Annotated in this window: 52 protein-coding genes, 1 tRNA gene, 1 pseudogene and 1 riboswitch (1 of these 55 running past the window's edge); of the genes and pseudogenes, 17 read left to right on the top strand and 37 right to left on the bottom strand. The window is 45.9% G+C overall.

Translation table 11 applies throughout. The annotated features are described in order from the left end of the window. The 3 genes in view from EII41_RS01640 to EII41_RS01630 are tightly spaced (at most 40 nt apart) and all read right to left on the bottom strand, a layout consistent with a single transcriptional unit that may run on beyond the window. Window positions 1–1,339, bottom strand: the 5' portion of a protein-coding gene (locus tag EII41_RS01640) for a lactate utilization protein B (protein WP_124789168.1). Its footprint begins 53 nt before the window's first position; only the first 1,339 of its 1,392 coding nucleotides appear in the window; it begins with the start codon at window positions 1,337–1,339; its stop codon lies beyond the left edge, outside the window. Next, window positions 1,336–2,079, bottom strand: coding sequence for a (Fe-S)-binding protein (locus tag EII41_RS01635; protein ID WP_124750952.1), 744 nt, complete (start codon window positions 2,077–2,079; stop codon window positions 1,336–1,338). The genes EII41_RS01640 and EII41_RS01635 overlap by 4 nt, the downstream gene beginning before the upstream one ends. Before the next feature lie 40 nt (window positions 2,080–2,119). Next, window positions 2,120–3,406: an alginate export family protein gene (locus EII41_RS01630; protein WP_124750951.1), complete on the bottom strand. Its 1,287-nt coding sequence runs from the start codon at window positions 3,404–3,406 to the stop codon at window positions 2,120–2,122. An 807-nt stretch (window positions 3,407–4,213) separates the two neighbouring features. Between EII41_RS01630 and EII41_RS01625 the strand changes: the two genes are divergently transcribed. The 7 genes from EII41_RS01625 to lipB all read left to right on the top strand — a co-directional run bounded on the left by EII41_RS01625 (window position 4,214) and on the right by lipB (window position 8,471). Next, entirely contained in the window at window positions 4,214–4,750 is a 537-nt protein-coding gene (locus EII41_RS01625; RefSeq protein WP_124789198.1) for an NUDIX hydrolase, read from the top strand. Window positions 4,751–4,753: 3 nt separating this feature from the next. Then, window positions 4,754–5,233, top strand: a complete 480-nt coding sequence (locus EII41_RS01620; protein ID WP_317615863.1) for an amino acid-binding protein — start codon at window positions 4,754–4,756, stop codon at window positions 5,231–5,233. A 67-nt stretch (window positions 5,234–5,300) separates the two neighbouring features. Beyond that, window positions 5,301–6,107, top strand: coding sequence for an outer membrane protein assembly factor BamD (locus EII41_RS01615; RefSeq protein WP_124789166.1), 807 nt, complete (start codon window positions 5,301–5,303; stop codon window positions 6,105–6,107). 31 nt (window positions 6,108–6,138) lie between these two features. Further along, a complete protein-coding gene (locus EII41_RS01610) occupies window positions 6,139–6,474 on the top strand; it encodes a DNA-directed RNA polymerase subunit omega (protein ID WP_124750947.1) in 336 nt (111 codons plus the stop codon). Continuing rightward, a complete protein-coding gene (locus EII41_RS01605; protein WP_124789165.1) occupies window positions 6,474–6,935 on the top strand; it encodes a DUF4293 domain-containing protein in 462 nt (153 codons plus the stop codon). Before EII41_RS01610 ends, EII41_RS01605 begins: the two co-directional genes overlap by 1 nt. 13 nt (window positions 6,936–6,948) lie before the next feature. Next, window positions 6,949–7,794 (top strand): monofunctional biosynthetic peptidoglycan transglycosylase, encoded by an 846-nt coding sequence (gene mtgA, locus EII41_RS01600; RefSeq protein WP_124789164.1) that lies wholly within the window; start codon window positions 6,949–6,951, stop codon window positions 7,792–7,794. Continuing rightward, window positions 7,791–8,471 (top strand): lipoyl(octanoyl) transferase LipB, encoded by a 681-nt coding sequence (gene lipB, locus EII41_RS01595; RefSeq protein ID WP_124789163.1) that lies wholly within the window; start codon window positions 7,791–7,793, stop codon window positions 8,469–8,471. Before mtgA ends, lipB begins: the two co-directional genes overlap by 4 nt. A gap of 16 nt (window positions 8,472–8,487) precedes the next feature. Here lipB and gldH read toward each other — a convergent pair whose 3' ends face one another. The 5 genes from gldH to EII41_RS01570 all read right to left on the bottom strand — a co-directional run bounded on the left by gldH (window position 8,488) and on the right by EII41_RS01570 (window position 12,997). Beyond that, complete coding sequence (gldH, locus tag EII41_RS01590; protein WP_124789162.1) at window positions 8,488–8,955, bottom strand: gliding motility lipoprotein GldH; 468 nt, start codon at window positions 8,953–8,955, stop codon at window positions 8,488–8,490. Continuing rightward, window positions 8,948–10,306 (bottom strand): stage 0 sporulation family protein, encoded by a 1,359-nt coding sequence (locus EII41_RS01585; protein WP_124750942.1) that lies wholly within the window; start codon window positions 10,304–10,306, stop codon window positions 8,948–8,950. The genes gldH and EII41_RS01585 overlap by 8 nt, the downstream gene beginning before the upstream one ends. A gap of 9 nt (window positions 10,307–10,315) precedes the next feature. Continuing rightward, complete coding sequence (spt, locus tag EII41_RS01580; RefSeq protein ID WP_124789161.1) at window positions 10,316–11,503, bottom strand: serine palmitoyltransferase; 1,188 nt, start codon at window positions 11,501–11,503, stop codon at window positions 10,316–10,318. A gap of 157 nt (window positions 11,504–11,660) precedes the next feature. Next, a complete protein-coding gene (locus EII41_RS01575; RefSeq protein WP_124789160.1) occupies window positions 11,661–12,374 on the bottom strand; it encodes a tRNA1(Val) (adenine(37)-N6)-methyltransferase in 714 nt (237 codons plus the stop codon). A gap of 71 nt (window positions 12,375–12,445) precedes the next feature. Further along, the gene (locus EII41_RS01570; protein WP_221620690.1) at window positions 12,446–12,997 is read right to left on the bottom strand and encodes a hypothetical protein; all 552 of its coding nucleotides are present in this window, start codon (window positions 12,995–12,997) and stop codon (window positions 12,446–12,448) included. Between the two features lie 163 nt (window positions 12,998–13,160). On the opposite strand from EII41_RS01570, the gene EII41_RS01565 reads away from it, so the two are divergent. Both EII41_RS01565 and EII41_RS01560 read left to right on the top strand, forming a co-directional pair. Continuing rightward, window positions 13,161–14,519, top strand: coding sequence for a dipeptidase (locus EII41_RS01565; protein WP_124750939.1), 1,359 nt, complete (start codon window positions 13,161–13,163; stop codon window positions 14,517–14,519). Continuing rightward, window positions 14,516–15,778, top strand: a complete 1,263-nt coding sequence (locus EII41_RS01560) for an amidohydrolase (RefSeq protein ID WP_124789158.1) — start codon at window positions 14,516–14,518, stop codon at window positions 15,776–15,778. Before EII41_RS01565 ends, EII41_RS01560 begins: the two co-directional genes overlap by 4 nt. Before the next feature lie 286 nt (window positions 15,779–16,064). Here the strand turns inward: EII41_RS01560 and EII41_RS01555 are convergent, their stop codons facing one another. Next, window positions 16,065–16,451, bottom strand: coding sequence for a hypothetical protein (locus EII41_RS01555; protein WP_124789157.1), 387 nt, complete (start codon window positions 16,449–16,451; stop codon window positions 16,065–16,067). A gap of 110 nt (window positions 16,452–16,561) precedes the next feature. Here EII41_RS01555 and EII41_RS01550 point away from each other — a divergent pair. Further along, window positions 16,562–16,698, top strand: a pseudogene (locus EII41_RS01550) (transposase family protein); the annotation flags it as partial. An 82-nt stretch (window positions 16,699–16,780) separates the two neighbouring features. On the opposite strand, the gene EII41_RS01545 reads toward EII41_RS01550, so the two are convergent. From EII41_RS01545 to EII41_RS01505, 9 genes are all read right to left on the bottom strand, one after another. Further along, window positions 16,781–16,867, bottom strand: a tRNA-Ser gene (locus EII41_RS01545). A 302-nt stretch (window positions 16,868–17,169) separates the two neighbouring features. Further along, the gene (locus EII41_RS01540; RefSeq protein ID WP_124789156.1) at window positions 17,170–17,754 is read right to left on the bottom strand and encodes a uracil-DNA glycosylase family protein; all 585 of its coding nucleotides are present in this window, start codon (window positions 17,752–17,754) and stop codon (window positions 17,170–17,172) included. A 1-nt stretch (window position 17,755) separates the two neighbouring features. Next, window positions 17,756–18,925 carry a proline dehydrogenase family protein gene (locus EII41_RS01535; RefSeq protein ID WP_124789155.1) on the bottom strand — a complete coding sequence of 390 codons (1,170 nt, stop codon included), beginning with the start codon at window positions 18,923–18,925 and terminating at the stop codon, window positions 17,756–17,758. Between the two features lie 248 nt (window positions 18,926–19,173). After that, window positions 19,174–20,514 (bottom strand): alpha-L-fucosidase, encoded by a 1,341-nt coding sequence (locus tag EII41_RS01530; RefSeq protein ID WP_124789154.1) that lies wholly within the window; start codon window positions 20,512–20,514, stop codon window positions 19,174–19,176. A 262-nt stretch (window positions 20,515–20,776) separates the two neighbouring features. Next, window positions 20,777–21,037 carry a glutaredoxin family protein gene (locus tag EII41_RS01525; RefSeq protein ID WP_124750934.1) on the bottom strand — a complete coding sequence of 87 codons (261 nt, stop codon included), beginning with the start codon at window positions 21,035–21,037 and terminating at the stop codon, window positions 20,777–20,779. Between the two features lie 8 nt (window positions 21,038–21,045). Beyond that, entirely contained in the window at window positions 21,046–22,437 is a 1,392-nt protein-coding gene (locus tag EII41_RS01520; RefSeq protein ID WP_124789153.1) for a DUF1080 domain-containing protein, read from the bottom strand. Between the two features lie 71 nt (window positions 22,438–22,508). Then, window positions 22,509–23,399, bottom strand: coding sequence for a hydroxypyruvate isomerase family protein (locus EII41_RS01515; RefSeq protein ID WP_124789152.1), 891 nt, complete (start codon window positions 23,397–23,399; stop codon window positions 22,509–22,511). Window positions 23,400–23,447: 48 nt separating this feature from the next. Further along, window positions 23,448–24,887 carry a transglutaminase domain-containing protein gene (locus EII41_RS01510; protein ID WP_124789151.1) on the bottom strand — a complete coding sequence of 480 codons (1,440 nt, stop codon included), beginning with the start codon at window positions 24,885–24,887 and terminating at the stop codon, window positions 23,448–23,450. Then, window positions 24,884–25,519, bottom strand: coding sequence for a DUF3256 family protein (locus tag EII41_RS01505; protein ID WP_124789150.1), 636 nt, complete (start codon window positions 25,517–25,519; stop codon window positions 24,884–24,886). The genes EII41_RS01510 and EII41_RS01505 overlap by 4 nt, the downstream gene beginning before the upstream one ends. Window positions 25,520–25,604: 85 nt before the next feature. Continuing rightward, a riboswitch (cobalamin riboswitch) is annotated at window positions 25,605–25,804 on the top strand. 43 nt (window positions 25,805–25,847) lie between these two features. Between EII41_RS01505 and EII41_RS01500 the strand changes: the two genes are divergently transcribed. The 3 genes from EII41_RS01500 to EII41_RS01490 are packed head-to-tail and all read left to right on the top strand — an operon-like array spanning window position 25,848 to window position 29,037. Then, window positions 25,848–26,993 carry an ABC transporter substrate-binding protein gene (locus tag EII41_RS01500; RefSeq protein WP_124789149.1) on the top strand — a complete coding sequence of 382 codons (1,146 nt, stop codon included), beginning with the start codon at window positions 25,848–25,850 and terminating at the stop codon, window positions 26,991–26,993. Beyond that, window positions 26,990–28,027 carry an iron ABC transporter permease gene (locus EII41_RS01495; protein ID WP_124750928.1) on the top strand — a complete coding sequence of 346 codons (1,038 nt, stop codon included), beginning with the start codon at window positions 26,990–26,992 and terminating at the stop codon, window positions 28,025–28,027. Before EII41_RS01500 ends, EII41_RS01495 begins: the two co-directional genes overlap by 4 nt. After that, on the top strand, window positions 28,024–29,037 hold the full coding sequence (locus EII41_RS01490; protein ID WP_124789148.1) for an ABC transporter ATP-binding protein: 1,014 nt from the start codon (window positions 28,024–28,026) through the stop codon (window positions 29,035–29,037). The genes EII41_RS01495 and EII41_RS01490 overlap by 4 nt, the downstream gene beginning before the upstream one ends. A 92-nt stretch (window positions 29,038–29,129) precedes the next feature. Here the strand turns inward: EII41_RS01490 and EII41_RS01485 are convergent, their stop codons facing one another. The 12 genes from EII41_RS01485 to EII41_RS01440 form a co-directional block, all read right to left on the bottom strand. Beyond that, window positions 29,130–30,386, bottom strand: a complete 1,257-nt coding sequence (locus EII41_RS01485; RefSeq protein ID WP_124789147.1) for a carboxypeptidase-like regulatory domain-containing protein — start codon at window positions 30,384–30,386, stop codon at window positions 29,130–29,132. A 341-nt stretch (window positions 30,387–30,727) separates the two neighbouring features. Further along, on the bottom strand, window positions 30,728–31,648 hold the full coding sequence (locus tag EII41_RS01480) for a helix-turn-helix transcriptional regulator (protein WP_124789146.1): 921 nt from the start codon (window positions 31,646–31,648) through the stop codon (window positions 30,728–30,730). A gap of 30 nt (window positions 31,649–31,678) precedes the next feature. Then, entirely contained in the window at window positions 31,679–32,233 is a 555-nt protein-coding gene (locus EII41_RS01475) for a type II toxin-antitoxin system death-on-curing family toxin (RefSeq protein WP_124789145.1), read from the bottom strand. 97 nt (window positions 32,234–32,330) lie between these two features. Further along, window positions 32,331–33,194 (bottom strand): FRG domain-containing protein, encoded by an 864-nt coding sequence (locus tag EII41_RS01470; protein ID WP_124789144.1) that lies wholly within the window; start codon window positions 33,192–33,194, stop codon window positions 32,331–32,333. Window positions 33,195–33,476: 282 nt separating this feature from the next. Beyond that, entirely contained in the window at window positions 33,477–35,585 is a 2,109-nt protein-coding gene (locus EII41_RS01465; RefSeq protein WP_124789143.1) for a dynamin family protein, read from the bottom strand. A 27-nt stretch (window positions 35,586–35,612) separates the two neighbouring features. Further along, on the bottom strand, window positions 35,613–37,511 hold the full coding sequence (locus EII41_RS01460) for a dynamin family protein (protein ID WP_124789142.1): 1,899 nt from the start codon (window positions 37,509–37,511) through the stop codon (window positions 35,613–35,615). Between the two features lies 1 nt (window position 37,512). Continuing rightward, on the bottom strand, window positions 37,513–37,905 hold the full coding sequence (locus tag EII41_RS01455; RefSeq protein ID WP_124789141.1) for a hypothetical protein: 393 nt from the start codon (window positions 37,903–37,905) through the stop codon (window positions 37,513–37,515). 6 nt (window positions 37,906–37,911) lie between these two features. After that, window positions 37,912–39,732 (bottom strand): dynamin family protein, encoded by a 1,821-nt coding sequence (locus tag EII41_RS01450; protein ID WP_124789140.1) that lies wholly within the window; start codon window positions 39,730–39,732, stop codon window positions 37,912–37,914. Window positions 39,733–40,387: 655 nt separating this feature from the next. After that, entirely contained in the window at window positions 40,388–40,534 is a 147-nt protein-coding gene (locus tag EII41_RS14070) for a hypothetical protein (protein WP_185711795.1), read from the bottom strand. Between the two features lie 74 nt (window positions 40,535–40,608). Beyond that, window positions 40,609–40,749 carry a hypothetical protein gene (locus EII41_RS14065; protein ID WP_185711794.1) on the bottom strand — a complete coding sequence of 47 codons (141 nt, stop codon included), beginning with the start codon at window positions 40,747–40,749 and terminating at the stop codon, window positions 40,609–40,611. Between the two features lie 37 nt (window positions 40,750–40,786). After that, complete coding sequence (locus EII41_RS01445; protein ID WP_124789139.1) at window positions 40,787–41,044, bottom strand: C2H2-type zinc finger protein; 258 nt, start codon at window positions 41,042–41,044, stop codon at window positions 40,787–40,789. Between the two features lie 25 nt (window positions 41,045–41,069). Then, complete coding sequence (locus EII41_RS01440) at window positions 41,070–41,675, bottom strand: uracil-DNA glycosylase family protein (protein WP_260425430.1); 606 nt, start codon at window positions 41,673–41,675, stop codon at window positions 41,070–41,072. 1,067 nt (window positions 41,676–42,742) lie between these two features. Between EII41_RS01440 and EII41_RS01435 the strand changes: the two genes are divergently transcribed. The 4 genes from EII41_RS01435 (at window position 42,743) to EII41_RS01420 (ending at window position 46,091) form a co-directional block, all read left to right on the top strand. Beyond that, window positions 42,743–43,366, top strand: coding sequence for a Crp/Fnr family transcriptional regulator (locus tag EII41_RS01435; protein ID WP_124789138.1), 624 nt, complete (start codon window positions 42,743–42,745; stop codon window positions 43,364–43,366). A gap of 65 nt (window positions 43,367–43,431) precedes the next feature. Beyond that, entirely contained in the window at window positions 43,432–44,238 is an 807-nt protein-coding gene (locus EII41_RS01430) for a sulfite exporter TauE/SafE family protein (protein ID WP_124789137.1), read from the top strand. A 90-nt stretch (window positions 44,239–44,328) separates the two neighbouring features. Next, window positions 44,329–45,744, top strand: a complete 1,416-nt coding sequence (locus tag EII41_RS01425) for an MBL fold metallo-hydrolase (RefSeq protein WP_124789136.1) — start codon at window positions 44,329–44,331, stop codon at window positions 45,742–45,744. After that, window positions 45,717–46,091 carry a rhodanese-like domain-containing protein gene (locus tag EII41_RS01420; protein WP_124789135.1) on the top strand — a complete coding sequence of 125 codons (375 nt, stop codon included), beginning with the start codon at window positions 45,717–45,719 and terminating at the stop codon, window positions 46,089–46,091. Before EII41_RS01425 ends, EII41_RS01420 begins: the two co-directional genes overlap by 28 nt. 147 nt (window positions 46,092–46,238) lie before the next feature. On the opposite strand, the gene EII41_RS01415 is transcribed toward EII41_RS01420, so the two are convergent. The 7 genes from EII41_RS01415 to EII41_RS14275 all read right to left on the bottom strand — a co-directional run. After that, entirely contained in the window at window positions 46,239–49,433 is a 3,195-nt protein-coding gene (locus EII41_RS01415; protein WP_124789134.1) for an efflux RND transporter permease subunit, read from the bottom strand. Continuing rightward, window positions 49,434–50,957, bottom strand: a complete 1,524-nt coding sequence (locus EII41_RS01410; protein ID WP_124789133.1) for a TolC family protein — start codon at window positions 50,955–50,957, stop codon at window positions 49,434–49,436. 9 nt (window positions 50,958–50,966) lie between these two features. Then, window positions 50,967–54,059, bottom strand: coding sequence for an efflux RND transporter permease subunit (locus tag EII41_RS01405; RefSeq protein WP_124789132.1), 3,093 nt, complete (start codon window positions 54,057–54,059; stop codon window positions 50,967–50,969). Between the two features lie 257 nt (window positions 54,060–54,316). Next, window positions 54,317–54,685, bottom strand: coding sequence for a four helix bundle protein (locus EII41_RS01400; RefSeq protein WP_124789131.1), 369 nt, complete (start codon window positions 54,683–54,685; stop codon window positions 54,317–54,319). A 64-nt stretch (window positions 54,686–54,749) separates the two neighbouring features. Further along, window positions 54,750–55,913, bottom strand: a complete 1,164-nt coding sequence (locus tag EII41_RS01395; RefSeq protein ID WP_124789130.1) for a 6-bladed beta-propeller — start codon at window positions 55,911–55,913, stop codon at window positions 54,750–54,752. Window positions 55,914–55,958: 45 nt separating this feature from the next. Next, complete coding sequence (locus EII41_RS01390; protein ID WP_124789196.1) at window positions 55,959–57,023, bottom strand: efflux RND transporter periplasmic adaptor subunit; 1,065 nt, start codon at window positions 57,021–57,023, stop codon at window positions 55,959–55,961. A gap of 314 nt (window positions 57,024–57,337) precedes the next feature. Beyond that, window positions 57,338–57,671: hypothetical protein (locus EII41_RS14275; RefSeq protein WP_221620689.1), on the bottom strand; the 334-nt coding region annotated here is incomplete at its 5' end.

Below are 57,671 nucleotides of genomic sequence, written 5' to 3'. Positions count from 1 at the left end.
CTTCGAACGACTGCTTGGCAAAACGTGGCATTTCTCTTTCTTTTCCCCAAGCATTCAATCCGTTGTACACGGCGAAGCGTGGCATTTTGTTGGCGATGGGTGCCATTTTCAAGGCCGAGTGGAACAAAGACGGCCGTTCCATCAGAAATTGCATCCCTTTGCTCATCATTTTCTTTTGTGAATTGGCTTGTCCGAATCCATCCAGCTTCTGACGCCATACATAAATCTGTTCGCCGAGGTCTACCATAGCCGGGCAAACGTATGAACATGAAAGGCAAAGCGAGCAGGCAGAGACGTTTCCGCTATGTTTCTGCGGGTCATGAAGCATGCCGAGATTGATCCCGATAGGGCCGGGGATAAAGTAGGAATAGGAATATCCACCGCTCCGACGGTACACGGGACAAGTGTTCATACACGCCCCGCAACGGATGCAATTCATGCTCTTGCGATGTTGAGGCATCCCCAGAATCTTGCTACGTCCGTTATCTACAATGATAAAATGCTGTTCACCTCCCGTATGAGGACGTCCGAAATGTGAAGTGTACGTCGTAATGGGCTGTCCCGTTGCGGAGCGCGCAAGCAGGCGTGTGAAGATACCCAGCGATTCGAGGTCGGGGATGATCTTGTCAATCCCGAAAGCACAGATATTGAGCTTTTGACACGACATGCCCATGTCGGCGTTTCCTTCGTTCGTACAAACGATCACTTCACCTGTCGAGGCCACGGCAAAATTGCCCCCCGTCATACCGGCATCGGCATTCAGGAAGTCTTGACGAAGTGCTTTACGCGCCTGATGCGTCAGATAGGTGGGATCGAAATTTCCTTTTTCGCTACCTAATTTTTCTTCAAACAATTTACCGACGATTTCGCGTTTCAGGTGGATGGCCGGCATGACGATATGACTCGGGTTGGCATCCAGAAGCTGAAGAATCCGTTCTCCCAAATCGCTTTCGATGACTTCGTATCCTTTTTCGATCAGGTATGGGTTCAGATGACATTCTTCCGAAAGCATCGATTTACTTTTCACCAGCTTGTGTGCACCATGATCACGCAGAATTCCCTCGATGATTGAGCGATACTCTTCGGCATCTTTAGCGTAATGTACGTGACATCCGTTGGCGGTTGCGTTTTTTTCGAATTCTTCGATCAGTTCCGGCAGATGAGAATTACTGTACAACTTCATGTCGCGTACGGCATGTCTGAGATCTTCCCATTCGGGGATAGCATGAGAGAGGCGGTCGCGTTTCGTACGCACCATGTATAATGTTTTGTCGTGCCATTCGGCATTCACTTTGTCGGATAAAAAGGCTTTGGCTGCCTTGGAATGTGTAGTACTCATAGCTGTGCGGATAAAATTTCTAAATAATGGATCGTGCGGATCGGGTAGTGCTCGCGTTCGATGACGCCATTCATGTGCATCAGGCAGGAACTGTCGGCGCCGGTGATGTATTCGGCTCCGGTAGCCATGTGATCTTTTACTTTGTCGCGTCCCATACAGGCCGATACCTCGGGTTCTTCGGCTGCGAACATCCCGCCGAAACCACAACATTCGTCTACGCGTTCGGGTTCTACGACTGTAATGCCCGGCACTCTTTCGAGTAGAGAGCGAATCTTATTATAATAGGGAACGGTCAGCTCCGAAGCGGAAGAGAGATGAAGCTCTCGTACGCCATGACAACTGTTGTGCAGACTCACCTTATGCGGAAAATGGGAAGCGAAGCGCTCCGGTTTCACGACATCGTGGAGAAATTCCGTGATATCGTAGATATGTTTGCTCGTTTCGCAGACGTGCTCACCGTGCTCGGACAGAATGCGGGGGTGGTTTTCTTTCACGAAAGCCACACAACTGGCCGAAGGACCTACGACATAGGTGTAGTCTTTAAACAATTGCTCGAAGCGTTTGACGATTGTTAATGAATCTCCTTCGAATCCGGCGTTAGCCATCGGCTGTCCGCAGCAAGTTTGTCCGAGAGGATAATCGACGTCTATCCCAAGACTTGTAAGCAGTTTGTAACACGCAATACCGACGTGCGGATAGACGGCATTGACATAACAGGGAATAAATAATCCTACTTTCATAACCACGTAATTTTTTTAGTTATCGAAATAAATAATTGAATTATAATGTGTACTTCAACTCAAAACGCGCCCAATTATAAGGGTCGGCACCCTTGAAATAAAAACTTCCGGGAGTAAAGTGTTCGAAAAGGAAATGTCCCGTCCAATTCTTATGAATCTGGTAACTGAGTTTCATGATGAATAAATTGCCTCGTGTTTTTCCTCCGCCCGAACAAAAAGCTGTCTCGTTAGGTTTGGGTGCTGATAAATGCAAATAGTCGGCGTTAAACTTTACATTCGGGGCGAGCGTAGCGCAAAAGCCGAGATTGATCGCGTTGATATTCGACCAATAAGCTACCTTTCCTTTATTTTCAGTGATCAGCGTATACACGTACGATTCACTCCATTTCGGCCAACGGCTCCAGAGGGGATCCCATCCTTCTATTTTCTCTGTTTTGGGGTCGTCTCCACTCAGATAGAATGCACCAGCCGATATACAGTCAAGCAGAGGAATAGATTCTCCGAATTGATAATCCAGACGGGAATATCCTCCGTAAGACTGTCTGTTGAATCCATCAACTTTCCCTAATTGGTAAGCAAATTCTGTGGTGAAAGAGAAGCCATTCAGAAATGGCAAAGATAATCTGGTACCGACCGTATGAGTATGAGCTTCTGGCAGCGCATCGTACTTGAGATAGTTTTTATAGAAATAATAAGTCGACCAGTCAAGTTGCTTGATTTTCGAATAGTGGTGTACTCCTAATCCGCTGTTTGTTTGTTCTTCCAGAAGTTGATACGGATCTTTCTCGTGAAGAATAGGAAGAAATTCTTCTTTTCTGGTGTTATAGGTGAAAAATGCAGTGAGTCTATTCCGCTCATTGAAGCGATAGACTGTTTTCAGTGCATTAAAATAATTTGAACGTGAACCAACCAACGGGTTACCGTCGAAGCAGATAAAGCCTTCGTCCAATACGATGTTCTGCCTTCCGAGGCGAATATCAAGCGGTAAGTTGGCTACGTTTTGATAATTAACATACAATTGGTTGATAAAGATTTCGTCCAGCGTTGTCTTCTTAGATGAAGGAGACATCCAGATACGGGCCTCATTGCCCAATTCAAGTTTCATTCCCAAATGCGTATTAGGAGTGTATTCTGCACCCAGGTAAGTCCTCCATCGTGTGAATGTTAAGACATCTTTGTCCTTGTCCAATGTAATGGCTTTGTCAATGGTTGTCAGACGGACACGTCCGGAAAAAGACAGTTTGAATTTGGAGTCTTTCTCTGTTTCCTGTGCTTTGATATGGCAAAAGCACAACAAAAAGCAAATGATAGATACATACTTTCTCATTGGTCTAGTCGGTTTTAGATTTATATTTTTTATAATAGATCATTGATTAATACATAAGAGTAGGGGCGCGAATATAAGCCTACTAAACCCGCACGCCTTCTATCTATAAAAAGCGTGTATATAGTGCTTTCTTGTGGTGGATTAGATCGCATGTTTTTATAAAAAGTTTTCGTAAATGTCAGGAAGATTCCTTGGTACTGCCAAATAAAAGACGTGAAAAACGGCTCTCTACCTTGTTTTTTAATATTTGTTTTATGAATTCTGCTTGTATCACCTATTGTTTAACTTTATTTTGTGTTTTGATTGCTTCTGATTCTTGTTTTGTTTTTTTGATTTTTTTATTTTTCTATGTGCATTAAGGGTGTTTTTTGTCTTGTAATTACCCTCATTGTAGTATGATTTTTATTTTAATTAATTGATTATAATGTTTGTAATGTGTGTTGTTTTGTTTTGGAATTTTAGAATAATGCAATGAATGGAGAGGAATAATTTGTCTTGTATTAATCTGTAATTTTATGCAATCTTAATATCTTTATTGACATAAAGAAGAGTGGTTTGTTTTTTAGGTTCAAATAAACGTCCGCTTCGTTTTTTTAGAATCTTAAAATAACATATTGGAGGATTTGAGGATGATTGTGTGTTTGTAAGTTTTTAGTTATTATGTGATTGTGTCGGAGGTGTGATTGAGGAAGACCGTGTTGAAGAAGATGTCAGGATGGGAATATATATTTGTTTTATAAATTTCATAGTTGTATTCTTTGTAAAAATTATCGGGTGAGAGAAAATTTCCGTAAGTTTGTGACAAAAATGACGGAAATGAGTGTTCATCCATTGGAAGATTTTCGATATTGCCCCCAATGTGGGACATCAGACTTCGTTGTGCACGATGGTAAGTCGAAGTGTTGTGAAGGCTGTGGTTTTGTGTATTATTATAATTCCGCGGCATCGACGGCGGCCATCATCCTGAATGAGCGTGATGAGTTGTTGGTTTGTCGGCGTGCGCAAGATCCGGCACGCGGTACTCTCGATCTTCCAGGAGGGTTTTGTGACTGTTCCGAGACCGCTGAAGGAGGCGTTGTCCGTGAGGTACGTGAAGAAACAGGGTTGCATGTAATGCGTACTACTTATTTATTTTCATTACCCAACCGTTATCTCTATTCGGGTTTTTGGGTACATACTACCGATCTGTTCTTCCGTTGTGAGGTGCCCTCTTCGTCTGTGGCGATTGCACGCGATGATGCATCGGAGTTACTTTGGATACCACGAAATGATTTGAAGGCAAGTGATTTCGGATTGGAATCCATACGGAAAGGGATTGAGATTTTTTTGTCCGGAAATTTTTGATGAATGATTTTTTCTGAGAATGAAACGAATGATAGTCGAACCAAAATATATTTTATTATGTTAATCAGACAGTTATCTGTTTTTTTGGAAAATAAACAGGGGCGTTTTACGCAAGTCGCCAAATTATTGGGGCAGGAAGGAATTAATATGACGGCATTTTCCGTTTCCGAGAATGCGGACTTCGGTATTTTGCGTCTGGTCGTCGATGAAACGGATCGGGCGCTTGATATACTTCGCCATCATAAGTATGCGGTTACGGAGGTGGATGTTCTTCGACTTCGTTGTCCGAATCAACCGGGTGCGCTCGGACGTCTGATGGATGTCATTACGCAGGCGGGAGTTTTTATCGAATACATGTATGCTTTTTCGGAAGGTCCTTCAGGATATGTGATCATTCGTCCGGATAATCTTGAAGAATGTGCCGAGGTCTTAATGGCACACAAATCGCAACTGACGTCTGTCAGCGACTTATACGAGTTGTAAATATTAACGTTCGAAAAGAGGAGAGTTTCGGGAAGATGCATTATCTTTGCAGGCTAAATGCAGGAAGATGAAAAAGATTATCTATCTAATGATAACAGGTTTGTTGTGCGCTTCGTGCGGAGAGTACAATAAACTGCTGAAAAGTACGGACTATGAGTTGAAGTATTCGTATGCCAAGAAATACTTCAATGAAAAAAAATACGCCAAGGCTGCAACGCTACTTGAGGAAGTCGTTCCGATATTTAAAGGATCGACTTATGCTGAAGAATCGTTATATCTTCTGGCACAGACGTACTACGGACAGAAAGATTATCAGACGGCTTCCGAATATTTCAAGACGTATTACAACACATATCCGAAAGGTGAGTTTGCAGAATTAGCGCGCTTCTATTCAGGCTATGGCTTGTATCTCGACTCTCCCGATCCGCGCCTCGATCAGTCGCAGACGTATGAAGCAATCTCACAGTTACAGCTCTACATGGAATATTACCCGCAGAGCGAACGTGCCAAACAGGCGCAGGAGATTCTGTTCGAGTTGCAAGAAAAACTGGCTTATAAAGAGTTGCTTGCTGCACAGTTGTATTACGATCTCGGAACATACATGGGGAACAACTATCGTGCATGTGTGATTACCGCCGATAATGCCTTACGTGACTATCCTTTTTCCAAATATCGGGAGGATTTGATATTCCTTAAAATCAAATCGAAGTACGAATTGGCCGTTGTCAGTGTCGAAGACCGTCTGCAAGGCCGTTACCGCGATGTGGTCGACGAATACTACAATTACAAGAATGAGTTTCCGGAAGGAAAGTATATGAAGCAGGTACAGAAGTATTTCGATAATGCTAATTCTCAAATTACGACAAGTTATTAATTTAAATAGATTTTCATACGATTAAATAATTATGGATTATCGCAAAACAAACGCTCCGACGACAACCGTCACTCGCGACATGATTAAATTATGTCACGGAAATGAAGACAATGTGTACGAAACTGTTATGGTTATCGCAAAACGTTCGAACCAGATTGCAGCCGAAATGAAGCAGGACTTAGAAAAAAAGCTTCAGGAGTTCGCATCGTTCAACGACAATCTGGAAGAAGTATTCGAAAATCGCGAGCAGATCGAAATCTCCCGTTACTACGAAAAATTGCCGAAACCTACGCTTATCGCGACTCAGGAATATACCGAAGATAAAGTATATCACAGGAATCCGGCAAAGGAAAAAAATAATTTCTGATGATTCAGCGTATTCAAACCGTCTATCTACTGATTGTCTCTGCTTTGAATCTGGCTGTCGTCTTTTTGCCGTTGGCCGTTATTCAATCCGGAGAGGCTTTCTACTCTTTCGATGCTTCGGGGATGAGTACGACCGAGGTCCCTCAGGAGCTTGTTTATCCGATATGGGCCTTAATGGCGTTGTCGGCCATCATCTCTTTGCTTGCATTGGTCACGGTATTTCTTTATAAGAAACGGATATTGCAAATCCGTCTTTGTGTTTTCAATACCTTGCTGATTATTGGTTTTTACGCGCTGTTTGCTTTTTCTCTTTGGAAGATCGCAGATGTATCGGAACCTTTTCATTTCAGCATGCGGATTGCTGTTGCTTTTCCTTTAGTAAGTTTAATTCTGAATTATTTAGCTATTCGCGAAATCGGGGCCGACGAAGCATTGGTACGTTCGCTCGATCGGTTACGGTAAGCGTCTTTCTGCGATGAAGGCTGTCAAACGCCTGCTGGTTTGGGGCAGGAATGCGCTGTTGTTCTTGTTCTTATTTAGCATCCTCATTGTCGTTCTCTACAAATGGATGCCGGTTTATTATACGCCGCTGATGTTTATTCGTTCGAGTGAACAGGCGGTTTCCACGCGTAAACATCAGTGGGTACCGATCGAAAAAATTTCGCAAGCCATGCCATTGGCTGTGGTAGCTTCCGAGGATAACCTTTTTATGACGCATCATGGCTTTGACAGGGAGCAAATCCGCAAGGCTATGGACGAAGCCGAGAAAGGACGTCGTCGGCGAGGAGCGAGTACGATTTCGCAACAAACCGCCAAGAATGTCTTTCTGTGGCCGGGCAGGACCTATTTTCGGAAGGGGCTTGAAGCGTATTTTACGGTACTGATCGAGCTGATATGGGGAAAAGAGCGCATCATGGAGGTCTATCTCAACTCGATTGAAATGGGGAAAGGAATTTATGGAGTCGAAGCGGCTTCGAGAACATATTTCTCCAAATCGGCGATCGAACTGACACGCGCTGAGGCCGCATTGATTGCCGCCTCGTTGCCTAATCCGCGCAAACGGAATCCGGGCAGTCCGTCTAGTTATATGTTACAGCGGCAAAGCGAAATTTTGTCGTTGATGCGCAAAGTCGAGAATGTTCCGTTGGGATATCGACGCCCGATAAAAGCCGAAGCGCAGAAACCAGACGGAACAAGAACCGAACAGATACAGGAACAATCGTCATCGTCCGATGAAGTAGCTGTCGGAGATGAAGAGAAACATGTCGTACAACCTGCAGACACCTTGTCCGCAGGGTCACCCCGACCATTAACCGAATGAACCACCCTCCATCGTTTACTTTTTACGATTTAGGCCGCATCGTATACGAAGAAGCATTGGCCATCCAGACCGATGCTTTCAATTGCTTAATTGCGAAAAAAGCGCAGGGAAGCATCGGCGAGAATACGCTCTTTTTCTGCGAGCACGAGCCGGTGTTCACGCTCGGGAAGCATGGTCGGGAAGCGAATTTGCTGCTGTCTCAAGAACGACTCGAGCAACGAGGTATTTCCTTTTATCATACGAATCGGGGAGGGGATATCACGTATCATGGACCGGGGCAGATCACCGGATATCCGGTGTTCGATCTGGAGCAATTCGGTTTGGGACTGAAAGCCTATATCGATCGTTTGGAGGAAACGATCATTCGTTTTTTATCACTCTACGGACTGACAGGCGAGCGTGTGGCCGGTGCTTCCGGAGTGTGGCTTGATGCTGATACACCCAAAGCCCGCAAGATTTGTGCCGTAGGAGTCAGAAGCAGCCGTTTTGTGACCATGCACGGGTTTGCCCTGAATATTTTAACCGATTTGTCTTATTTTTCCCTGATTCATCCATGTGGGTTTGTAGATAAAGGGGTAACTTCGTTAGCCGCAGAATGCGAAAGTGTTCCGGATTTTAACGTAGCAAAACAACGTTTGGCCAATCTCTTTGAGGAGATGTTTCAACGGAAGACATAGCGTGGTCGACCCGTTATCATTGCGCTTTTTCGATACGCAGTCCGATTGCTTCAATACCTTTTAGTTGCTCATCACGCATTCCCTGCCGGATACAGAACGTGTATTGTCCTTTGTGCGGATATAAATAGTGCTTACGAACGGGAATCGTATGATGATAAATCGAGATTCCGCGGCCTTTCCATTTTCCGTAATCGTCGGCAAGGATACATTCGATGGTATCGCGGACCATTGGGCCGAGAGGCCGTTCTTCGGCGCAAAGTAACCAGAGATTTTGGTATGGATAGAAATTGTTGTTTCGAATCTCTAACGAGATATTATAAGGGACAGTATGGTCTTCGATCTCATACGTGAAATAATACTCCTTGTCTTTCTGCCACGGCTGCTCTATCTTTTGATACAAGTTGTAATGTGGAATATTGGTACAAGATAGAAGAAGTCCCAATATCCATAATGCCGGTAGCAGTCGAAATCGACTCTTATTCATCCGATGGCCTTTTTTGAGACGTATTTCTTGCCGGGGCAGAGCGGTCGTTCTTTGGCGCACTACCCTTGTTTTTCTTTGGAGGCGGCGTATTGTCGTTATTTCTCGGAGAGTTTTCTCTACCGTTTTTTCGACGAGGAGCGTTTCCGCCTTTTGTTTCGGGACGATTTTCTGCTGACACCCGCGCGCGCTGATTCTCGTTGCCGGGCTTGTTGCTTGCTCCGGCCTTTTTGGTATCGGGGGTATTTCTGCTACTACCTCCCGACCGTTTTTTCTTTTTCTTTTTCACCGAGTCGAAGCGACTGACACTGTCATCCAAAATATCATGTGTGTCGAGTTGCTTCGTATGGGGCCCTGCAACGTGTGCCGGTTCCAGCGTATCGGGTTTAATTCCTTTTCGATTCAGATTGATAATTTCAAAGACTCGGTCTGACGAGATGGTCACGATATTGGCTGCGATGACCTTGTCGGTTGAGTAGGTGAGTTCTTTCTTGAAGATATCGGTTTTGAAATGGTAATATGTATGATCTTTTGTTTCCAGGACGATCTTTCGTGAAGGCAATTGCTTGTGTACTTCGGCATAAGTATCCACTTCGTAGTTGATACAGCATTTGAGTTTCGCACATTGTCCGGCCAGTTTTTGCGGATTCATCGAAATGTCTTGGAAGCGTGCGGCCTCTGTGGCAACGGATACGAAGTTCGTCATCCACGAAGCACAGCAAAGTTCTCGCCCGCACGGCCCGATTCCGCCGATACGTCCGGCTTCCTGTCGTGCGCCGATCTGCTTCATTTCGATGCGCACATGGAAGTTTTCGGCCAGTACCTTAATCAGTTGCCGGAAATCCACTCGTCCTTCGGCGATGTAATAAAAGATCGCCTTGTTCCCGTCGCCCTGATATTCGACATCGCCAATCTTCATCGACAAACCGAGATCGGCAGCAATTTGCCGCGAGCGGATCATGGTTTCATGCTCTTTAGCTTTCGCCTCTTCGTAACGGTCCAGATCGCCGGGTTTGGCGATGCGATAAATCTTTTTGGCGGTCGTGTTGTCTTGACGGACATTGTTTTTCCGCATCTGGAGCAAAACCAGTTTACCGGTGAGCGTAACCGTGCCGATATCATGTCCCGGATTTGCTTCTACGGCAACGATATCACCTTTGTTGAGCGGGATTTTCGTTTCGTTCAGATAATACCCTTTACGGGTGTTTTTAAATTGCACTTCGACATAATCCGTGGCATGTTCTGCTTCGGGAATATCACAGAGCCAGTTGCAAGTAGAAAGTTTACCTTTCGAATGCTTACAACATCCTCTGGGTCCCATCGCGCTGTTTCCCATATTTTGTACGAAGTCCATCGTGCGCTATCAGGGAATCAGGTTGTGTTTCTTGAATATTTTCCTTATCGCTTCAAGGGCATAGTCGAGTTGGGCTTGCGTATGTGTAGCCATCAGGGAGAACCGGATCAACGTATCTTGCGAAGCAACAGCCGGCGAAACGACCGGATTGACAAAGATTCCCTCTTCGAAGAGTTCCTTCACGATGAGGAATGTCAAGTCGTTATCTCGGATGAAGAGCGGGATAATCGGGGTCGAAGTATGTCCGATTTCGCACCCCATCTGACGGAAGCCGTCCAATGCATAGTGCGTCAATTTCCACAGATTCTCCATGTGCTCCGGTTCGTTCAGCATGATGTCCAACGAGGCGTTGGCAGCAGCTACCGAGGCCGGTGTACAACTTGCGCTAAAGATATATGTACGTGAGTTATGACGAAGATAGTTGATCGTATCTTTATCTCCTGCAATAAATCCTCCTAAGGAAGCGAATGATTTACTGAAGGTGCCCATGATCAAGTCGACATCTTTCGAGACCCCGAAGTGGTCGCATGTACCGCGTCCGTGATTACCGAGTACACCGATTCCATGGGCTTCATCGACCATGATGTTGGCATTGTATTGTTTGGCCAGCCGTACGATTTCGGTGATATTGGCCACATCGCCTTCCATACTGAAGACACCGTCGGTGACGATCAGTTTCACCTTGTCCGGTTCGCATTTACGGAGCTGTTTTTCCAACGACTCCATGTCGTTGTGTTTGTATTTGAGCTTATTCGAGAACGAAAGACGAATCCCTTCAATGATGGAAGCATGATTCAACTCATCCCAGATCAGATAGTCTTCGCGTCCGGTGATGCATGAGATCACTCCTTCGTTTACCTGAAAGCCCGTCGAGAAAGAAATAGCATCTTCTTTACCGACGAACTTGGCCAGCCGTTCCTCCAACTGTACGTGTATATCAAGTGTACCGTTGAGGAAACGCGAACCCGCGCATCCGGTACCGTATTTTCGGACCGCTTCTATAGACGCTTCTTTGACTTTCGGGTGATTCGTCAGTCCCAGATAGGAGTTGGAGCCGAACATCAGGACTTTCTTTCCGCTGATCAAAACTTCTGTATCCTGATCACTTTGGATTTCGCGGAAATAGGGATAGATACCGGCAGCCTTAGCCCGTTGCGGAGCGTCGTATTTCGCTAGTTTTTCTCTTAATAAGTTCATATATTATCGAGGTTTACCTTTATCTTTTGTAAAAAAATCAGCGGCAAAAGTAGTAAAAAATCGAGATATATACAATTGAACTTAAAATATTGAACGGCGTGTCTCTGTCCCGAACGGGCGATTGTCAGCCGCGACTTCTCTCTTCCGATGCGCTGTTTTAAAACAGGTAGAAGGCCTGTGTCAGTTGCCGGTAGGCGGTTGTGCGTTGGTGCATCCGGTCTTCGAGAGTCAACTCGTCGGTTATGATCGATTCGGTATTGAGAGGAGATAGCTCTATAAGCAGGCGTTTCGGGGAAGAGCCTTCGACCGAGATGACGCGGGTCTCCCGTATGGTATGTAACGCTTCGTTTTCGGCGGTGCGTAGCAGGTCGTCACGTTGAGCGAAAGGCAGGATCAGGGCGATTCGTCCGTCGGGAGTAAGGAGCGATTTTCCGGTATGAAGCAGATCGGTGAGTGTTAAGGTGTCGTCGTGCCGGGCCAGTCGGCGTTTGCCTTCGGGACATTTCATCGACTCCTTGAAATAGGGAGGGTTGGAAACGATCAGATCGTACGGCTCGGTAACTGTCGATGCGAAAGCCTGAAACGGTGTATGAGCAATCCGGATGCGTGTGCCGAAAGGCGACTGCCGTACATTCTCCTGCGCTTGCAGGCAAGCATCAGCATCGAGATCGATGCCGTCGATTTGTGCTTCGGCATTGCGTTGCGCCAGCATCAGCGCGATCAGTCCCGTTCCCGTCCCGACATCGAGGATCCGCATCCGGTCGTGTACATCAGCCCATGCTCCGAGCAGGGTGCCGTCGGTGCCGACTTTCATGGCGCAACGGTCGTGCCATACGGTAAACTGTTTAAAACGGAAATATGGATTGGACATCGTCAGGGAGTCATCATAAAAACGCCGCAAAGATAGATGATTTTATGATTGCGGCGCTCTGATGACCGTTTTTACTTTCCCTGTTTACCGTCTGCTTCGAAGCGCATCCGGTGATGTTCGCGAATTTCCCGGCGTTCGTTGACAAAATCCCGGATCAGTCGGTGGTCATCCTCCTGTTTCACGGTCGCATGACTATGCTTACGACCGTGCCCTTTCGGATAGAGTATCGTCATCACCTGCTTTTGGGTGAGTATCTTGGAGAACTTGGCGTAGTAATTTTCGCGGATGTCGAGTCTTTTGCGCTCGTTTTTCAGATGTTCTTTGAATTTCTTCTCAAGATCTTTGTCCGAAGGCCGGTTAACGTCTCCGCCGTCCTGCTTCATCCTTGGGCATTCCGTTCGGCATTCCTGCAACTCTTTGAGGTAAGACTCGTACATCGGTTTGAACCGGGCTGCCGTCTGGTCGTCGAGCATGAGCCGGTCGGCCACTCGTTCGGCTTTCATTTGGATACGTTCGCCCGTGTTGGCCGGGCAGCGTTTTTCGCCGTGCATGGCGTTGACTTGCGCAAAGGTTTGTGAGCCGCATAACAAAAGGCTCATCGCGGCTACATAAAATACGTTCATTTTCATATCGTCAAAAAAAATAAATTCATGTTGCCATTAAGACGTGCTCGGCAGTCGAAGGTTTATTCGGCAGGTGAAAATTCCGCGCGATTCTTTTTCTCCGGCGCGATTTCGTGATTCGTGAAATAGTTGTATTTTTACGGCTTGAAATCAAAAAAATGTTATGGAAATAAAAGCGTATATCGAAGAACACAAGGACCGCTTTCGTGATGAGTGGTTCAGTTTGTTGCGTATTCCGTCGGTCAGTTCTCAGAGCGAGCACAAGGCGGACATGGTGAAGTGTGCCGAACGATGGAAAGAGTTGTTGCTCGCCTCGGGGGCGACGCGGGCGGAAGTGATGCCGACAGCCGGCAATCCGGTGGTGTATGCCGAGCGCATCGTTTCGGCTTCGGCCCCGACGGTGCTCGTGTACGGACATTACGATGTGATGCCGCCCGAGCCGCTGGAGCTGTGGAAGAGCAATCCGTTCGAACCGGAAATACGCGACGGACGAGTTTACGCGCGCGGCGCCGACGACGATAAAGGTCAGGCTATGATTCAGGTCAAAGGGTTTGAGACGGCCTTGCAGACGGGGATTTTGAACTGCAACGTTAAATTCATCCTCGAAGGAGAGGAGGAGATCGGCTCGATCAGCCTCGGCGATTTCTGTGCGGCTCACAAAGAACTGCTCGCCGCCGATGTGATTCTCGTTTCGGATACGAGTATGGTGAGCGAGGAAACACCTTCCCTGACGACCGGCTTGCGCGGACTGTCCTATTGGGAGGTGGAGGTGACGGGACCTAACCGCGACCTGCACTCGGGACATTTCGGCGGAGCGGTGGCTAACCCGATCAATGTGCTCTGCAAACTGATTGCCGATATTACGGATGCCGACGGACGCATTACGATCCCCGGCTTCTACGACGATGTGGAAGAACTCTCGGACACGGAGAAAGCCATGCTCGCGCAGGTGCCGTTCAGCGAAGCGAAGTATAAGCAGGCCATCGACGTGGACGAACTGTTCGGCGAGAAAGGGTATTCGACGCTTGAGCGCAACAGTTGCCGTCCGTCGTTCGATGTGTGCGGTATCTGGGGAGGCTACACGGGCGAAGGTGCGAAAACCGTTCTGCCGTCGAAGGCGTACGCCAAGTTGTCGTGCCGTCTCGTCCCGAACCAGCAGCCCGACAAGATTACGCGGCTGATGATCGATTATCTGGAGTCCGTCGCTCCCCGCTACGTGAAGATCAAAGTCGTTCATAAGCACGACGGCGACGCGTACGTTTGTCCGATCGATCTGCCGGCCTACAAAGCCGCCGAGAAAGGCTTTACGATCGCCTTCGGCAAGCAGCCGTTGGCGGTGCGTCGCGGCGGAAGCATCCCGATTATCCCCGCCTTCGAGAAAATCCTCGGCATGAAATCCGTACTGATGGGCTTCGGACTGGAACGTAACGCCATCCATTCGCCTAACGAGAGCTTCGGGCTGGATATGTTTTATACCGGTATCGAGGCGGTGGCGGAGTTTTATAACCACTATCGTCCATGAGCATCCTGATTCAGTCCGTCGAATGGAACGGCCGTCCGACGGATATGCTGATCGAGGGACAGACGATTGCGCAGGTGGCACCCGTCATCGACCGAAGGGCCGATACGGTGATCGACGGGCGAGGCAAGGCCGTTATCCCGGGACTGATCAATGCGCATACGCATGCGGCGATGACGCTCTTTCGCGGCTACGGCGACGATATGCCGCTGATGCCGTGGCTCGAGCAAGTGATCTGGCCGAACGAGGCCAAGCTGACCGAGGAAGATGTATATTGGGGCGCCAAGTTGGCGTGTGTGGAGATGCTGCGCAGCGGCACGACGGCGTTTCTCGACATGTATCACAAACTCGACGCCACGGCGCGCGCCGTCGAAGAGATGGGGCTGCGTGCCGTTCTATCCGAAGCGTGCTTCGATTATTTCAAACCGGCCGTTGCCGAGCGAAACAAACAGACCATCACGCGCCGTTTCTCATCGCCCTCGCCTTACGGCGACCGCGTACGTTACGCCCTCGGACCGCATGCCATCTATACCGTTTCGGGCGAGCTGCTGCAATGGGCCGACGCGTTTGCGGCCGATCATGGCCTGCTCATCCATACGCATCTGGCCGAAACGGAATATGAGACGCAGCAGTGCCTCCAACGTTTCGGACTGACGCCGGTGCGTTATATGCACAAACTGGGGCTGCTCTCGCCGCGTCTGGTCATGGCGCACGGATTGTATGTCGACGACGAGGAGATTCGAATGCTGGCCGACCACGGCGTGAAAGTGGTACATAACCCGGCCTCGAACATGAAACTGGCTTCGGGCTACCGGTTCAAATACGAAGAGATGTGCGCCGCCGGCGTGACGGTCGGGTTGGGTACGGACGGCTGTTCGTCGTCGAACAATCTGGATATGATCGAGGCGATGAAGCTGGCCTCGTTGCTGGGTAAAGTGTGGCGCGGCGATCCGGAAGCGATGCGATGTGACCGGATGCTGTATGCCGCTACCGAAGCCGGCGCGGCGATCCTCGGGATCGATGCCGGACGCATCGCCGAAGGTTGTCTGGCCGACTTGTGCCTGATCGACCTGCGTCAGCCTGCCTTTTCGCCGAATCATCATTTCGTGTCGAACCTCGTCTATGCCGCCAACGGCAGTTGCGTCGATACGGTGATCTGTGACGGACGCATCGTGATGCGCGACAAAAAAGTGCCGGGCGAAGACGAGATCATGGAGCGCACCGCAGCGCTGGCGTATGATCTGATGAAGAGAGAGCGTTGAGATGACAGACGGATGTCAATCGGGCCATCAAGCATGGGGTAGGAGCGTAGGTGCGAACCCGTGGGTTCGCCCGCAATAACGATACCCAATAATTGTATTGTATAAGATGGCAGAGACGTCCAATTTGGACGTCTCTGCCATATATGCCATGCCGAAACCTTCCGGGTGAAGTTGGTTGAGCCTTTCGCAACCTCGCGACACCCTGCCCAAGTACTTTTTTATGCTTTCGCAATGTTGCGACACCTTGTCCGAGTACTTTTTTGTGCTTTCGCAAGGTTGCGATACCTTATCCGAGTACTTTTTTGCACTTTCGCAAGGTTGCGACACCTTGTCCGAGTACTTTTTTGCACTTTCGCAAGGTTGCGACACCTTGTCCGAGTACTTTTTTATGCTTTCGCAAGGTTGCGACACTTTGCCCAAGTACTTTTTTATGCTTTCGCAAGGTTGCGACACTTTGCCCAAGTACTTTTTTATACTTTCGCAATGTTGCGACACCTTGTCCGGATACTTTTTTATGCTTTCGGAAGATTCCGACACCTTCCCCAAGTGCTTCTGCATACTTTCGGAAAGTTCCGACACCTTGTCCAAGTACTTTTTTTACGCTTTCGCAACCTCGCGACACCTTCCCTAAGTACTTTGGCATACTTTCGGAAAGTTCCGACACCTTGCCCAAGTGCTTTTTTATGCTTTCGGAAGATTCCGACACCTTTTCGGCGATATATATTTATAATGTATAGAAAAAAAGAGCAGGGTGGGGGATATATTCAGGGAAACCGCATTACAATAGTTAGGTCTGTACAAGATTATTTTTCTAGGGTAGAAGATCCACGTGTGGTGGGTCGTTGCAAGCATAAGTTAAGTGATATTCTCGTTATTGTCCTGGCAAGTTATCTATGTATGGGGGCGAGGATTATGATTCCTTCAGGAGATAAAAAAATCCCGTAAAATCAATATTTTACAGGATTTTTCCACGATTGACTTTTATAAGTCCTTATATTTCGGCGGAAGGAGGGGGATTCGAACCCCCGGTACGGTTACCCGTACGACAGTTTAGCAAACTGTTGGTTTCAGCCACTCACCCATCCTTCCTTCAGATATGCTTTTGAACAGCACTTTCTGAAAAAGCGTTGCAAAGATAGGTCATTTTTTTGAATCCGCAAATTTTTATGTTGGCTTAAAAACGTTTTACGCCCAAAGTTCAATCGATATTTGATCCGGAGTTATCATTAAGTGCTCTGGAAAAACTTGAGGAACGTCATATCCGTTTCTTTTACGAATATTTAGATGAAAATCATCTGGTTTTTTATTCGGCATTGCAGGGGCTTATGTTTCATACGGTTTGCTATATCAAAAAAACAGGAAACGGATCTTATACCACTATTTTAATGCGCTTATGTTGTGATGCCAATCTCTTCAAACATGTTCTTATATACGACGGCTTTCTCATCCAAAGGTTTCGGATAGGCTCTTGACGAAGAAGGCATTCGGTATATTCGCAGGTGACGGGAACAAAAGACGGTTTCGGTCGAAGAACCGACTTTCGGTTCGTTAGCACCTGTCAGCATTAATAAGATATCCAATGCTTTCTGACCGGTTGCCACGATTGTTCGGCAGTCCGGCAATTGCGACAAGATTTGTTCCAAATCAATCGGACGAAGTACCTCGAGATACTTATCCGAGGCATTTCCTTTTTGTCGATTGACCTCCATTGCCGTATCCCAGAGCGCAATCTTTTTTTCGGTCAGGAATCTGCGAATTTTCGCTTCGTGAAAAGATTTTTGGTCTTCCGTCAGGAAATAATGTTTGTCCTTAAAAAATACGATCCCGAATATCCGCCACATATCATTCTGAAAATTCGGGTAGAAGAAATCCATCTTCCAGCGTGTTCTGGGAGGTGGAAAACTGCCAAGCATCAACATCTTTGCGCCTTCGGGAGCAAAAGGAGGCAAAGGATGAATTTCTATCGCCTGCTCCATCTTACTTCTTATGGCGACGTTTCATTTCGAGATGAAGCATATTCAATTCACGTGTGGTCTGTCCGACAACGGAAGTGTTTTCTTCGGCCCGGCGAATAAGATAAGGGATTACATCTCTGACGCTCGCGTAGGGTACATATTTGGTTACATTATATCCTTCGTGAGCCAGATTAAACGAGATATTGTCGCTCATGCCCAATAATTGTGCGAAAAAGATGCGTTGATCGTCATGCTTTAAGCCCTTTTCCTCAATCAGCTCAGCCAGCCGATAGTTACTTTTCTCGTTATGTGTTCCCATAAAAAGCTCGAAATGTTCGAGATTATCCATGACATACTTTACACCGGCATCAAAATTGTTGTCTGTTTCCTGCTTCGTTTTGAAAATCGGATCAGGGTATCCCATGGCCGCGGCACGGGCACGCTCGCTTTCCATATAAGCTCCCCGTACAAATTTTATTCCGGCAATGTATCCTTTCTCTTTGGCATCGGCAAGAATTCGATACAGATAGGGAAGACGGTCATGACGATACATCTGAAGCGTAGCGAATACGGTTGTACGTTCTTTATTGAAGAGTCGCATCGCTTCGTCGGTCAGGGAGTCTATCGCATCCTGAAAGCAATAATCTTCGGCATCCACCAGAATGCGTACTTCATTCTCATACGCTTTTCGACACAACGTCATAAAGCGTTGTTGAAAGACGTCATAATCGCTCTTTTCCGCATCTGTCAGCTGATCCGGATGTTCGGATGCTTTCGACAGCAGTGCGTCGGTCGTGATGGTTGAAGGTTTGAATACGGCATAAGCGATGTTCGGATTATCTTTTGCGTTATCGATCGAGCGTAAGGTTTCTTCCATTGTTGCCTTGATGCCTTCGGAGCTCTGCTCGCCCTCGGCCGAAAAATCAAGTGTGGATTTGACTCCGAAACGCTTCAACAGATGGATTGTTTTTTCGCAGTCTTGCAATGTTTCTCCCCCTACAAACTGTTTATATAATGTAGGCTTCACGATCCATCCTAAAGGGAAATGTATTTTCAGTGCAAGGTTGGTCCCCCATTTCGCAAGTTTGACGAGAAAGGGATGCTTAATGGTATTAAATAATATGTACGCGTTTCTCAATTCCGCGTCTGTTTTTGCTTCAAAAGCAATTTTCGTGTTATTAAAGTCCAACATATCGATCTATATTTTTCAGGTAAAAACGGGCCGAATATATCAAATTTCATTCGGATGAGCAATTTTTCGTGTTATTTTTTTACAGGAGGAGAAGAATAGAAGATGATCTGCACTCGGTTTTCGGTTACGGTATCCCTTACTTCTTAGGAATTACTCGTATTTATCTCAACTCATAAGGTAGATTCAGGTCGGTATATTGATCTTTATGAAACATCCGGTCGACCGGATGTTTCATAAAGATATTTCTGTTAGTTTAGAGGCAATTCATGGGTAAATGTCAGTTCCAGTACATAGTCGGGCGACTGGGGTTTGTCTGTAAATTTGAGCAGAATGCCGTCTTTATCTTGTATAAATCGAACGGATTGACGGCTTTCAAACTCTACCGCGCTTTTCAGTTTGTTGCCCGCATAAGGAAGGAACAGGGCTTTGTCGTCGAGATTCAGCACATGCACATAGAGTGTTTTTCCTTTTTGAGTCGTTACGCCCCAGTCACGCGGTGTGACGACTCCGCCTCGTGTACCTTGCACTGTCGGGGCATAGATTTTCATCCATTCTCCCATTTCGCGAAGGCGCTCTACGGCCACGGCCGGTAACAGACCATCGGGCTGAGGGCCTACATTCATCAGCAGGTTGGCATTTTTTCCGGCGGCTTTGACAAGGTATTGAATCAATGTTTTCGTCGATTTATAATTTTGGTCGGTAATTTTGTAGCCCCACATTCCGTTCATTGTTTCGCATGTTTCGAGCGGCAGTCGACTGATGTCCTGTCCCGACAATCCGGCTTTGTTTTCACCCGGCAGGTCGCGTTCGAAGATTTGAATATCTTCGCCTATGAACGGGGTGATATGATGATTATTTCCGATCAAACAAGCCGGTTGCAAACGATGTATCAGCGTATATTGTTCATCGAGATTCCATGTTTTGGCTGTCATACCATCGGGATAGATGTCTTTGTCCCACATTCCGTCGAACCATATCGCACCGATAGGGCCGTAGTTCGTAAGCAATTCCGTCAGTTGATTGTTCATGAATGTACAATAATCTTCCCATTTGCCATGTGTGGTACGACCGGTTCCTTTTCCTGTGCGTCCCAAGGGGTAATAATCGTCGCGTCGCCAGTCCAGATGGGAATAATAAAGATGCAGGCGGATGCCCTGCTTACGGCATTCATCGGCTAATTCGTGAATCACGTCACGCTTAAACGGTGTTGCATCCACAATATTATAATCGGATTGTTGGGTAGCATACATGGAAAAACCGTCGTGATGACGCGAGGTGATCGTGATGTACTTCGCTCCCGAAGCCTTGATGGCAGCCACCCATTCTGCCGCATTAAACTTGGCCGGATAGAAACCCGAAGCCAGTTTGGCATATTCTTCCCAATTCAGGTTCTTGTTGTGCATGACCCATTCGCCATCGGCCAGCATGCTATAAATGCCCCAATGGATAAAGATGCCGAACTTATCGTCCTGAAAGGTTTCCCGGGCTTTCAGATTGTCTGCCGAAGGAATGTAGCCGGGCTGTGCCGGTGCGTGCGTCAGGCTTGTGAGAGCCATCGTTGCGCATAGAAGTAATGTTCTTGTTTTCATCGAATAGTTTTTTGTTGATTACTTAAAAAATTAACGGGCACAGATGCTTTGACCCGACCTCACAAAGGTAGGTGTTTTTTCGATAGAAGCAAACGCATATTCAATATACTTGCAGAGTAATCATGTCTAAGCGCGTTTGTTTTTTTATGTGATTGACTAATCTCCCGTCGCGCCGAGAGAACTTGGCGCGATGTTTTGCAATCTTCCGTCGCGCCGAGAGAGCTTGGCGCGGTGCGTTAGCATCTCCCGAAATCGGAGGCGGTTACGCCTCCAACGCTTTTTCTAAAATCGCCTTCACCTCATCGGGAAAAATACCGCCTTCGTGCACTTTCTTCCCGTCGATGTAAAATGTCGGGACGTAGTAATAATCGTACTTGTCGGCGATTTCGGGATGTACGGATTCTTCGATCCGGTTGATTTCAATGTTTTTGTATCGGTCTTGCTTTTGAAGTTCACTGATCGCCGCGTCCGCTTTTTTGCAGAACGGGCAGTTCGCCAGATAAAATAAAGTAATCGGTTTCATTCGTTTTTTTATTGTTTAATTCGGGGTTTATACATGTCTTCGGGTCTTAGCTGCAATTCTTTTTTCATTTGCAGGCTATAAGAAAGTTTACTCACATCGGGGGTTACGTTATTACTTCCGAACGTGAATTTCACACCCGCGGCCTTGGCCTTCATCAGTATGGCCTTGTTCGGAATCCGGTAAAGCTCATTAATTTCAAGCGCTTTTCCGCTCTTTGCCAATGCTTCGACAAAACGGTTCATGCGCTCTTCGGTCCAAAACATATCGTACCGGTCGCTCATCCGATCGGGCAGGTAACAGGGGTTGACATAAACATCGACCGGCTCCTCCAGTACGGCACACATGCGGTCGAGCATCATATCCATGTATTTTTCTTCGTCGTTGATAAAGACTTCTTCCTTGATCCAGCTGCGTGTCCGACGTCCCTGATCATCGGTAAACGTCATCGCATCGGTAAAGACGTAATCGAACCGATCCCGTGCCTCTTGCGAGAACGTCGTTTGCCATTCGCGTCCTTCGGCTTGCATGGCGAGGATAAACGGCTGAGCGCGCATCGTGTCGATAAAAGCAAAGATCTGTTCGTTCGTACTGACCGGAAATCCGATACCGCAGTTCGGGGCGATGGCGTAATTGATCCCCAGCCGGCGCGACTGTGCCGCGGCGGCTTCTTTAGTCAGACCGCCTTTCAGATGCACGTGATAGTCAAGCACCGGAAAATCTTCCTGATGCAGGCGGATAATTTCATCGCTCTGCTCGTCGAGCGTGGCGGCGGCCTGCGCTTCTAAAACGCGTGGGTCTGCTTCCGTCAGGTCTACCGCGATATGGCGGATCTGTATCTCGCCACTCCCGTTACCCACGATTGCGAATGTTCCTTCCGAAAGTAACGCTTCCTCGTTCGGTGCCACACGGTAAGGCATGGCCGGTTCCACGTACTCGACTACCGGCTCATCGTTAATCCGTACCTGAACGAATTGTCCCTGCACGCGGATGTTCATCTTAAACCATTCGTCATCTTTTACAAAACTTTTCGTAAGGTTACGGACGCTCATGAGGCTCCCCGTCATACGCCACCAGACTTTGTCGTTACGGTCGTTATGAATCGCTACGGCATACCCTTTCCGGGCATCGGAAGCCGTATGAAATCTCACCCATCCCTTACCGCCGGAGAGGGTACGCATTTCGATCGAAAGATCGAAGTCACGATAACGGCCGTTTTTCAGTACGGCCCGCGCCTGATCACCCCGCAACGTAAGGATTCCTTCTTCGACGGAAACATCGCCCGAAGTCTCCCACGCTCCGGCATCCTTACCGTCGAACAGTACGCCGCTCTTCGGCGACGATGTGCAGGCCGTCATCATCCACAACAAACAGCCCGACACGATGATTGAAAAATAGTTCATGCTACATTCGTTTATAAATCGTATATTTCATTTATATCGGCGCACGGAGATACACGCAACGTTCTATTTTTTTACACATCACAAATGCGGATACATTTTTTGAGCGAAGCGATTTTGTCCGGTTGTTTAGGCACGAACTCCTGTCCGACAAAACCTTTGTACCCGATCTCCAACAACGCCCGCATAATGGCCGGATAGTAAAGTTCCTGCGTTTCGTCGATTTCGGCACGTCCCGGATTACCTCCCGTATGGAAATGGGAGATATATTCGTGATACTTGCGGATGTTGTCGATGATATTGCCTTCCATAATCTGCATGTGATAAATATCGTAAAGCAGTTTGAAATTGGGCGATCCGACACGCCGGCACAGTTCCACGCCCCAAACCGTATGGTCGCACAAATAATCTTTATGGCCTACACTGTTAAGCAATTCCATCGAGACGGTCACACCGTACTTTTCGGCTGTCGGCATGATGCGCCGTAGTCCTTTGGCGCAGTTTTCCCATCCTTGCAGATCGGTCGCGCCGTTGCGCCGTCCGGAGAAACAGATCAGGTTTTTCAGTCCCGCGTCGGCTACCATCGGGATGACTTTCTCGTAGCTCGCCACAAGTTCGTCGTGCAACGACGGATCATTAAATCCTCGGTCGATTCCTAATCCCGCTCCCTGCGCCATGGCTACGGTCAGACCGTGACGTTGAACGACCGGCCAGTCCTTCGGGTCTAACAACTCGATGGATTCGATGCCGAGGTCTTTACATATCACGCAAAACTCGTCGAGCGGATAATCGCCGAAACACCATTTGCTTACGGAGTGACGGATATTTCCTTTGAGGGGTTCTTTTTTTGCCGCTGTCCGATCTTTCCGCTTTGTCTGCGCCATTGTTTCCACACCGCCGGCCGCAAGGGCCGCGCCGCCTGCCAATACTGTCTTGATGGCTGTTCTTCTGTCGATTTTATTCATGGTTCCTGTTGTTTTTTAATTCCACATCGCAAAGATACGTTTTTTTAGCTACCGATACGTGATTTCCATATCATACTCCCATCGGTCGAAATAAAGATTTCCGTGGCGGGATTCCACTTCGCCTCGTTGAAAATCGACCGTTTCGCTTCGCGGAAACTGTTTCGGGGGATAGAACGCACCCGAATAGTCCGAATTGACATACAGCCGATACGAGTCGATACCACTCATAAAAAAGAATCGTCCGGGAGCGATCGCCACAGGCCTGCCACGTCCGAACGACACATCGACCGGTACCCATCCCGTACCTTCGAAATAGACTTCCGCCCAGTCGTGCAGATTCACTTCTCCCGGATGTGTCATCCAGCCGCTCTGCCAGCGAGCCGGAATGCCTTTATAACGCAACATGGTGATCAGCAGCAAGGCGACCTGTCCGCAATCGCCCTTACGATTCTTGATCACATAGGCGGGTATATCGGCAATCGTCGAATATTCCAGCGCGCTCGCCCACGGATAATGAGCCGTGATGTAAGCGTAAACGGCCTGTAACGTCTCGACGGGCGTACGGGCATCGCGTGTGATGCTGTCGGTTAATCGGCGAATATCCGCCGAAAAACGGATATGCGGAATCCGTTCGGCCGTATAAGTCTTGAACAGTTCCTCATTTTCGTGATAGGGTTTCACCGTGATTTCCGACAGATCGAACCATTCTCCCCGCGACGTCACTTCGGCCTCGAAACCAAAGACGGTCGGTTGGTCTTTCTCTGGCTGTTGTTCCATATACAGACTGGTATGAACGGTACGGTCGTCCGATAAGGTGTATGCTCCCTGCGTCGTCGACAACAAGGTTACCTCTGTCTGCCGTTCGATATCTTTTCGGGGAAACGGAAGCCATACTTTCAGCGTTTCACCGTCGTGCACCGCGTTCGGTTCGACCGTGAGAGTGTAACGCAGACGAATAGTTCTCTTCGGAAGCAGGTACTTTCCTTTCGTATCGGTTGCCGTTTTGTTTGTAAAAGCATCGATCAGAAGCGAATCGCGAGGCGTATCGGATCGGGGTGCGGCATTCTTCGAGAGTGCCCGCGCGGCGGGATCTACTCTGAAAATATTGGGCGCGGCATTGCGGAAATAACGCTTTTCTCCGTCAATCGTCCGATACTCCAACACGTTCGATTGTTCCCATGCGTCCAAAAGCGAGTCCGAAGGAATGAATCCGCAATTCTTTTCAATCCAATCGACCACCTCGGCCTTTGTCTTGCGGAAATCCAGCTCCACTCTATGTAACGAGTCGCGGGTAAACAAGTAAGCCTTTCGCTCTTTTTCGGTAAGTGATTCGTTTCGCATGACATGATCAATCAGTTCTCTTGCGAGGGTATGATTCCCCTGTTCAATCTGCGCGTAAATCTGTTCTCTTGTATTTTTTTGCTGCAAATTACAGGAAGAGAGCAACGTCAGAAGAACAATAGAAAGGAAAGAAATGTTTTTTTTCATTTGATAAACCGTCTTTTATCCCAGGTAAAGATGATGGGTTCCGTTTTGAAAAATCGTTTGGCTTTTTCACGCATCGCTTCGTCAAGATACTGCGGAGTCGTGTATTCGACCGTCAACGTCTGTGCCTCTTCGCTCAAACGGTAAACAAATAAGTCCATATCGAGCGCGGCCATCGTATCGAGAAAAACGACATGGGCCGTATCAACTTCGGTACGAACAAATTGTTCGACCGATGCGGGAGTATACAAATCGATAGCAGGAAGTTGCTTCCAGTCGGTTGTAAAAAAGTCCACACGGCTGTCCGGTACCGGAGCCGAGACAGTGGTAACCATACAGATAATATACGTGTCATTGATCAGTGGGAGGCGTCTCAGTTCAACCGTACTCCGCGCGGTCGTCTGTATTTTCAGATAATCGGGCGTAAGTTTCATCAACTGCGATGTGCCTTGCATCTTGTTTTGCAGCTTGGCATCTTTTCCTGCTTGGTAGAGATCCACCAGATCTTTCCGCCACGCATCTTCCAGTTCTACGATATACTCGTCCGGCATCTTCACAAACAGTTCGCCCATATCCTGTGCTCCGAGGTTCATCGCGCATGCTGACAACAGCACCTTCATTATCATCTGCTTCATTTTTATTCGTCTTTATTAATAGGTTTCAAAGGTAGACATTTTCGGAAAAGAAGCCAATTTTTTTTGCGGTTGCCCTTGCTTGCATTATCTTTGCTTCCGCAAAGGTTTTTCGGTTCGTCATGCACGAAGCGAAATGAAAAGGGAATCCCGTGAAAATCGGGAACTATCCCCGTAGCTGTAAGTTCCATCGATGAGAGGCACAACCTCCGCCACTGGTCTAAAAAAACCGGGAAGGCGTGCCTGCCGGAACAAGTCAGAAGACCTGCCTTTTGCATTACGGGACAGACCGCTTTCGGGTGAAAGAGCAATAATGGATACATCAATAAAAATGAAGAAAAAAATCATCGTCTGCATCATGATCATGTTTGGCGCATCGTGTCAGCAGACAGGTAAACGGCAGGAAGAGCAAAGTACCGGAAATGCCGCCGATAAGGAGCGGACGGAGGTGATGCGAGCTCGTCACGCACAAGGTTTCCGCATCACTTCTTCCGGCAAAATATGGCTCGTCGATATTCAAGACCCACAGAAGGAAGAAGGCGCTTCGTACCATTATGCCCTCGTCCCCAAAGACGAGGAGGGATTATCGGCTCCGGACGGTTACGAACCCATCCCCATCCCTGTAAAGAAGGTCGTTTGCATGACTTCGTTGCAACTATCGAATTTTATCAAGCTCGACAGACAGCATTTGGTAGCGGGCATTACCAGTACACGCCACCTCTTCGACCGGAAGATGAACGAACAGCTGAAAACAGGTCAAACGCGGAAAATAGGAATTGAAGGGAATTTCGATACCGAAATCATTATCGGGATGGATCCGGAGATTATCCTCATATCGCCGTTTAAACGGGGAGGATATGAAGCCTTGAAAGAAACAGGCGTCCCCCTAATCCCTCATCTGGGCTACAAAGAGTTGACTCCCCTCGGACAGGCCGAATGGATCAGATTGATCGGACTGCTGACCGGTTGTGAAGAAGAAGCGAACGAATGTTTCGACGAAATTGAACGAAAATACAACGAACTGAAAGCGCTGACCGCCGATGTCGGAAAGCGTCCCGTCGTGTTCAGTGGTGAGATGCGGGGAGGTAATTGGTATGCCGTCGGCGGAAAAAGTTTTCTCGCACAACAGTTCCGCGATGCAGGAGCTGATTATTTTCTAAAAGACGATACGCATTCCGGAGGACTTACCCTCGACTTCGAGTCCGTCTACAGTCAAGCCGAAAGTGCTCAATACTGGCGTATCGTGAACAGTTTCGACGGCGAATTTTCATACGACGCTCTGCGCAAAGAAGACAATCGATACACCGATTTCAAAGCTTTCCGCGACAAGGGGATTATTTACTGCAACTTGCGTAAACAACCGTTTTACGAAAGTGCTCCTTCGCAACCGGAAGTCATACTGGCCGACTTGATCCGGGTGTTCCACCCCGATCTGCTGCCCGATTACGAACCGGTATATTATAAATTGCTGAAATGAAGCGATACACGGCTCTCGTACTGATCTTCATCACGGTATCGATCATATTCTTTTTCTTCCTCAACCTCGTATTGGGTTCGGTACACATCCCTTTACGAGCGGTTTGGAACATAATCTGCGGATCGAGCGATGAACCCGTCGTATGGCAAAATATTGTCTGGAAATCTCGGATTCCCCAGTCACTTACGGCATTAGTGGCCGGTGCGGGACTGTCCGTAAGCGGCCTGCAGATGCAAACCGTCTTCCGTAACCCGTTGGCAGGCCCGTCAGTGCTGGGAATCAGTTCGGGAGCAAGTCTCGGTGTTGCTTCGGTGATCCTGCTTTCGGGCAGTATCGGCGGCGTAGCATTGAGCAAACTAGGATACATCGGAGAGATTGCGCTGACCATCGCGGCTACGGCAGGTGCGTTGTCGGTGATGACGCTGATCGTGTTTGTCTCGCAGAAAGTCAAAGGTAGTGTGACTTTACTGATTATCGGAGTGATGATCGGTTACGTCGCAAACGCGATTATCGGTGTATTCAAATATTTTAGTGTAGAAGAAGACATCCGCGCATACGTTATCTGGGGGTTAGGTAGCTTCGCACGTGTTTCGGGTAACCAGATGACGCTTTTCATCTGCATCATGGCCGTATTGCTGCCGCTGTCGTTCCTGCTGATTAAAACGCTTAATCTACTGCTCCTCGGCGACGGCTATGCCAAAAACTTGGGGTTAAACATCAAGCGGGCAAGGTTGTATGTCATCTCCTGTTCGGGAATCCTAACGGCCATTGTGACGGCTTATTGCGGCCCCGTGATTTTTCTTGGCCTCGCTGTACCTCATTTGTGCCGTGGGTTGCTGCGTACCTCCGATCATCGCGTATTGATGCCCGCAGCCGTATTGACCGGTTCTTCACTGGCTCTCTTGTGCAATTTGATCGCACGCATGCCCGGCTTTGAAGGCGCGTTGCCGGTCAACTCCATCACGGCGCTTATCGGTGCCCCGATCGTCGTGTATGTCCTTTTCAGCAAACGTAAAAACGAAATGACCGAATGAAACAAATGACGATCAACATCCGGGATCTGAGCATCGGATATCCCGATAAACACGGAACAAAGCGCGTGGCATCTCATATTCATGCGCAGATTAGCAGTGGCGAACTAACCTGTCTTTTAGGGACGAACGGTGTCGGAAAATCGACCCTGCTTCGTACCCTTTCCGCTTTTCAGGCACCACTTGGCGGAGATATTGAGATCCTCGGTCGTCCGCTTTCGCAATACGACGATAAAAAGCTGGCGACGTTGATCGGCGTCGTCCTTACGGAGAAATGCGACATCCGCAACATGACAGCCGAAGAGTTGATCGGTCTCGGACGAAGTCCGTACACCGGTTTTTGGGGTACCCTGAAACAAAAAGACAAGGAAGCCGTACAGGAAGCCATCGAATTGGTGAATATCGAGGCACTTGCCCGGCGCATGGTGCATACGCTGAGTGACGGAGAGCGTCAAAAGGTGATGATCGCAAAAGCATTGGCACAGGAAACACCCGTGATCTTTCTCGACGAACCGACGGCTTTCCTTGATTTTCCGAGCAAGGTAGAAATCATGCAGTTACTTCATACTTTGACGCAAACGATTGACAAAACCGTTTTCATGTCGACCCACGACTTGGAACTGGCTTTGCAAATCGCCGATAAAATATGGCTAATGGATAAAGTCAACGGCATCGTCATCGGTACGCCCGAAGATCTTTCGCTCGAAGGCAAACTAAGCAGTTTCTTTTCGCGCAAAGGGATTACGTACGACACGGAGACCGGCTTCTTCCGTATCGACAATGTATTCCGCGCACAGATTCGCCTCGAAGGACATGGGAACCGATACGCCATGGTTCGCAAAGCCTTGCAACGCAACGGCATTCTCGCGAACCGTCATATAGATAGCGACACTTATATCCAAACAGACGGTGAATCATCCCGTGGATTTGTCATCCATCATCCCGATGGAAGGACAACGGAGGCGCAAACGATTGAAGCATTATTGGATGCAATCCACTTGATGTTTCGATAAGCGGACGATATAAAGAAAGTAGATGATTTTGATCGGAACAGATTATGCTCACCCGCTGTTTCGGAAACAAGGATAAGACTGCGATCAAGAAGTTATTTATACTGCTTCTTTAGCTTGTTAACGGCATTTTCAAGCGATTCGGTAGGCTCGATAATATTGTATCCTCCCCAGAAATCTTCATCGTAAAAATTTCCTACTTTATCCGACAAAGAATGGCCGGACTTAAAGGAATCTTTGTATGAAATTCGGGAAAAATCATCCTCTTTCCGTTCGGTAACAACCATTTCGGAAAAAACGGTATAAGATGTCGAGAAAAGGCGACGCTTCCAGTCGCATTTGAAGCGCACTTCGTTACGCACATAATTCAGATAGCTACGTCCGTCATGCCGTTTATAGGCGACGAGAAAGGTCATTTGCTCCGGCTTAAAACGTAAGCCGAAAGGCTTCTTGCGTAACATGGCTTGAGTGGCTTTGGAGCGGTCATCCATGCTGAGGTTAAATTCTGCACGGGTAATCGTCATCGTTTCCTTATCGATATACAGAGATCCATAGTAAAGGGCATACGGCAACAACAAACGTGGCTGAAAGTTCACTTGATGGTGAGGCCTGTTGTCTATCATTACCGGCTCTCCGAAACGGAACGAGTAATTTTCCATTTCCGTTTTGTCGAGTAGCAACTCTTTATTTTTGATCAAATCGATATAATGCGACAAATTGGGGCCTCCTTCCAGCTTGACAACCAGTGTGTCGCCTGCTTTTTGGCTAAGCAGTTTCCGACCTTTAAAGACCTGTACCCGATCATGTTCGAAACCACGGGTATAAGGCGTTTTAAAAATATGGACAACCGCCTCCGAAATATTGATATACCGTTTCCTTTTCTGAATCACTTCGCGATAAAAACCGGTCAGTAGATTCTCTTTTGCCGGATAGTTCATTGCGATTTTTTCAATTGCCTCCTCCACGATTCCGCGCGCATCGCCGCCCATCACCGTAACTTCAGCCAAAATATTGGTATTCGGAAGCAAGAATATCTCGGCATTATCTATATCCGTCTGACCAACAGGGTAAAGCACATTGGTATATCCGATATGCGAAAACTCCAGATTTTTGGCCTGTAACGAATCTTTTACTTTAATCGAAAAATAGCCATCGGCATTAGTGACTGTTCCAACGCTTGTTTGCGGAATCGATACATTGACCGATACCAGTTTTTTATTCGTTTGTTTATCCTTAATTACGCCGCTTACTGTAATATAATTATTCTCGAGTTCCTGTGCAAACAAGGAAACCTCGCCAGCTACAAAGAAGGCGACCCATAAAATAAATCGAATTAAAACGTTTGTTTTCATAATCCCCATATTAATGGCTCCTAAGATAGGAAATATTCGGCAAACACACCTAATTTCTTCCTGTTAATTTTGCCTAATCGACTGCGAAGACGCCCTTACTATCGGGATGCGTGATCGCCGGTTTGTTTTCCTTATTGATAAAATAAGCCGGATAGCGGTGCTTGAAGTCGATTCATCCTCAGGGAAAAAGCGAAATGATTTTCCTCCCAATTGACGTCTTTAGTTGATTTGGAGGCTTTACGAATCGGTTTGTGGGGTGAATTTAGAAGAATATCACTTATATAGACATCGTGATTCGGGAACAAAAAATTTTTGTTACACGTAGAACTCAGAATATGACTCTACTTCTTCCGGTACAGTGCGTGCATTTCTTCGACCATGTAACGGAGCTCGCCTCGTACCCATTCGGGCGAGAGAAGCTCGACTTCGGCACCATGCGAGAGGACTTCCTGAAAGAAGTCGTACGTCGGATAGAGCCGGTATTCGAAGACGGAATATTCCGGATAACGTTCCACCTCTCTCTGCGAAGGGTGCAGCGGCAAGGAATCGAAATACTTGCGTTTGTTACCCGCTTCGGAAACTTTCAGACGGATCGTTTCCACATCCAACTCTTCGGGGATGACAATCACCCCGAAAGCATCGGCAAAATATGTCTCCGCATCAAACGTGTCGGGGAAGACGAACGATTCCCTCGTCGGTTCTATCCGTTTCATCCGGTCTAAGGCGTATGTACGTATTTGTCCGTTCTCCGGCTCGAATACCACGACATACCAGCGTTGCCGGCTCACTTTTACACAGTACGGATCGGCCAGAAATGTTCGGGGACGCTCACAATGAAAACTTTGATACGTCATTTGCAGGCGTCTATCGGTCTGCATCGCCTCGATGATAGTCATCAGCGATTCATTGCCCGAAGGGATACGCTCAAACAGGATGCGCGCTTTGAGCTTGCGACTCTCCTGAATGATGTTGTTGACCGCAAACGAACTCAACAACCAGCTCTTGATATGATCTTTGCTGATGTCGTCCGTATTTTCGATACGATAGGTATAGCCGTTGCTCGCATTACAGATGATATTGAGGTCGAATGTCTCTTCGATAGCCCGCTTGTAATCGTCGAACGTACGCTTGGGCAACGGCCGGCCTTCGTCGTTCAGCGAACAGTTTTTCCACGCCTCCGCCAGCTCTTTGTACGTGATACCTCCCGTACGGTAGAGCCGGTCGATGATCCAGATGTATTTCCGAAATTGATGCTTTGCCATAGAACGATCGTTATATCGATAAATCGCTTATTATTGATTGTTTGTGTTGATCAGGCAGACCGTCAGTCGCACCATCAGGTCTTTCTCCTCGGCGGGACTGCATGCGATCATCAGCGTAAGCGCCACCAACGTATTGTCCGCGATACGCTTCCTGCCATCCGTTCGGTAGAGCAGGCCGTTGTGATGCATAAACCACAGAAACAGCATCGCGGCAATGCGTTTGTTGCCATCGCTGAACGAATGGTTCTTCACTACCAGATAGAGCAGCATGGCCGCCTTCTCTTCGGCTGAGGGGTAAAGCTCCCGGTCGTCGAACGTCTGATAAATCTGCCCGATAGAGCTTCGAAACGACCCGTCTTTCTCGTTGCCGAACAGCGGGCTGCCCCCAAACCGCTCTTTCAAGCTGCGAATGGCTTCCATCGCCCCCTCGTACGTAGCGCGAAACCGAGGGAGACCGCTCACGGCCTCCACCTCGATTGTACGGTAGTCGTACTGATCCAACAGGTCCAACGCATAACTATAATCCGCCACGACCTCATGCAGCGAACGGCTCTCCGCAGTAACTATTTGTTCTTTTTCAGTCATCTATATTCTTTTATCTATTATATTTTGTCCTTATCGATGCCGCAAAATTACATATAAGCTACGCAGAAAACCCGCAGAGGGGCAGAATGATTCTTTGTTATCTAAGAAATTCTTTCAACAAATATTGGGTTACATTTTCTAATTCTGGAAATAATGTCGCTTCGGTTATATTTACTTGTGACAACTGTTTTAAAATCTCTTCTTTTTTACATTTTTCAACTTCTATTCTAGCAGCGACTAAGCTATTATCTATTTTTGCCGGCTCTTCTTTCTTTTTATCTATGCCAAAGAGTAAGAATGCTCCGCTTTGACGGATCAGTCTCTCATTCGTAAGTTTTGGATTTACACAAACAACTCGAGCAAGGTCTTCCGGCTCTATTAGAGCCTTAAAATGAGGCTTCTCTGATCTTATATCATGAAGAAGAAGTTCTATGGAATGATCTTCATTAAATTGTTTTTTCCGATCATTAGCGTCTGAAAAAGAAGATATTTCTGGCAAAGTAAAATCAAATGGACGTTTACATAAATTTGACAATATACTAACTGTGTCACTATCGTAATTTTTGATGTCATTTTTTTTGATTTTAAAGACAATCAATTCTCCATTATTTCCTTCATTATTTCTTCCACAGCTAAAATAAAGTGAAACCAGTGGATTATAAGTTATGTCTAACAATCTTGTAGGTAGAGTATAATGTCTCATTTTAACAAGATTATCGAATGTCGATTTAGAATCACCGAATTCAGCAGGCAATAATCTGAGAATTTCCCAATAAAGTTTATCTTCTTTTTCGATAGAACTCTTTCCGTTTTCTCCTCTATAATATATTGAAGGCAATATTTCTTTATTTTTTTTCATTCCATTATTCCCTCGATAAAGAAGAACTTCATCTTCTTCCACATCAAGTCTGCCTACAATGTCTAATAGCTTTTGAACGCTATCAATTTTCTCAGTTCCCATTTTTTTATCTGTCTTAATTATTTAACCGTTTAAAATACAATATTTCTGTTTTATTGTTTCTTTTCTATGCCCTTAGTCAAATCACTTATGATCAGAACTTTCAAGCATTTCTTTAATAATCTCTTTGTCAAATCCTAAGTTAAGAGCTATCTTAAACAGATGAATTTTCTCTGCTGGCTTGACGATATTATCTACTTTAACAATACATATTAAACTTTAAAGAAGTATGGTAGAATAAGTAGTGTGTGCTTTCAGAACATTATTACCTCTGTAAATAAAGCATTATAGAACTGTCAATTTCAGCCCAGCAAGTTCTTGTACCTGCGCGGTGATAAGTGCTTTTTTCTCTTCCAGCTTTTTCCGCTTCTCCTCTGCGTTATGCAGTTGTTTTTCCTTATTTTCTTTTTGAGAACGGACTCTTGTTAGTTGTTCTCTAAGTGGTTCGATTAGCTCCTTAACAAAACGACTACGTACAAACTCTATAATTTTGTCCTTGCTCTTGAAAGCATGCTTAAGATAAGGTTCTGGATCAAAATCTCTGCTTAAAGAATTAATATAATCAGAAATCTGAGCTACATTATCGCCATGAGAGAAAACGTTCATCGTTTTTTCCCAAATACCGAATGTTGCTCCATTAAGGAATCCGCCACAGATTTCGCCAATAACATCTCCCCAAGTAACTTCTTCTTCTGTGTCAGACTCAGAAGAGAACAAATCACTCTTTTCCATCTCCATGTTCATTCTATTCTGAGTGGACTTTATAAAATAACGAGAATCGAAATCAGGCAAATACCTCAACAAGATTTCTTCTGCATCAGAGAAGAAATCAGCAACACTTCGCTTCAACTTCCTTTCACCTTCGTCGGAAAGTTGCTCTGTGGCACGCTTCAGTTTCCTTGTTGTTAGACTCTGCAATTCCCCTTCAAGTCTTGGTAGTATACTCTTAACATTCTTTAAACGTCCCCATTCATTCTGAACGATATTTAGCATTCGGTTACATGAAGCATCCACAAGGTCCTCCAATTCATTACCACCTTTTCTTACAAGATTACGAATTTCTGCATCAAGATCCTCTCCCAGAGAATTGATTTTCCTAGAGATTTTTCTATCAGCCTTTGCCAGCTGTTCTTCTCTTTCATCAAGTTCAGAATCGGGCGCAGAAAGGAGTGTAATCTCATTAGACAGCAAATTGATTGCATTCTCATTATCCGACTTCAATTTGTCTCCGGCAGCAAGAATCGCATTCAGTGGCTTTGCAAAAAGAATCTTACCCTTCTCATTGTCTATCATATTCCGTACGGCTTTAATAAACTCATCCAAATGACTCCACTTATACATTTCGTCCTGCGTACTGATGCCAAAGTTAGAGCAATGACGTTTCCAAGCAAAGTCAAAACTATCCATCGAACTAATCTTACTCATCGGCAATTCAGACAGCAAGGCCATCTCGGCAGACAATGGGATTGGCTCAATATCATCAAGAATCTCAACAAGCGTACTGTCATTACATTCGCGACATGCCTTTCTAATCTCCTGCTTCACATAATCTTTTATCTGGTTTTCATCCTCAGGATTAGTCTCACTACAGTAAGGAATATCATATTTATTGATACCCACAAGCACTTTACCTATACCACACTGGCGTACATTCTTGAAAATAATATCCCTGTCAGTGGCATCGAACGGGCGACCGGCATAAAGCATCATTATAACAACATCCGCCTTTGCAAGAAAAGCCTTGGTACGCTCTTCACGTGAAACAATAGGATCATTGAAACCCGGAGTATCCACCACTTCAACCCCCTTCAGATATTCATGAGGATAATAAATGGTGACAGATTTCGTAAAGGAAACATACTTACCGTCAGCGCCAACATACTCTATAAGTTGGTCAAAACGGTCCTCTTTCGTTTTACCGAGATAACTATTCAGAGATGAGCCCAATTTGCTTGCCTTGGATACCAATTCCTTTGCTGCCTTTATTTTTGAAGCATCAAGCGTATCAACAGCATCACTCTCATTTCGAGAGGCTTGCATCTCCTGCTCTGCCCATTCATCTGCGGTATAGAACTCTGCAACAATGCGCTCTTTCTCTCCATACGTGATAACCGAAAGTGCAGCGGTCATAGGTGTAGTAGCTGCAGGGAGAATGTCATCCTTAAAGACGAAGGAATTCAAGAAGGTTGACTTACCACACTTCATCTGACCGATTACACCAATCGTCAGTATATCCTTCTCTATTTTCTCTTTTATCTCTTCCAAAGAGATAATTCCTTTACCAGCTGTAGCCTCCTTTGTTGCAGGAATCCATCCATATTCCACAGCCTTCGTTGCAAATTCAATGAGCTGATGTTTCTTAACTTGCAACTCCTCAAACATATTGTGTTCCATATATTACATTTCTTTTGTTACTTTATATTACAATTCTTTTGTTACTTTCTTGTATTGTTCCAGGCAGTCATTGATATTCTGCCATGCTGATTTAATATCACACAAATCAGACCATTCCTGCTGAATATCACTTGCCTTATCTATACGGTCACTAACTTTATGAATAACTTCATTGAGCCTATCAATTGATATTTGATCAATTAAGCCTACAAAGTCATTATATTCATCTTTTGACATTTCAAAACGATCGCTTCCAAAAAGATGGGTTTCCCATCTCGGAATATCACAGAGTTGCTCACAATTTTGGCGGAGTAAATTGATACTCTCATTAATTTCCTCAATAAGATTATCTCCATCATAATACAATTTATTATACTTCTTTTGTCCCTCGTCAACAAGCCCTATAAAAATACTTGACAGTTCGTCTAAGTCCTCTTTAACATCAGACATAAATGCCTCACGAGACTTAATCTTCTTAACATTATGAATTGGATTCATAATATCCTCAATAGGTGTTTTAGCTGAAAATCTGACAAACTGTTCCACTTTCAGTCCTTCGTCTGCCAAGGTCTTTTTAATAAGTTTCTCCACTTTCTGTATCTCAGATTCAGACTTAGTGTCTACCTTATTAATCACAACATATAACGGCTTATTGAGTTTCTCCTTAATGATAGAAATAGAACTACGATTTACTGTACCCGCATTCACGTCGAACACCCAGAAAAGCGCATCGCACTCATTAATGATGTCAATAGTACGTTCACGATCCTCACTGTCGTTTGAATTAAAACCTGGCGTATCAAGTATACTTAACCCTTTGAGATTAGGATTCTTATAAGTCATCACGAAGTACTTAATAAGAGAAGAAACACCCTTTACTTGGTCAAGAATCTCCTTTGAAACTTTTTTGAAGGTACCTTCTAAAATCTCCTTACGTTTCCCATCACCAGAAATAAAACTATACGAAACAGCCAGACCACCTGCAATATATGTAGGAATGGCTGTTGTCGCCTTAGTACTTACTGGCAGTTTAGGAATATTCGGATTATCTTGGGAGAGAATTCTATTAACTATAGAAGTCTTACCGGCAGAGAACTCACCCACGAAGGCAATCGTTGTTTTACCATCCAACCAACATTTACGCTTTGTAGCTGTCCACTGGTCGCAACTATCCATGATATACTGCTTCTTTGCATCAAGTGCTTTATCTCCTTTATAGTCATTCCATGACATTTCATAACTCTTGAAGAGGAAGGTGTTTAAGTCTGTATATGAACCTTTCACAAATGATTCAAAAGCATCAATACGCTTATACAGTTTCCGTGTATCCTCCGTACTGATTTCCTTTGCCGAAAGAATTTCCTGAATGAAGTCCAAAGAACCCATCTTGAGTTTCAGTTCTTCCACCTTATCATCAAGCGACTGACAAACAGAAGAGAGTTCATCTCTCAGGCTTGTCGCGTTCTTCTTTTCCTTGCTAAGATTATTTTGAAGTTCAGCAATGTCATCATCCTTCAAACGTACCTTTTTTTTCAAGTTTGAAATGTCATCTTCATTGTCTTCAATCTCTTTTTCAAGATCCTCGATTTTCTTTTTCAGTTTTTCAGTCTGAGCTAACTGTTCCTTTACAGTATCATATAACTTTCCATCAATAGCATTTTGTAACTGCTTATCAAGTTGCTCACATTGGTTATTGGCTTCCTTTAATAGAGTCTGATATTTGGACTCTATCTTTTCTATCTTGCCCTCCAATTCAGAGTCGTCAAGAACCTTCTTAACCGTTTCTGCAAGTTTTTTCTTCAGTTCTTCATTTTCAATTTCTAACTGAGAAGTGTTACTGCTGGATGACTTGTTGGAAAAATAAATCCAAAGGAAGATGACAATAATAATATTTATAATGACACATACGAGCATTGTTGTATCCATGCTATCCCATCTTTTCCTTCATGAGAGAAATCTGTGCAACCTGGGCTTCACAGGCATCTTTATATTCCTTGACCTTACGTGCAAGATCATCATTCTGTTGACGGAGAGACTTCAACTCGTGTTTAGCTTTGTTGAGTTCATCCTCCAAGTCGTCTTGTTCATCATCATTCTCTTTTGCCTTTCTACGAACCTTTTCCAGCTCTGAGAGGAGGTCTTCGATTTGCCGCTCGGCATCCTTGTTACGCTTACGGAACTTCTCATTCTCAGCATAGAGCGTATCCAGTTCTCTCTGTTTGGCATCATTCTTTGATGAATTACCTACAATTTTGTCTTTAAGAGCTACGCCAGCAATACCACCAACGACAAGCCCACTAATCAATTCTATCATTTTCATTTAATCTTATAAAGTTAATAGCATCGTTTTATACCCACGTAACTGTCTCATTTTCTGCTCAAATTGCTCCTTCTGTTCTTTACGCTCAGTCTTCAACTGATTCAAGGCATCAGTCTTCTGACCAATCAATTCTGTAGCCTCCTCGCCCAGAGATTCTCTTACTGCATTGACAAGTTGTTGAGAAATCTCACACAGTCTGTTTTTGAAATCGGGTGACAAGGACGAATCAATATAATTGCGTATTGCACGGATACGCTGCGGCTTAGAGAGAAGTTTATCTGTAACAAAACCTACCATAGAGTCTATCAGCCCCTTATCACTACCAACTCTTGTAGACAGCCTTTGAGCTCCATTCTCGATAGTCTCGTACTTATCAACAGCCTTTGAAGCAAAACCAACTGCTTTTTCAATTCTGTTAACAGTTCTTTTGTTAGAAATAATACTACCCACATCCGACACTGTATCGACAACGTCAATCGCTTTGTTTCCAGCAAGTGCACCCTCTGCAGCTGTGGAAACAGTAGCAACACCGCTAGTTGAGGCAACTACAGCAACAGTACCGATTGCTGCTGCAGCAATGACACCAACCTTAATCCAGCGATCATATTCATGTCCCATCGAATTCAAATCCATATTATAACTCAGACCAGTCATTTGGATATTAGAAAGATCCATATTCTCCAATGAACTCAAGGATATTTCATTTTCCGTTCCTTTCTGTCGGTTTGCCTTCTCACGGATAGCATTCTGCACACCATTTCTGTAACTATTCATTAACAAAGATGCTGTACTATTGATTGCCATAAGCGCATCATTATCAAAATCAGTACTCTTACCCTTTACAAGTGTATTGAGTTTATTGAACACTGTATCTTCAAACTTACGCGTAGTAATACGCTCCTGCTCTGAAATATCATCAGACAAAGACTCAACAAGACGCTCTATATTGCGCTTAATCCTCTTAAGCTCTGATTGACTCTGCAGAATAGCTTCATCTAAATTCTTGTCAGAAGAAGATGCTGACATTAAATCCTCAATACGATCAGCCATGAACTTCGCAATATCTTTTAGGCGTTGCTCATCGACACGTCTCAAAATATCCTTTTTCTCATGCTGAATAGTATCAAGTAAAGAATATAAATCTGAAAGTGAGTTTTTTGTAGCAGATACAACAGCTACCTGTTTCAAGGGGATCTCACAGCTCTTGCTAATGTGTGCCTTAGCTGACTCGATATCTCCTTCTGATTTGGTATCACTTTTGGTAAGCACCAAATAAATAGGTCGTTGAGACAACTTAATCATCTCAATAAAATCTGTCAGAGAACGAGTTATCTGCTGATTAATATCAGTAACGAGCAGTATTCCATCAGCCTTAGGAAGAAAATTCACAAGGGTTTGCCTGTGCTTAGGATCAGGGGAAGAAAGTCCCGGAGTGTCAACAATGATAGTAAAAGAAGATACGCGTGTAGATGTATCGAACACGGTTACAACCTTTGCATCTGCCAGCGCATCGTTCTTCAAGTCACTTATCTCAGAAACTTCTATACGATTGCCATCTGCATCAATCACCTCTGCACGACAACTGTCACAACCAAAATGTACTTCATAGATGGTTGCAGTAGTTGGCTTCGTTGCACTTTCCAGACTTTTACTATCTGTCAACGCATTGACAAGCGTTGTCTTACCCGAACTAAACTCGCCCACTAAAGGAAGAATGATATTTGCATTCTCCTGCTTTGAGCGCAGTTCTATCAATGATAATTCCTTAGCAATATTGCTAAGACCTAAAAATTCAGCAATGCTTCGTAATTGTTCAATCTTATCCATGATAATATGATACTAATGCGAATCCAGAGTTGAAAACTCTCAATTCAATGTTAAATTAATTTGTTTATAATCAGCAAAATAATTGTTTTTCATTTGCTCATTTTCCTAAAAATCATCATCTTAGAAGAAAAATACCACTAATTATTCCAAGTATGATCTACAAGGAAAAAGAGCAAAAATTAATCTCCATCTATTTTTTCGTGTCCGACTTGTATGAAAAAGAACTCTTTCGAGACCTGTCAGCGATTCTCTAACAATGCAAATCCCGAATTTACAGATCAGAAATCATGACCATTTATCTTTTTACAGGCGCAGAGCAAAGATATTTCAGTATAAAAGAAATCCATTCTTTTGCCCGGGATTATCTTACCGGTTGGTTTCCCAAACTACCCGGATATAAAGCATTTTGCGCCAGAGTGAATCTGCTTGTAAACGCTTTTCAGTTTTTAGCCGTTTATCTGATCGTTTCATTTAAACCAAAGGATTGCAGCCCAAACATTACGCTTTGATACACCCTCTACATAATACAACGGCATTGTTAAATTAATATAGAGTTTTGATTTCATTCAAACAACAACTCATTCATTATAAATGTATTAAAATTTTCAATATTCTCAAAAACTATAGTAACTTAACAATACCAATACAACTTCTTTTACTTTTTGTTTTTAGTAAGTGCCTCAGCGAATGCACCAACAGCGGAAAAAAGCATTGTTGCTGCTTGTAACAACTTCTCCCCCTTTTCAACATACTCAGAACCTTTTGTCGCAAATTGTCCCATTTTCTCAATTTTTTTACCCATAACACTTTTTATTTATAAATTAACACTTTATTCTTACACACTCATTCCATTAGCCTAATCAATATAACTTCTTTTTACTTTTTACTAAGCATCTTAGCTAGCATGCCTATGAAGGCTGTAACCACTGCCGCTGCTTGCAATAACGCCGTTCCTTTTTCGGCATACTCAGAACCCTTTGTCGCAAATTCGCCTATTTTCTCAAATTTTTTTCCCATAATATTTTTATTTAATCAATTAATAATTTCTTCCTTCTCACAACGCCGGGGCGTGTTTGCCATGATTGCTTCCTTTAGGATGGCGGGGACAGGGACCGATCACCATCGCAGCGATGGTAGGATACTCCTTTCCGCAATGCTTGCAGGTGTATTTTTTCTTTTCACCTCCTTCGTAAAGTTTATGTTTCCCCCGGTTAGCCCCGTTCGGATGACGTGGGCAAAGTCCGTTCGTCAGTTGTTGTACACTCGGATACCGCTTTCCGCAATATTCGCAATAAAAATTCTGTGTTTCCATACATTATATATATATTAATCGTTTGTTATTTCATGTCGCGGATAAACGTGGAGATGGCTACATGCCAATATCCGGTTGTAAATGCGGCTGAAGGATGGGTGATGGGTAACAGTCGCACGGTATGTCCGTCGCGGAGGTCGTACGCCCATGTCTCGATGCTGTCGCCGTCGGGCAAGATTAAGTCGTCGTGCTGTCTGCCACGTTTAGGGAGGTTGTCATACAGCCGTTTGCCCCATACCAATACGCCATCGGGTTGATAAATCTCCAGCACTTCGAAAAAAGCCGCTTCGGAATCGGAAAATTCCTGTCGTGTCGGTTCTTTACGCGGCCCGGAGATCGGGCTTTGCACGTAGTTATAAAAGAGAATCCGGTTCCACCATTGTTCTTTTTCGGCAAGCGAAAGCGGCTTTCCGGCCAGCGCCCGCTCGAACTTCGTATAAGTATTCATAAACCCTTCGTGCTCGTGGTCAGGCTCGAACAATAGGCGGATGATACGGTTGGTCATGCCGGATTCGGCATCACACGGGTCGGCGCAGTAATGACTTTCACCCAGCGCCATCATTCTTTTTCCTTCTATGCCCATCGTGTATGCGCTGCCTACCCACGGGGCAAATCGTACGTTCTTCATCATATTGTTTGTTTTGTTCTGACATGTGCCCAAATGAAAAAGAAGTAAGAGGCATGTTCCTCGCTCTTCCCATTCACCCGGTTCGGTTCTGGAAAACCTTGGAGTCTGAATCAGTAAAAGCACAGTCCATGCCCCTTATGCAGGGTGCATCACATGCTTCGACAAATTATTCTCAGACTCCCTTGTTGAATTTTCCAGATTTAACCGGGTCTAATAATCGGTCTGCAAGTTTTGCAAAGTATTTTCAGCGTCTTATTATCGCATCTTTATCATTTTTTACACTCGCGCAAAGTAAATGATTTTATTTTAACGCGACAAATAAATCCGCTACTTTTTTCGCATGGACTGTTTCTCTTTATCTTAACTCCTTCTTCCCATTTTCGCGTCGGTTTTTCAGCTTCTATTCATTCATTTTCAATTTACATAAATTCGTCACTCTTTTTTTTAAAAATTCAATGCAAAGGTAGGCGCAAGGTGCGCAGAAATACCGCAGAGGTTGATGAAAAAAGTTTTTTTGCATAGCTAGGCAAAAAATCACACGCATTCTTTGAACCTAGATTCCGCAATAGAACAAATAAGAATGAATTTAATTCAGGCCTTCACTCGGTATCCCACCCTTGCGGGACGAGGCTGAAATAATTCGGGCTTTCAGCCCTTATAAACCCCGCAGAGGCGGTGAGTTGTTGAATTGTTGAGATGTTTATTTGTTGATTCGTTGATCTGTTGGCTCCGCTGATTGCTGAAAGAGCCCTGAAAGGGCGTAATAATTCAGCCCAATGCGAAGCGTTGGGGAAAAAGGACGTATTCCAATTGGGAGGGCTGAAAGCCTGAATTAATTTAATTGTCAATGGTTATGCATGGTACACGCCAAATCATATATCCGGTATGATAACCAACGTTAAAAAATGGTAAACACCGAACAGTGTATCACGTAATTTGGGTTAAATTGTATACGCAAAGCGGTTTGATTTAAAGCCGTTATATCTTACGAAAACAGATTGCCTCGCATCAAAAATGAGTTGCGAACGAAATATTTTCATTAAACGGATATTTTTACTATGTTTGCGTTTATGAAGCATTTAGAAGATATCTCCGAATTTCGCTCTTCGCCCAAGCTTGTGGAAAAATTGTATGAACACAGTATTCTTAAGATTTACAAGGCTGGCAGCGTCATCCTTCAGGAGAACGCCTATATTCGCTCTATTCCGATTGTGGTTAAAGGAATTATGCGAGTGATTCGTACCGAAGAAGACGGCAGAGAAATCTTACTCTACTATATCAAAGCAGGTGAAAGCTGTATCATGTCTTTTCTGGGCGGATTGCACAACGAGACAAGTAAGGTGAAGGTCGAGATTGAAGACGATGCCGAAATCCTTTTCTTGCCGGTCGACAAGGTCTACCTTTTTATCAAAGAGCATCCCGAATGGCTGAATTACATTTTCCGTTCCTACCATAAACGGTTTGAAGAACTTCTGGAGACGGTCAACGCACTTGCCTTCAAAAAAGTAGACGAACGTTTATTGGCGCTCATTCACAAAAAAGCCGAACTGACCGGAAGTCATACGCTGCAAATCACACACGAACAGCTTGCCGGTGAGCTGGGTACAGCCAGAGCCGTGGTATCGAGATTACTCAAACAGCTCGAAGAATCGGGCGTCGTGCGTCTGGGGCGCAATAAAATCACGCTTATGTGACCAAAGTAGCTGTACGTTTTTGCAGCCATGCCGACCTTTGCCTGCTCATAAAAAAAAGTAGAAATATGATGTATATCGGTTATTTGGCATCTGTTTTAATCGGTCTTTCACTGGGTCTTATCGGCGGCGGAGGAAGTATCCTGACCGTTCCCGTACTCGTGTATCTGCTCGGTGTAGACCCTGTTCTGGGTACCGCCTATTCGCTTTTTATCGTAGGAGCGACAAGCGCGGTCGGAAGTGTTTCATACTTTCGGCGTTCGTTGGTAGACGTGCGCACGGCGATCGTCTTCGGCCTGCCGTCCATCGTCGCGGTTTTCTTGACCAGAGCTTACCTCGTTCCGGCTATCCCCTCCGAGGTATTTTCCTCAGGAGACTTTGTGATCGATCGGAATATGCTCCTGATGGTACTGTTCGCCGTGTTGATGCTTACAGCATCGGTCAGCATGATCCGCCCGACAGGTAAACACAGGAATGAATCGACGAACGAAAAGGAAGGTCGAAAATTTTCTTATCCGTTGATTCTCCTTGAGGGTATCGTGGTGGGAACACTCACGGGACTTGTGGGTGCGGGCGGAGGTTTTTTGATTATTCCGGCTTTGGTGCTCCTCGGAGGATTGCCGATGAAAAAGGCGATCGGCACTTCCCTCGTTATCATATCGGCCAAGTCGCTTCTGGGTTTTCTCGGAGAACATAATTCGGCGGCTTTCGATTGGCTGCTCCTTCTCTCGGTCACAGGCCTGGCCGTCGTCGGGATATTTATCGGAATGAGGCTCTCACGCTATATCGACGGGGCTAAACTTAAGCCGGCATTCGGCTGGTTCGTCTTCATCATGGGGCTATATATCATCCTTAAAGAAACAATCTTCGCATAAACAGGCCTTGTGTGACTAAAGTAGCTGTACAGGGCAAAAAAATCATTCATCTTTGCATCGTGAAATAAACATTAAAACATTCGATAAACTATGAAAGTAGAACAGATTTATACGGGCTGTTTAGCTCAAGGCGCATATTATATCACCTCCCATGGTGAGGCCGCCATCATCGACCCCCTGCGTGAGATCACGCCTTACCTCAAGCGTCTCAAACGAGACGGGGTACAGCTTAAATATATTTTGGAGACTCATTTCCATGCTGATTTCGTGAGCGGACACCTCGACTTGAGCCGCGCCACAGAGGCGCCGATTGTTTACGGTCCTACAGCCCGGCCGGGATTTAATGCCATTGTCGCAGAAGACAATCAGGTTTTTGAATTGGGAAGGGTTAAAATCCGGGTGCTTCATACACCGGGACATACCATGGAGAGTTCGTGTTTTCTCCTGATCGACGAAGATGGGCGTGAAACGGCTCTTTTCAGCGGCGACACCCTTTTCTTGGGGGATGTCGGGCGTCCGGACCTGGCACAGAAAGCGGCTAATTTGACTCAAGAAGAGTTGGCCGGTTTGCTCTACGACAGTCTCTATACTAAAATCCTTCCTTTGTCGGACGACGTCATCGTATATCCGGCTCATGGCGCGGGATCGGCCTGCGGAAAAAACATGATGAAAGAGACGATGGACAGTCTTGGCAATCAAAAAAAGGTAAATTATGCTCTTAATCAGCCGAGCAAGGAGGCTTTCGTAGCCTCTGTACTGGAAGGATTGCTTCCTCCCCCGGCTTACTTCGGAGGCAATGTTGCCATGAACAAGTTGGGATACGACAGCATAGAACACGTCATGGAGCGGGGAATGTCAGCACTCTCGGTTGCAGATTTCGAAGCCCTGGCCGAAACATCCGATGCCTTGGTGCTTGATACGAGAGCACCGAGCGTATTTGCCCAAGGTTTTATCCCTCGATCGATCAATATTGGCTTAGATGGCGATTTCGCACCTTGGGTCGGCACGATGATCGTAGATGTGAAACAGCCTCTGCTGCTCGTTACCGATCCGGGACGCGAGGAAGAAGCGATTACGAGGTTAAGCCGTGTGGGATTTGATCACGTCCTGGGTTATTTGGATGGCGGTTTCGATGCGTGGAAAGCCTCCGGCAAAGAGACGGATGAAGTAAAACGCATCTCGGCCAACGAGTTTACCCAACAATTTTCTCCCGAAGAGAGCCTTGTCTTCGATGTTCGCAAAGAGAGTGAATATGCAGCGGAACATATCAAAGAAGCTTACAGCCGTCCGCTTGCGTATATCAATGACTGGATTCAGGATCTCCCCCGCGATCGGCATTTCTTCCTCCATTGCGCAGGAGGATACCGCAGTATGATTGCTTCCAGCATCCTGCTCGCGCGAGGCTATCGCAATTTCACGGATATCGAGGGCGGATTCGCAAGTATTGCCCAAACGGATGTTCCTAAAACCGATTTCGTATGTCAAAGCAAAGTTTCAAAAAAGTAATATTATTTGTCGTATCTGTAATTATTGTATTTATCATGTTCGGATTATTTAAAAATCTTTTTTCAAAGCCTGACGATGAAGCTCTTGTAGAGGCCATTCGCGGCGGAGCCTTTCTGGTAGATGTACGCACTGCCGGTGAATTTGCTTCCGGAAGCGCTTCCGGAGCTGTGAACATCCCATTGGATGAGATAGCCTCTCGGATTCATGAGTTCAAGAACAAGAAAACCATCATCGTCTTTTGTCGAAGTGGCAACAGAAGTGGTCAGGCCAAGAGTATTCTGGAACGTCACGGCTTCACCAACGTCCTGAACGGAGGAACTTGGGGCCACGTCGCCTCTTTGCAGTGAGTCGCTTCACAACATATCGGGATCATCCGAGAGAAATATTTTATAAACAGTTCATTTTATCACTCTCCGAATAATCGACGAGGGGATAAAATGACTCTGTTTGTCGCAATGGGTTTTTATTAAAGAATCCCGGTTAAAAGTGATTTTTTATACGTTTTTCGAGGCTTTCTTTTTTCCTATAGTCATAAGCGGCAGGAAGATCCAGATACCGAGAATCGACATGGCTAATCCGCCGATGGTGCCGGCAGCCAACGGAAACCAAAAGGCCTCTTTTTCCGTTCCTACCATAAACGGGACGAAACCGAGCATCGTAGAAACGACAGTCAGGAAGATGGGGATGATTTTGGCGTTCCATGCCTTGAGATAAGCGCGTATCGGTGTCAGGCGGGGACGGAGCCTGCGCACACGATTGTACTCATTCAGGATGTAAATGCTGGCATTGACGGTGATACCCGAAAGCAGGACAAAGGATGCGAACCCTCCCTGATCGAAATTCAGTTTAAACCAGTAAAACGTCAGAAATACCCCGATAAAAGAGACGGGAATCACGAAGATGACGGCCAGCGGCTGTCTGATAGAGTTGAACAGTACCGACGAGGTAAAGAAAATGATAATGATTAGTAGCCCGAGCAGTCCGTATTGTTTTTTGTCTTTGTGTCCCCATCCCCATTGGGTGTCTCGTTGTTCGACGGTGTAGCCCATCGGCAGACGTTCACTGAGCGCCTTCACTTCACGTTCGAGCATCTTCCTCCCTTGCGTTCCCGAGCCGATATAGTCGTATTGCAACGTGAGACGGTACTGCTGATTTTCCTTGGCCACTTCCTGCGGAGCCTGCCCCTGCGAAATATCGGCCAGCTCGTCCAGCTTGTACATACGCCCTCCCATCCGATGAGCGACGTGTCGCAAGGCCCAGATGTCGTAATGCTTCCCCTGATGACTGGCCAACTTGATGTCTTCGCGTTCGCCTTCGATAATCAGCGACCCCGCCCACATGTCTCTTGCAAATATGGGTTGCAGCGACGCGAACAGATCGCCCGGAAGAAAGCCGTCGGCGGCAAGGCGTTCTTTTTTCAGGTCGAAAGAGAACTCGCGGTAGTCGTCTTTGTACCACGAGAAGTCCGAATTGATCGTGACCTCTTTGATGCGTCGGTTGAGCAGGAGCCTGTTTTTGAGCGTATCGGCCCATGCCGCCAACTCATCGTAATTATATCCGTAGAATTTCACGCCATAGTTGCCCGCAAATTCCCTCACGCTGTTATCGAAGCCCTGATCTTGCAATCCGTAGACGCTCCAACTGCCTCCGCCCAGTTCCAACGCTTTGGTGATGACGTTACTTTTGAGCAGGTAAGGAAAACCGCCGCGTTCGGCTGCTTTGGTAAAAAATACCCGAATCGATGCGCGGCGAGGATCGGGAATATGAGTCTGAAACTGTCGTATTTCGGAAAAACTGCTCAGATAATGTTCCATTTTCTCGACGAGCGCGTTCATCTGCACCAGTGTCGTACCGTTCGGCATCGAAGCGGTGATGGTCAAAATCAGCTCTTCGTTACGGGTGAAGTAGCTGCCTTGATACACTTTGTCGACGAAGAGCCGCAACGTGCCGCCTAACGCTTTCCCGACAATAGGTTTAACTTTTTCCTTGTAGGTGGCGTTGTCGAAAATTCGATTGTATTGTTTTGCGAATTTCGTTTCTTTTTCAATCTTGTCGGGAATCAGGAACACGGGCAGTCCGAAAGTCAGCACGATGGCGGTGAAAGGAATCCATTTGCGGCGTGCGAGCAGGCGGATTATCGCACCGTAAAAACGGTTGAACCATACGAGCAGTCGTTTGGGACGAAGAGGAAACCTCCGTAGAAAACGCGTGCGGGAGGTGCGTTTTTTCAGACGGATTTTCTCGGCCATAGCGGGAACGAAGAACAAAGCAACAGCGAGCGACACACATAGGTTGACCATCACGACGGCTGCGAAATCTTGCAGGTTCAGGCGTATCTTTTCGTCGAGGAAAAAGATGATCGAGAGGGCTCCTACGGTTGTCATCGTCGCCGCTAACACGGGCATAAAGACTTTACGGTTGCCGTGGTGCATGAGATGGTCGGTCATGATGATCGTATTGTCGATGATCAGGCTCAATGAGATGGTAATTCCGGCCAGCGAATAGAGTTGAATCTCCAATCCGAGGAAGTAGTATAAAATTACGGCAATAGCCAGATTGATGGTCAGGCTTACGGTGATAAGAAACAGATAGCGCACGTTACGGGTAATCAGAAGGACGAAAAGTAGCAGGATAAGGACGGTCAAGCCGCTGCGCAGGTAGATTTTGTTCAGCTCGGCATGGATATATTCGGTGGCGTCGTAGCTGGCGTGTATCTCGTATCCGGGCGGAAGCAGGCGACGGATCTCGTCCATGGTCTCTTGAACGCGTTCACTGAGGCGGAGCTGGTTGGCGCTTTCTTCGGCCGTGAGCGAGATGTAAATCGAATTTAAGCCGTTGATGCGGTAATAGCTTTGCGGTTCCTGCTCGGTGTGAACTACTTCGACGAGCTGATCCAAGCGAATCAGGGCGCCGTCGCAGTTTTTTACGGTGATGGCGGTGGCATCGAAGGCGTCATTTTGACTGCCCGACATCAGCATGATACGCATCCATGCCGCGGTACCGTCGGCGCTGCGCGTCTCGGCCATACCCAGAAAGTCGGTCGTGTAATGGCGCGAAACGGCTTCACGGATGTCGTTGACGGTCACACCGAGGGCTTGCAACCGATCATTGTCGTATGTCAGTTGCCATTCCATCGGTGTGGCGCCGTGTACTTCAATCTTGTAAAGTCCGGCAATGTCGTTGAGCCGAGGTTTGATATGGTTTTCGGCATATTGCTGGATGACGATAGGCACTGCGGCGGAGTTGACCGTAAAGGTCATGAAGGGGCGCGACGCATCTTCGTCGGGGCGCCGCACGGCAATATAGGGGTACGAGACTTCGCGCGGCAAGTCGTGCCATGTCTGTCGCACGATGGTCGATGCTTCAAAGCGGGCGGCATCGATGGGCGTATGTTTGTCCAATTCGAGGGTGACGCGCCCCCATCCGTTGCCCGATGTGGAATAAATGTTCTTGACGCCTTTGATACGTGCCAGCATCGCTTCGAGTTTCGAAGTTGCCGTCATCTCAATGACGCGGGCGGAGTTATTGGGCATCGAGAAGTAGACCGTCAAGCCGGGCAACGTGCGTGAAGGAGCGAGTTTGACGGGCAAAAGCGGAACGAGCGCCAGTCCCATGAGCGCCACACTCAGAAACGCTACGATAACGGTAAAAGCGGATATGGATTTCTTAGCAGACATCGGATTATCCATTCATTTTCTGATCGCGTTAAAGTCTATTTCGATGGCGCGGTTCTTTTCAAAATCGAAGAGGGTGAGTTTACGCAGTTTGAAATAGCTTTGCCAATAATTTTTCAGGGCGGCGATATAGTTGCGCTGTGCTTCCTGCCGACGGTTCGTCGAAAGAGTGAGACTGCTGATGTCCGCTTTGCCGATGATAAACCGTTCCTGCGTCTGTTCGTAGGCGACCTTTGCCAATTCGACGGCTTCTTCGGCGCTACGGATCATTTTTTGTTGCATGATGAAATCGCCAACGGTCATGATGACATCTTCTTCGAGACGAAGTTCGTCTTGTTGCGCGGTAAGCTGCTCGATATTGAGATTGCTTTTGGCCATGTTGTACCGCCCCTTGCGCACGCCCCAGTCGACGAGAGGAATGGAAAGCGTAAGCTCCACAAATTCCCGCTGCGAAGGATTACGATACACATCGTGGAAAGTGTTGGCAGCTTGGTTGAAGCCAATATTAGCCGAGAAGCCCGCATTAAACAGCGCCTCCTTTCGTGTTTTGTCCAATTGCTGTTGCGATTCGAGTAGTTTGCGTTTCGATTCGAGATAGCGGGGGTTATTTCGGCGGGCGTGCATGAGCGCGTCGTCTGTCGAGATGACGAATGTTTTGGGGTAGTCGGGTAATTGCAGATTAATTTTCGTGTTTTTGTCGAGGTTGAGGTAAGCTGCGAGCGCGAACATGGCACGTTTGAGACGAATTTCGGCATTCTGAAACGAGTTCTGCGCGTTTACGCGATCGAGTTTTAACGTAAACAATTCGGCCTGCCCGATGGACGCGATTTTGTATTTCTCTTCGCCGATAAGGTACAGTTTTTCGGTATTGCTGCGATTTTCTTTGGCCAGCTCATACTCAGCTTGCGCCATCGCCAAGTCGAAGAAATAACCTGCGGCGACTTCGGCCGTTTCTTCCAACTGCGCAATCAATTCTTTCTGTGCTTTTTCGAACTTGAGGGGCGCAATTTTTCTTTCCCAGCGGAAACGATTGTAACCGATCAGCTCCTGTTTATATCCGATACTGACAGGAATGCTGTTGAACTGGCTTTTTTCGTTCTTACCGAAGTTTTGAATATATCCTAATTCCGTATAGATGAAAAATGTTCCTCCCGTAAGGTCAAAATTTTGCATCACGGATAAATTGCCGCGAGAAGAAAGTATTTGTTGCCGGCGATAGATATCGATATCCTGCTGCGAATCGTACCGGTTCATGAAAGAATGTATATAGCTCAGCGGCGTCATACCGAGAGTCAGGGAAGGTAAGCGATCGGCACGGAAAGAACGATATTCCCAATAGTTAGCCATGTACATGTTCTTGGCACGAAAAGCGGACAGGGAGCTATCGCCGGCAAGGCGTACGGTTTCTTCGAGGTTAAGGGTGATCGTACCGGGCTGTTGCGCCGATATACGCAGGCCGCACAGTCCACTTAGCAGAACCGTGAATGTGATAAAGCCGCACTTTTTGATTAAATCTTCGTATTTTTTTAGCGTTTTCATATCCGTTTTTTATTTTTTGATTTCGTGATACCGATGATCTGCCTTCCGATAGATAGCCCAATAAACCAAGGGGATAATAAACAAGCTAACGAGCACTCCGATGACCATTGTCCCGATCATGGCGATCGCGAGGGGCTTTTGTAATTCAGAACCCAGATCGAACGAGAAGAGTAGGGGGATCATGGCGAAAATGGTCGTCAGCGATGTCATGATAATGGCGCGCAAACGTTTGACTCCCGCTGTATGAATGGCTTCCATCAGGGGGATGCCTTGTTTGCGCAATTCATTCATCATATCAAGTTTCAGAATACTGTCGTTGATGATGATTCCGCTGGTGACGATCAGTCCGATGGCGCTCATCAGGTTGAGCGTATGACCGGTAAGCCAGAGCAAAGCGAGCGCGAAACCGATGTCGATAGGAATTTCGGCCAGTACGATGAGCGGTTGCAGGAAACTTTCGAACTGCGAGGAGAGGATAAAGTACATGAGCAGCATCGATACGAGGAGAATCACGACCAATTCGCCCAACATCTGTTGATTGGAGAAAAAGCTTCCTCCGAAAACAGCTTCCCACGAGGCGTCATCGCGAATCGCCTCGTCCGCTTTTTCGATCAGGGCTTCGGGATCTTTCACATCGTAATAATTCATGGGAATGTACTCGCCATTTTTGCCGGCAACGATAGTTTTAACGTCTTCGCCGCGGCTGATACTTACCAATGCCTGCAACGGTATAGACATGGAGGCGCGACCTGCGGCCGGAACGGTCTGCACAAGCGTCTGACGCAAGACTTCTTCGACGGTCTGCTGCTTTCCTGCGAGCGAGATCGGGAGATATTGCTGATAGGAGCGCAGCGTAGCGATCCGGTTCTCGCGAAAAGCGGTGCGCAACGTGTGATATACTTCGTTATAATCGACACCATAAAGCAGCAACTTTTCTTTGTCGATGGCAACGGTGAACTGTTGTTCGAAGGGAATGCTTTCGGCTTCGGCTTCGGTGGCCGATTTCAGCCGTTGCTCGATATAACGGATCGCAGCGGCGTCGGGAATGTGATCGCGCTTGACAGGATAAAGCTGCGCGACGACATCAGCTTCGGAGGTGTCGAATATTTTCTCGAAGACGTTTTCGGGAGGAGAAAACGTGATGACAGATTGCGGATAGTTCGTTTTCATCCATTCGACGAGGTGGCCTTTTAATTTGTCGATATCCGACGCTTTGACCGTGCGGAAGTAAAGTCGCGACTCGGACGGGGACAAATCGTTTTCTTTGTCGAGAAGATATTGACGGTGCCCGACATAACCGGCATGCTCGGTCGTTAACGTATCGGCATACTTCATCAGTTCGCAAATCCTCCGGTTATTTTCGTCTACGTGAATGTTTTCGTTCCATTCTACCATGACCATCGTTTCGGTATGATCGATATGAGGCATGGTCGACTTTGGCATAACGCGAAACATCAGCACGCAAAAGGGAATGGAGAGCAGTAAAAACAGAAAAGTGACGGTCTTATGACGGAAGATCCACTCAATCCCCCGGTCGTACCAACGAAAGGCCCAACGGTCGATGCCTTCTTGCACGCGCACGAAGAAATTACCGGCCGACAACTTGCGAAAACGTATGCCGTAGATGATTTTATACAGCACCGGCAAGAGCATAATGCCCGTAAAGTACGATACAAGCAGCCCGACGCTGACGGCAAAAGCCTGCGCGAAGAAAATAGCGCCCGCAATGCCGCTCATAAATACAAGAGGAACGAATACGGCGATGGTGGTGAATGTCGAACTGAGAATAGGGGTAATCACTTCGTTCGTACCGCGTATACAAGCGTCTTCGAGGGAACAACCTTGCATACGGTACTGGCTGATAATATCGGTCACGATAATGGAGCTGTCGATCATCATTCCCAAGGCGAGGATAAGTCCGGATAAAGAAATGATGTTGAGCGACTCTCCGAAAAGATAGAAAAAGATAAACGAGGTCACGAGGGCTGTTACCATGCTGATCCCGATCACAATGGGCGACTGGGCATCGCCCAAAAAGAGCAAGGCGACGATAAACACAAGCAGGAAACCGAGCGAAAGATTTTGCTTGAGGTTGGAAATCGTATAGTCGAGCAATTCGGTCTGGTTGCGGTTTATCGTAAATTCTACGTCGGGATAACTGAGCTCGAGGTCGGTAATGGTTTCGCCGAGGGACTTCTTAAGATTTTTCATCGTCTCGTCGGCTTGCTTGATGATGCCGATGGTGACGGCGCGCTTGCCGTTCGTAAGCGAAAGGCCGGTCTCGGCTTGACGGACGACGTTAATTTTAGCCAAGTCTTTGAGTTGAAAAATACGTTCGTCCTTACGCAGATAAATGTTGCGGACATCATCGGGCGTGCGTAGCAGCGATGAGAATTTAATGTTGTATTCATAATAACCATCGCGTACGATCATGCTGCCGGGCTCGATATTATTGGCAGACAAGGTTCTTTCAATATCGTTCAAGTTGATAGAAGCGGATTTCAACTTGTCGATATCGGGAATAATCTGCACATGACGGTACATCAAGCCTGTCATATCGGCCATCGCGACTTCGGATAACTGCTCAATCCGGCGCTTAACGACGTTATCGGCGAACTCGGAAAGATCGAGGAACTTTTGTTCGTCGGTCACGGTATAAGGTTTGTCGTCCTTCAACGTAAGATTAAGATAGAAGACGGGAATATCGGTGGCACTGGCTTTGATAACGCGAGGGCGGCGGAAGTCGCGCGGAAGGTTGTTCATCGCGGCGTCGATTTTCTCGTTTACTTCGATAAAGGCGAGGTCGGTATTGGTGCCGTAGTCGAACTTTAAGCGAATGATGGCGGATCCGTCGCGGGTCTCGCTGCGAATATCGCGGAGTTTGCCGGTCTGCATGAGCTGACGGCGAACGGGTTTGACGGCGGTGTTTTCCAATTCGCGGGCGGACATATTGTCGCCGGTTACCTGCACGGTAATTTCGGGAATGGCAATGTCGGGCAAGAGCGACACGGGCAACGTGGCGTACGTAATGATGCCGATAATCGCACAAGCGAGGAAAACCATCAGCACAGCAACAGGACGTTGAAGAAGAAATTTGATCATAGAGAAAAGAGGTTAGGAGGAAGTGATTGCGACATATCAATTACAAATTACGAGAGATCAATTACGAATTTCAAATTACGAATTACGAAGAACGACATATTAATTACGAATTTCAAATTACGAATTACGAAGAACGACATATTAATTACGAATTACGACATATCAATTACGAGTTTCAAATTACGAATTACGATATACAATGTGAGAATTACGAATTTCAAATTACGAATTACGAGAAACAACATAATAATTATGAATCACGGGGAACCTGTTTCTCGAGATTTGAGTTTTATTTGAATGCTTCCAATTATTTTTAATAACTCTTCTATATCTCCTAATAATGAATGGGCTAATGTTTCATTGACATATTGTGATGCTTTTAAAAGATTGATCCAGTATTTTGTCTCCCGCGTTTCTTTATATGCAATAGAGATTTTCGACAAGAAGTCCTTATTGCTTTGTGCTCCGATTGCTTCTTCAATATTTGCTCCAATCGATGTACCGGAGCGTAGCACTTGTTTTGAAAGTACAAACTCATGTTTCTCTTCCGTAAGATTTCGATATAAATGAATGATACGAAGCGCAAAAGCAAAAGATTTCTGTTGTATTAAATTGTCTTCTTTCATATTCTTTACTTATGATTCATATTTTATTATTTACAACGTATCATTATCTAATCGCCAAGAATTTTTATTTCCTGTATTTCATCAGCATAATGACGGGATTGGATTCTTCGTTTAATGTCGAGGCGATTTCTTTTAAATGTCCTTTCAGTTCATTTTTCTGATAAGCTTCTATAAGACCGGACGCTTCTAAAGCTATGCAGGCAGCGATTTCTCGATTGTTCGTGCGCCCGGGTGCCGGTTTTAACGATACTTCTTTTTTATTGGTGAAATCATCATTATATATGGTACATTCAAATAATGCTTTCTCTTGTCTGTCATATACGAGATCGTTTGTCGGAAATCCTTTGAAGGTGTTTAAATCAAGTTCTTTTTTCATTGTTTGCATAAAATAATACCGGTCATCTGCGGCTGTTACGAAAAGAAATACTTCCGGATCCATCGTATAAATAGAAGGTGTTCGTATTATAAACGGACGTATGTTGTCATCCGAATAATTATATATTGTATCTGACGAGGTTCTCATGAGTATACAATACTCCGACAAAGGAAGAGTTTGACAGAATCCGGGCGTAATGACCATTTCTCCTTCTATAAATACAGGTGTTTTAATTGTTTTAATCGAGATGGAAAGTTCACGAACCACTTTTCCGTCTTGTTTGGAAATCAGAATATGATTTGCTTCTTCATTTTCTATTTCGGGCGAATAACCTTTATAAGCAATGAGATATTTCATATCATAATCGGATATATCATGATAATAACTTGTATTTTCGAATATAAAATCGCGTTTAAAATTTCCTTCCAGATCATAAACCAATATTTTTCTGGCAGGATAATCGACTATAAACATTTCATAATGCTCTTCATCTAAAATAATGCTGTTTACCTGCGAATATTCCTCCGGTCCTTGCCCTCGACGGTTTATTTTTCTTTGTCCTTTACCCGTAGTTCTTTCATAGATGAAAATATCTCCATCCATGTTCCGATTTGTTATCAGTATAAGATTTTTTCCTATGGCTTTTACAACCCCCTGCGTTGTAAACGTATCGGTTGTTTCGAGAGGGATGTACTCTACATCCATAAGGTCTTGAAGAGTAAATTCTTTTTTGGGGTAATTGGCTGTTACATCGACGATAATATAATCATCCGCTTTTTGTTTATTCCCTCCTGTGCATGCGGATATGCAAAGTGAGAAGAGAAATACGGAAATAACGTTTATTCTTTTCATGATTTTGATGTTTTATTTGTTTATATACCGGTTTATTTCGTTGTTTTACTCTTTATTCTTTTCGTCTTGAATGACTTTTACGGGCGATTCGTGGGCGAGATTGATGTTACCGGTCACGATAACGAGATCACCCTCTTTTAATGTTTCGCCGGTAACGGTATATTCCGTCGCGTTTTCCAGTCCTGTTTGAACGTAGTTCCAGACCGCTTTGCCATCGACTACAGTAAAAACGACTTGTTTACCGGTACGTAATACAACGGCCGTCTTGGGTACGACCCACTGCTTACCTACGGAGCGGAAGGCGCTGACACGAACGTTCATGCCCTCGACAAGTCGCGGGTGATAGCTAACAGTCGCTTTGATCTGCACCATGCCGTTTTCGTTGACCCACGGATTGATCTCAGAGACGCGTCCTCTGATTTCAACGTCGGGCATGGAGTAGGGGACGACTTTTACATTGTCGCCTTTCCGGACGAAACCCAATTCGTTCTCGAGCACGGTAAACACGACTTCGAGACTTTGCGTGTCAATGATGTTACAAAATACTTCGGAGGGCTTCGAAAGCGTTTTGGGCTTGGCAAAAAGGTTAGCCACGATGCCGTTGACGGGAGCTACGAGGGTAGCTTGTTTCAGATCGTAGTCGGCCATGGAATAGTTCGTTTGCGCATTGTTAAAGCCGCTTTTGATTTTGGCCAACCGCATTACTTCGTCGGGAACGGCCGAGAGATTATCTAATTTGTAGCCCTGTCCGATTAGCACATCGTGCATCTCAAGCTTACTGCGCTCGAGCGCGTCTTTGGCCTGCTCCAGTTTATTGTTTAAGGCATACGTTTCAAGCGCGGCAATGCGTTGTCCTTTGGTTACACGGTCGCCATTGGCTACAAAGACGTCTGCAATGATTTCGGAGGTTTGAAATTTTACTTCGGCAACGGTGCGTGCCGATATTTTACCGTTACTGACAAGCTCATGCTCGAAGTCGACTGTTTTCAGAGGGATTACGGTTACTTCGGCGGGGGCGTCGGGAAGAAGCTGACGGACGTTTTCTTCTGTTTTAGCCTGCTTGTCAGCGTTGCACGCGGTGAAAAACACGCTTATTCCCCATGCTGTCATGCAAAAAACGGCAAGATGTTGTATGTGCCTTATATTTTTCATACGGTAGAATTTAAATCTTTCATACAAGAGTTGTATAGAATCTATATTGTATTCGTATACGGTATCTGCTTGTTTTATATAAATTATTTTGCAAATATAGTTTTAATATCAACAAACTACGATGTTTTCGTAGGATTTGTGTTTATTTAACGCGCCTTTAACTTTAGCTTGCGCTTCGCTTCATATTTCTTTGACACGGAAGCATGTTTTTTTATCGAACAGCTTTGTTTCTTTTATGCGGATGCTTTTATCGGAACAAGAAAGCAAATAATTTATTGCACGGTCGGCCGTTTTGTTAATGCGGTCGACTGTTTTACCAACATCCTATGAAGAATATATAACGCGGTCGGCTGTTTTGTTAACGCGGTCGACAGTTTTATAAACGCATTGTGAAGAATATATAACGCGGTCGGCTGTTTTGTTAACGCGGTCGACAGTTTTACAAACGCATTGTGAAGAATATATAACGCGGATGGCTGTTTTGTTAACGCGGTCGACAGTTTTACAAACGCATTGTGAAGAATATATAACGCGGACGGCTGTTTTGTTAACGCGGTCGACAGTTTTACAAACGCATTGTGAAGAATATATAACGCGGATGGCTGT

Origin of the sequence: Tannerella forsythia (genome assembly GCF_003860135.1) — a bacterium.
Taxonomy (GTDB): Bacteria; Bacteroidota; Bacteroidia; order Bacteroidales; family Tannerellaceae; genus Tannerella; species Tannerella forsythia_A.
The sequence above is the reverse complement of the archived record's forward strand: the minus strand, read 5'-3'. Positions and strand labels throughout refer to the sequence as shown.

Excerpts from the sequence above, each read along its gene's own strand:
- EII41_RS01535 (WP_124789155.1), bottom strand. The coding sequence starts at position 18,925 with ATGTTGGACTTTAATAACACGAAAATTGCTTTTGAAGCAAAAACAGAC.
- EII41_RS01575 (WP_124789160.1), bottom strand. The coding sequence starts at position 12,374 with ATGTCCAATCCATATTTCCGTTTTAAACAGTTTACCGTATGGCACGAC.
- EII41_RS01500 (WP_124789149.1), top strand. The coding sequence starts at position 25,848 with ATGAAGAAAAAAATCATCGTCTGCATCATGATCATGTTTGGCGCATCG.
- EII41_RS01565 (WP_124750939.1), top strand. The coding sequence starts at position 13,161 with ATGGAAATAAAAGCGTATATCGAAGAACACAAGGACCGCTTTCGTGAT.
- EII41_RS01615 (WP_124789166.1), top strand. The coding sequence starts at position 5,301 with ATGAAAAAGATTATCTATCTAATGATAACAGGTTTGTTGTGCGCTTCG.
- EII41_RS01495 (WP_124750928.1), top strand. The coding sequence starts at position 26,990 with ATGAAGCGATACACGGCTCTCGTACTGATCTTCATCACGGTATCGATC.
- EII41_RS14070 (WP_185711795.1), bottom strand. The coding sequence starts at position 40,534 with ATGGGTAAAAAAATTGAGAAAATGGGACAATTTGCGACAAAAGGTTCT.
- EII41_RS01430 (WP_124789137.1), top strand. The coding sequence starts at position 43,432 with ATGATGTATATCGGTTATTTGGCATCTGTTTTAATCGGTCTTTCACTG.
- EII41_RS01420 (WP_124789135.1), top strand. The coding sequence starts at position 45,717 with ATGTCAAAGCAAAGTTTCAAAAAAGTAATATTATTTGTCGTATCTGTA.
- EII41_RS01470 (WP_124789144.1), bottom strand. The coding sequence starts at position 33,194 with ATGGGAACTGAGAAAATTGATAGCGTTCAAAAGCTATTAGACATTGTA.
- EII41_RS01630 (WP_124750951.1), bottom strand. The coding sequence starts at position 3,406 with ATGAGAAAGTATGTATCTATCATTTGCTTTTTGTTGTGCTTTTGCCAT.
- EII41_RS01410 (WP_124789133.1), bottom strand. The coding sequence starts at position 50,957 with ATGAAAACGCTAAAAAAATACGAAGATTTAATCAAAAAGTGCGGCTTT.
- EII41_RS01605 (WP_124789165.1), top strand. The coding sequence starts at position 6,474 with ATGATTCAGCGTATTCAAACCGTCTATCTACTGATTGTCTCTGCTTTG.
- EII41_RS01390 (WP_124789196.1), bottom strand. The coding sequence starts at position 57,023 with ATGACAGCATGGGGAATAAGCGTGTTTTTCACCGCGTGCAACGCTGAC.
- EII41_RS01415 (WP_124789134.1), bottom strand. The coding sequence starts at position 49,433 with ATGGATAATCCGATGTCTGCTAAGAAATCCATATCCGCTTTTACCGTT.
- EII41_RS01425 (WP_124789136.1), top strand. The coding sequence starts at position 44,329 with ATGAAAGTAGAACAGATTTATACGGGCTGTTTAGCTCAAGGCGCATAT.
- EII41_RS01530 (WP_124789154.1), bottom strand. The coding sequence starts at position 20,514 with ATGAAAACAAGAACATTACTTCTATGCGCAACGATGGCTCTCACAAGC.
- EII41_RS01475 (WP_124789145.1), bottom strand. The coding sequence starts at position 32,233 with ATGACTGAAAAAGAACAAATAGTTACTGCGGAGAGCCGTTCGCTGCAT.
- lipB (WP_124789163.1), top strand. The coding sequence starts at position 7,791 with ATGAACCACCCTCCATCGTTTACTTTTTACGATTTAGGCCGCATCGTA.
- spt (WP_124789161.1), bottom strand. The coding sequence starts at position 11,503 with ATGAACTTATTAAGAGAAAAACTAGCGAAATACGACGCTCCGCAACGG.
- EII41_RS01450 (WP_124789140.1), bottom strand. The coding sequence starts at position 39,732 with ATGGATAAGATTGAACAATTACGAAGCATTGCTGAATTTTTAGGTCTT.
- EII41_RS01460 (WP_124789142.1), bottom strand. The coding sequence starts at position 37,511 with ATGGATACAACAATGCTCGTATGTGTCATTATAAATATTATTATTGTC.
- EII41_RS01445 (WP_124789139.1), bottom strand. The coding sequence starts at position 41,044 with ATGGAAACACAGAATTTTTATTGCGAATATTGCGGAAAGCGGTATCCG.
- EII41_RS01515 (WP_124789152.1), bottom strand. The coding sequence starts at position 23,399 with ATGAATAAAATCGACAGAAGAACAGCCATCAAGACAGTATTGGCAGGC.
- EII41_RS01520 (WP_124789153.1), bottom strand. The coding sequence starts at position 22,437 with ATGAACTATTTTTCAATCATCGTGTCGGGCTGTTTGTTGTGGATGATG.
- mtgA (WP_124789164.1), top strand. The coding sequence starts at position 6,949 with ATGAAGGCTGTCAAACGCCTGCTGGTTTGGGGCAGGAATGCGCTGTTG.
- EII41_RS01560 (WP_124789158.1), top strand. The coding sequence starts at position 14,516 with ATGAGCATCCTGATTCAGTCCGTCGAATGGAACGGCCGTCCGACGGAT.
- EII41_RS14065 (WP_185711794.1), bottom strand. The coding sequence starts at position 40,749 with ATGGGAAAAAAATTTGAGAAAATAGGCGAATTTGCGACAAAGGGTTCT.
- EII41_RS01505 (WP_124789150.1), bottom strand. The coding sequence starts at position 25,519 with ATGAAGCAGATGATAATGAAGGTGCTGTTGTCAGCATGCGCGATGAAC.
- EII41_RS01620 (WP_317615863.1), top strand. The coding sequence starts at position 4,754 with ATGATTTTTTCTGAGAATGAAACGAATGATAGTCGAACCAAAATATAT.
- EII41_RS01485 (WP_124789147.1), bottom strand. The coding sequence starts at position 30,386 with ATGAAAACAAACGTTTTAATTCGATTTATTTTATGGGTCGCCTTCTTT.
- EII41_RS01570 (WP_221620690.1), bottom strand. The coding sequence starts at position 12,997 with ATGAACGTATTTTATGTAGCCGCGATGAGCCTTTTGTTATGCGGCTCA.
- EII41_RS01540 (WP_124789156.1), bottom strand. The coding sequence starts at position 17,754 with ATGGAGCAGGCGATAGAAATTCATCCTTTGCCTCCTTTTGCTCCCGAA.
- EII41_RS01435 (WP_124789138.1), top strand. The coding sequence starts at position 42,743 with ATGAAGCATTTAGAAGATATCTCCGAATTTCGCTCTTCGCCCAAGCTT.
- EII41_RS01400 (WP_124789131.1), bottom strand. The coding sequence starts at position 54,685 with ATGAAAGAAGACAATTTAATACAACAGAAATCTTTTGCTTTTGCGCTT.
- EII41_RS01480 (WP_124789146.1), bottom strand. The coding sequence starts at position 31,648 with ATGGCAAAGCATCAATTTCGGAAATACATCTGGATCATCGACCGGCTC.
- gldH (WP_124789162.1), bottom strand. The coding sequence starts at position 8,955 with ATGAATAAGAGTCGATTTCGACTGCTACCGGCATTATGGATATTGGGA.
- EII41_RS01525 (WP_124750934.1), bottom strand. The coding sequence starts at position 21,037 with ATGAAACCGATTACTTTATTTTATCTGGCGAACTGCCCGTTCTGCAAA.
- EII41_RS01395 (WP_124789130.1), bottom strand. The coding sequence starts at position 55,913 with ATGAAAAGAATAAACGTTATTTCCGTATTTCTCTTCTCACTTTGCATA.
- EII41_RS01635 (WP_124750952.1), bottom strand. The coding sequence starts at position 2,079 with ATGAAAGTAGGATTATTTATTCCCTGTTATGTCAATGCCGTCTATCCG.
- EII41_RS01490 (WP_124789148.1), top strand. The coding sequence starts at position 28,024 with ATGAAACAAATGACGATCAACATCCGGGATCTGAGCATCGGATATCCC.
- EII41_RS01455 (WP_124789141.1), bottom strand. The coding sequence starts at position 37,905 with ATGAAAATGATAGAATTGATTAGTGGGCTTGTCGTTGGTGGTATTGCT.
- EII41_RS01610 (WP_124750947.1), top strand. The coding sequence starts at position 6,139 with ATGGATTATCGCAAAACAAACGCTCCGACGACAACCGTCACTCGCGAC.
- EII41_RS01625 (WP_124789198.1), top strand. The coding sequence starts at position 4,214 with ATGACGGAAATGAGTGTTCATCCATTGGAAGATTTTCGATATTGCCCC.
- EII41_RS01440 (WP_260425430.1), bottom strand. The coding sequence starts at position 41,675 with ATGATGAAGAACGTACGATTTGCCCCGTGGGTAGGCAGCGCATACACG.
- EII41_RS01510 (WP_124789151.1), bottom strand. The coding sequence starts at position 24,887 with ATGAAAAAAAACATTTCTTTCCTTTCTATTGTTCTTCTGACGTTGCTC.
- EII41_RS01465 (WP_124789143.1), bottom strand. The coding sequence starts at position 35,585 with ATGGAACACAATATGTTTGAGGAGTTGCAAGTTAAGAAACATCAGCTC.
- EII41_RS01405 (WP_124789132.1), bottom strand. The coding sequence starts at position 54,059 with ATGATCAAATTTCTTCTTCAACGTCCTGTTGCTGTGCTGATGGTTTTC.
- EII41_RS01585 (WP_124750942.1), bottom strand. The coding sequence starts at position 10,306 with ATGGACTTCGTACAAAATATGGGAAACAGCGCGATGGGACCCAGAGGA.